This window comes from Streptomyces sp. NPDC001153 (assembly GCF_053598315.1).
This window is the reverse complement of record NZ_JBSFJZ010000001.1, coordinates 357,692-413,814: the sequence shown is the minus strand read 5'-3', so window position 1 is coordinate 413,814 and position 56,123 is coordinate 357,692. Positions and strand designations below refer to the sequence as shown.

General features: G+C 71.3%; 53 protein-coding genes, 4 pseudogenes and 2 riboswitches (1 of these 59 cut by a window edge). Of the genes and pseudogenes, 46 read left to right on the top strand and 11 right to left on the bottom strand.

The genetic code is table 11. The features are described from left to right. Positions 1-799, top strand: the 3' portion of a protein-coding gene (locus ACWDEN_RS01895; protein ID WP_351621721.1) for a TerD family protein. Its footprint begins 521 nt before the window's first position; 799 of the gene's 1,320 nt are visible here — the last part of the coding sequence; the start codon falls outside the window, past its left edge; it ends in the stop codon at positions 797-799. Between the two features lie 6 nt (positions 800-805). Here ACWDEN_RS01895 and ACWDEN_RS01890 read toward each other — a convergent pair whose 3' ends face one another. Further along, entirely contained in the window at positions 806-1,981 is a 1,176-nt protein-coding gene (locus ACWDEN_RS01890; protein WP_450856690.1) for a glycosyltransferase, read from the bottom strand. A gap of 57 nt (positions 1,982-2,038) precedes the next feature. On the opposite strand from ACWDEN_RS01890, the gene ACWDEN_RS01885 reads away from it, so the two are divergent. Beyond that, a complete protein-coding gene (locus ACWDEN_RS01885) occupies positions 2,039-2,824 on the top strand; it encodes a glutamate racemase (protein WP_351621702.1) in 786 nt (261 codons plus the stop codon). 106 nt (positions 2,825-2,930) lie between these two features. Then, positions 2,931-3,458 carry a hypothetical protein gene (locus ACWDEN_RS01880; RefSeq protein ID WP_351621705.1) on the top strand — a complete coding sequence of 176 codons (528 nt, stop codon included), beginning with the start codon at positions 2,931-2,933 and terminating at the stop codon, positions 3,456-3,458. Between the two features lie 39 nt (positions 3,459-3,497). Here the strand turns inward: ACWDEN_RS01880 and ACWDEN_RS01875 are convergent, their stop codons facing one another. Beyond that, a complete protein-coding gene (locus tag ACWDEN_RS01875; RefSeq protein ID WP_450856687.1) occupies positions 3,498-4,463 on the bottom strand; it encodes an O-antigen ligase family protein in 966 nt (321 codons plus the stop codon). A 412-nt stretch (positions 4,464-4,875) separates the two neighbouring features. On the opposite strand from ACWDEN_RS01875, the gene lnt reads away from it, so the two are divergent. The 4 genes from lnt to ACWDEN_RS01855 all read left to right on the top strand — a co-directional run bounded on the left by lnt (position 4,876) and on the right by ACWDEN_RS01855 (position 9,921). Then, on the top strand, positions 4,876-6,486 hold the full coding sequence (gene lnt, locus ACWDEN_RS01870; protein WP_450856685.1) for an apolipoprotein N-acyltransferase: 1,611 nt from the start codon (positions 4,876-4,878) through the stop codon (positions 6,484-6,486). 89 nt (positions 6,487-6,575) lie between these two features. Then, positions 6,576-7,055 carry an NUDIX hydrolase gene (locus tag ACWDEN_RS01865; protein WP_351621713.1) on the top strand — a complete coding sequence of 160 codons (480 nt, stop codon included), beginning with the start codon at positions 6,576-6,578 and terminating at the stop codon, positions 7,053-7,055. A 54-nt stretch (positions 7,056-7,109) separates the two neighbouring features. Then, positions 7,110-7,925 (top strand): 3-hydroxybutyrate dehydrogenase, encoded by an 816-nt coding sequence (locus tag ACWDEN_RS01860; protein WP_450856683.1) that lies wholly within the window; start codon positions 7,110-7,112, stop codon positions 7,923-7,925. A gap of 76 nt (positions 7,926-8,001) precedes the next feature. Continuing rightward, positions 8,002-9,921 carry a helix-turn-helix domain-containing protein gene (locus tag ACWDEN_RS01855; RefSeq protein ID WP_450856681.1) on the top strand — a complete coding sequence of 640 codons (1,920 nt, stop codon included), beginning with the start codon at positions 8,002-8,004 and terminating at the stop codon, positions 9,919-9,921. Between the two features lie 191 nt (positions 9,922-10,112). Here ACWDEN_RS01855 and ACWDEN_RS01850 read toward each other — a convergent pair whose 3' ends face one another. Next, positions 10,113-11,492 carry an MFS transporter gene (locus tag ACWDEN_RS01850; protein ID WP_450856679.1) on the bottom strand — a complete coding sequence of 460 codons (1,380 nt, stop codon included), beginning with the start codon at positions 11,490-11,492 and terminating at the stop codon, positions 10,113-10,115. A 173-nt stretch (positions 11,493-11,665) separates the two neighbouring features. Here ACWDEN_RS01850 and ACWDEN_RS01845 point away from each other — a divergent pair. After that, positions 11,666-11,938, top strand: a pseudogene (locus ACWDEN_RS01845) (GTP-binding protein); the annotation flags it as partial. Between the two features lie 55 nt (positions 11,939-11,993). Here the strand turns inward: ACWDEN_RS01845 and ACWDEN_RS01840 are convergent. After that, a pseudogene (locus tag ACWDEN_RS01840) lies at positions 11,994-12,212 on the bottom strand (GNAT family N-acetyltransferase); the annotation flags it as partial. Positions 12,213-12,359: 147 nt separating this feature from the next. Then, positions 12,360-13,469 (bottom strand): Nickel transporter NicT, encoded by a 1,110-nt coding sequence (locus ACWDEN_RS01835; RefSeq protein WP_351606942.1) that lies wholly within the window; start codon positions 13,467-13,469, stop codon positions 12,360-12,362. Positions 13,470-13,496: 27 nt separating this feature from the next. Beyond that, a riboswitch (cobalamin riboswitch) is annotated at positions 13,497-13,717 on the bottom strand. A gap of 49 nt (positions 13,718-13,766) precedes the next feature. On the opposite strand from ACWDEN_RS01835, the gene ACWDEN_RS01830 reads away from it, so the two are divergent. Next, positions 13,767-14,126: a metalloregulator ArsR/SmtB family transcription factor gene (locus ACWDEN_RS01830; protein WP_351606940.1), complete on the top strand. Its 360-nt coding sequence runs from the start codon at positions 13,767-13,769 to the stop codon at positions 14,124-14,126. A gap of 70 nt (positions 14,127-14,196) precedes the next feature. On the opposite strand, the gene ACWDEN_RS01825 is transcribed toward ACWDEN_RS01830, so the two are convergent. Together ACWDEN_RS01825 and ACWDEN_RS01820 are read right to left on the bottom strand one after the other, a co-directional pair. After that, a complete protein-coding gene (locus ACWDEN_RS01825; protein WP_450856676.1) occupies positions 14,197-15,639 on the bottom strand; it encodes a PepSY-associated TM helix domain-containing protein in 1,443 nt (480 codons plus the stop codon). Positions 15,640-15,824: 185 nt separating this feature from the next. After that, positions 15,825-16,034, bottom strand: coding sequence for a hypothetical protein (locus ACWDEN_RS01820; protein WP_351606935.1), 210 nt, complete (start codon positions 16,032-16,034; stop codon positions 15,825-15,827). 329 nt (positions 16,035-16,363) lie between these two features. Between ACWDEN_RS01820 and ACWDEN_RS01815 the strand changes: the two genes are divergently transcribed. The 10 genes from ACWDEN_RS01815 to ACWDEN_RS01770 all read left to right on the top strand — a co-directional run bounded on the left by ACWDEN_RS01815 (position 16,364) and on the right by ACWDEN_RS01770 (position 25,803). Further along, the gene (locus tag ACWDEN_RS01815) at positions 16,364-16,963 is read left to right on the top strand and encodes a hypothetical protein (protein WP_450856674.1); all 600 of its coding nucleotides are present in this window, start codon (positions 16,364-16,366) and stop codon (positions 16,961-16,963) included. 39 nt (positions 16,964-17,002) lie between these two features. Beyond that, a complete protein-coding gene (locus ACWDEN_RS01810) occupies positions 17,003-17,743 on the top strand; it encodes a YcnI family copper-binding membrane protein (RefSeq protein WP_351606930.1) in 741 nt (246 codons plus the stop codon). A gap of 190 nt (positions 17,744-17,933) precedes the next feature. After that, positions 17,934-18,179 (top strand): hypothetical protein, encoded by a 246-nt coding sequence (locus ACWDEN_RS01805; RefSeq protein ID WP_351606928.1) that lies wholly within the window; start codon positions 17,934-17,936, stop codon positions 18,177-18,179. Beyond that, entirely contained in the window at positions 18,179-20,467 is a 2,289-nt protein-coding gene (locus tag ACWDEN_RS01800) for a heavy metal translocating P-type ATPase (protein WP_351606926.1), read from the top strand. Before ACWDEN_RS01805 ends, ACWDEN_RS01800 begins: the two co-directional genes overlap by 1 nt. A gap of 35 nt (positions 20,468-20,502) precedes the next feature. Continuing rightward, entirely contained in the window at positions 20,503-20,985 is a 483-nt protein-coding gene (locus ACWDEN_RS01795) for a copper chaperone PCu(A)C (protein ID WP_351606924.1), read from the top strand. Between the two features lie 170 nt (positions 20,986-21,155). Continuing rightward, entirely contained in the window at positions 21,156-21,854 is a 699-nt protein-coding gene (locus tag ACWDEN_RS01790) for a hypothetical protein (protein ID WP_450856671.1), read from the top strand. A 179-nt stretch (positions 21,855-22,033) separates the two neighbouring features. Then, on the top strand, positions 22,034-22,648 hold the full coding sequence (locus tag ACWDEN_RS01785) for a sigma-70 family RNA polymerase sigma factor (RefSeq protein WP_450856669.1): 615 nt from the start codon (positions 22,034-22,036) through the stop codon (positions 22,646-22,648). Positions 22,649-22,832: 184 nt separating this feature from the next. Then, positions 22,833-23,912 carry an ABC transporter substrate-binding protein gene (locus ACWDEN_RS01780; protein ID WP_450856667.1) on the top strand — a complete coding sequence of 360 codons (1,080 nt, stop codon included), beginning with the start codon at positions 22,833-22,835 and terminating at the stop codon, positions 23,910-23,912. A 2-nt stretch (positions 23,913-23,914) separates the two neighbouring features. Further along, positions 23,915-24,988 (top strand): FecCD family ABC transporter permease, encoded by a 1,074-nt coding sequence (locus ACWDEN_RS01775; RefSeq protein WP_450856665.1) that lies wholly within the window; start codon positions 23,915-23,917, stop codon positions 24,986-24,988. Then, positions 24,985-25,803 (top strand): ABC transporter ATP-binding protein, encoded by an 819-nt coding sequence (locus tag ACWDEN_RS01770; protein ID WP_450856663.1) that lies wholly within the window; start codon positions 24,985-24,987, stop codon positions 25,801-25,803. Before ACWDEN_RS01775 ends, ACWDEN_RS01770 begins: the two co-directional genes overlap by 4 nt. 66 nt (positions 25,804-25,869) lie before the next feature. On the opposite strand, the gene ACWDEN_RS01765 is transcribed toward ACWDEN_RS01770, so the two are convergent. Beyond that, positions 25,870-26,103 carry a heavy-metal-associated domain-containing protein gene (locus ACWDEN_RS01765; protein WP_450856661.1) on the bottom strand — a complete coding sequence of 78 codons (234 nt, stop codon included), beginning with the start codon at positions 26,101-26,103 and terminating at the stop codon, positions 25,870-25,872. A 204-nt stretch (positions 26,104-26,307) separates the two neighbouring features. Between ACWDEN_RS01765 and ACWDEN_RS01760 the strand changes: the two genes are divergently transcribed. The 21 genes from ACWDEN_RS01760 (at position 26,308) to ACWDEN_RS01660 (ending at position 48,252) form a co-directional block, all read left to right on the top strand. Further along, entirely contained in the window at positions 26,308-26,487 is a 180-nt protein-coding gene (locus tag ACWDEN_RS01760) for a hypothetical protein (protein WP_351606907.1), read from the top strand. Positions 26,488-26,618: 131 nt separating this feature from the next. Continuing rightward, positions 26,619-28,070 (top strand): MFS transporter, encoded by a 1,452-nt coding sequence (locus tag ACWDEN_RS01755; RefSeq protein WP_450856659.1) that lies wholly within the window; start codon positions 26,619-26,621, stop codon positions 28,068-28,070. 17 nt (positions 28,071-28,087) lie between these two features. Continuing rightward, positions 28,088-29,914 carry an asparagine synthase (glutamine-hydrolyzing) gene (asnB, locus tag ACWDEN_RS01750; protein ID WP_450856657.1) on the top strand — a complete coding sequence of 609 codons (1,827 nt, stop codon included), beginning with the start codon at positions 28,088-28,090 and terminating at the stop codon, positions 29,912-29,914. An 11-nt stretch (positions 29,915-29,925) separates the two neighbouring features. Further along, positions 29,926-31,188, top strand: coding sequence for a cytochrome P450 family protein (locus ACWDEN_RS01745; protein WP_450856655.1), 1,263 nt, complete (start codon positions 29,926-29,928; stop codon positions 31,186-31,188). Between the two features lie 150 nt (positions 31,189-31,338). Further along, positions 31,339-32,298: an L-tyrosine/L-tryptophan isonitrile synthase family protein gene (locus ACWDEN_RS01740; protein ID WP_450856653.1), complete on the top strand. Its 960-nt coding sequence runs from the start codon at positions 31,339-31,341 to the stop codon at positions 32,296-32,298. Between the two features lie 745 nt (positions 32,299-33,043). Continuing rightward, entirely contained in the window at positions 33,044-33,940 is an 897-nt protein-coding gene (locus tag ACWDEN_RS01735) for a TauD/TfdA dioxygenase family protein (RefSeq protein ID WP_351622322.1), read from the top strand. After that, positions 33,937-34,830 (top strand): ABC transporter permease, encoded by an 894-nt coding sequence (locus ACWDEN_RS01730; protein ID WP_450856651.1) that lies wholly within the window; start codon positions 33,937-33,939, stop codon positions 34,828-34,830. Before ACWDEN_RS01735 ends, ACWDEN_RS01730 begins: the two co-directional genes overlap by 4 nt. Further along, positions 34,827-35,558, top strand: coding sequence for an ABC transporter ATP-binding protein (locus ACWDEN_RS01725; RefSeq protein ID WP_450856649.1), 732 nt, complete (start codon positions 34,827-34,829; stop codon positions 35,556-35,558). The genes ACWDEN_RS01730 and ACWDEN_RS01725 overlap by 4 nt, the downstream gene beginning before the upstream one ends. Before the next feature lie 43 nt (positions 35,559-35,601). Continuing rightward, positions 35,602-36,660, top strand: a complete 1,059-nt coding sequence (locus ACWDEN_RS01720; protein WP_450856647.1) for an aliphatic sulfonate ABC transporter substrate-binding protein — start codon at positions 35,602-35,604, stop codon at positions 36,658-36,660. After that, entirely contained in the window at positions 36,657-37,985 is a 1,329-nt protein-coding gene (locus tag ACWDEN_RS01715) for an LLM class flavin-dependent oxidoreductase (RefSeq protein WP_450856645.1), read from the top strand. Before ACWDEN_RS01720 ends, ACWDEN_RS01715 begins: the two co-directional genes overlap by 4 nt. Positions 37,986-38,184: 199 nt before the next feature. Continuing rightward, positions 38,185-38,811: a hypothetical protein gene (locus ACWDEN_RS01710; RefSeq protein WP_450856643.1), complete on the top strand. Its 627-nt coding sequence runs from the start codon at positions 38,185-38,187 to the stop codon at positions 38,809-38,811. Beyond that, positions 38,808-38,918, top strand: a complete 111-nt coding sequence (locus ACWDEN_RS01705) for a 4Fe-4S binding protein (RefSeq protein ID WP_450856641.1) — start codon at positions 38,808-38,810, stop codon at positions 38,916-38,918. Before ACWDEN_RS01710 ends, ACWDEN_RS01705 begins: the two co-directional genes overlap by 4 nt. A 168-nt stretch (positions 38,919-39,086) precedes the next feature. Then, positions 39,087-39,195, top strand: a riboswitch (SAM riboswitch). A gap of 326 nt (positions 39,196-39,521) precedes the next feature. Next, positions 39,522-40,502, top strand: a complete 981-nt coding sequence (locus ACWDEN_RS01700) for an amino acid ABC transporter permease (RefSeq protein WP_351622301.1) — start codon at positions 39,522-39,524, stop codon at positions 40,500-40,502. Continuing rightward, a complete protein-coding gene (locus ACWDEN_RS01695) occupies positions 40,499-41,296 on the top strand; it encodes an amino acid ABC transporter ATP-binding protein (RefSeq protein WP_450856639.1) in 798 nt (265 codons plus the stop codon). The genes ACWDEN_RS01700 and ACWDEN_RS01695 overlap by 4 nt, the downstream gene beginning before the upstream one ends. 62 nt (positions 41,297-41,358) lie before the next feature. Beyond that, positions 41,359-42,384, top strand: coding sequence for a transporter substrate-binding domain-containing protein (locus ACWDEN_RS01690; RefSeq protein ID WP_351622296.1), 1,026 nt, complete (start codon positions 41,359-41,361; stop codon positions 42,382-42,384). Positions 42,385-42,473: 89 nt separating this feature from the next. Beyond that, positions 42,474-43,199, top strand: a complete 726-nt coding sequence (locus tag ACWDEN_RS01685) for a GNAT family N-acetyltransferase (RefSeq protein WP_450856637.1) — start codon at positions 42,474-42,476, stop codon at positions 43,197-43,199. Between the two features lie 26 nt (positions 43,200-43,225). Then, entirely contained in the window at positions 43,226-43,333 is a 108-nt protein-coding gene (locus tag ACWDEN_RS01680) for a putative leader peptide (RefSeq protein WP_351622325.1), read from the top strand. Between the two features lie 76 nt (positions 43,334-43,409). After that, positions 43,410-44,627, top strand: coding sequence for an LLM class flavin-dependent oxidoreductase (locus ACWDEN_RS01675; RefSeq protein WP_450856635.1), 1,218 nt, complete (start codon positions 43,410-43,412; stop codon positions 44,625-44,627). Between the two features lie 19 nt (positions 44,628-44,646). Further along, the gene (locus tag ACWDEN_RS01670; protein ID WP_450856633.1) at positions 44,647-46,023 is read left to right on the top strand and encodes an NtaA/DmoA family FMN-dependent monooxygenase; all 1,377 of its coding nucleotides are present in this window, start codon (positions 44,647-44,649) and stop codon (positions 46,021-46,023) included. After that, positions 46,020-47,111 (top strand): LLM class flavin-dependent oxidoreductase, encoded by a 1,092-nt coding sequence (locus ACWDEN_RS01665; protein ID WP_351610905.1) that lies wholly within the window; start codon positions 46,020-46,022, stop codon positions 47,109-47,111. Before ACWDEN_RS01670 ends, ACWDEN_RS01665 begins: the two co-directional genes overlap by 4 nt. After that, positions 47,104-48,252 carry an LLM class flavin-dependent oxidoreductase gene (locus tag ACWDEN_RS01660; protein ID WP_351610908.1) on the top strand — a complete coding sequence of 383 codons (1,149 nt, stop codon included), beginning with the start codon at positions 47,104-47,106 and terminating at the stop codon, positions 48,250-48,252. Before ACWDEN_RS01665 ends, ACWDEN_RS01660 begins: the two co-directional genes overlap by 8 nt. 100 nt (positions 48,253-48,352) lie before the next feature. Here ACWDEN_RS01660 and ACWDEN_RS01655 read toward each other — a convergent pair. Both ACWDEN_RS01655 and ACWDEN_RS01650 read right to left on the bottom strand, forming a co-directional pair. Then, positions 48,353-48,855: pseudogene (locus ACWDEN_RS01655) on the bottom strand (AAA family ATPase). Positions 48,856-48,859: 4 nt separating this feature from the next. Then, positions 48,860-49,786 carry a LysR family transcriptional regulator gene (locus tag ACWDEN_RS01650; RefSeq protein WP_351610911.1) on the bottom strand — a complete coding sequence of 309 codons (927 nt, stop codon included), beginning with the start codon at positions 49,784-49,786 and terminating at the stop codon, positions 48,860-48,862. 137 nt (positions 49,787-49,923) lie between these two features. Here ACWDEN_RS01650 and ACWDEN_RS01645 point away from each other — a divergent pair, with 137 nt between their 5' ends. From ACWDEN_RS01645 to ACWDEN_RS01620, 6 genes are all read left to right on the top strand, one after another. Then, positions 49,924-50,004, top strand: a complete 81-nt coding sequence (locus tag ACWDEN_RS01645) for a putative leader peptide (RefSeq protein ID WP_351611030.1) — start codon at positions 49,924-49,926, stop codon at positions 50,002-50,004. A 175-nt stretch (positions 50,005-50,179) separates the two neighbouring features. After that, positions 50,180-51,316, top strand: a complete 1,137-nt coding sequence (gene sfnG, locus ACWDEN_RS01640) for a dimethylsulfone monooxygenase SfnG (protein WP_351610914.1) — start codon at positions 50,180-50,182, stop codon at positions 51,314-51,316. A gap of 41 nt (positions 51,317-51,357) precedes the next feature. After that, positions 51,358-51,915: an NADPH-dependent FMN reductase gene (ssuE, locus tag ACWDEN_RS01635; RefSeq protein ID WP_351610917.1), complete on the top strand. Its 558-nt coding sequence runs from the start codon at positions 51,358-51,360 to the stop codon at positions 51,913-51,915. Then, positions 51,912-53,108 (top strand): SfnB family sulfur acquisition oxidoreductase, encoded by a 1,197-nt coding sequence (locus ACWDEN_RS01630; RefSeq protein WP_351610920.1) that lies wholly within the window; start codon positions 51,912-51,914, stop codon positions 53,106-53,108. Before ssuE ends, ACWDEN_RS01630 begins: the two co-directional genes overlap by 4 nt. A 33-nt stretch (positions 53,109-53,141) precedes the next feature. Beyond that, a complete protein-coding gene (locus ACWDEN_RS01625) occupies positions 53,142-54,302 on the top strand; it encodes an LLM class flavin-dependent oxidoreductase (protein ID WP_351610922.1) in 1,161 nt (386 codons plus the stop codon). Then, on the top strand, positions 54,299-54,664 hold the full coding sequence (locus ACWDEN_RS01620) for a hypothetical protein (RefSeq protein ID WP_351610924.1): 366 nt from the start codon (positions 54,299-54,301) through the stop codon (positions 54,662-54,664). Before ACWDEN_RS01625 ends, ACWDEN_RS01620 begins: the two co-directional genes overlap by 4 nt. A 765-nt stretch (positions 54,665-55,429) precedes the next feature. Here ACWDEN_RS01620 and ACWDEN_RS01615 read toward each other — a convergent pair. After that, positions 55,430-56,123 (bottom strand): annotated as a pseudogene (locus tag ACWDEN_RS01615) (hypothetical protein); the annotation flags it as partial.

Below are 56,123 nucleotides of genomic sequence, written 5' to 3'. Positions count from 1 at the left end.
GCATGGCGCGCGGCCCGCCGCACCGCGCCCGGCGACACCGCCCCCTGCCCCCGCACCGCGCCCGGTGACACCGCCCCCGCCTCCCGCACCGGCCCCCGCACCGCCGCCCCCGGCGATGCCGCCGACGACGATGCCGTCCGCGCCCGCGACCCCACCGGCACCTCAGCCGGTCCGCCTGTCCAAGGTCACCCTCACCAAGGCCGCGCCCTCCGTCTCACTCGCCAAGCAGGGCGGTACCTCCGGTGCCATGCGGGTGAACCTGAACTGGCAGATGCGGAGTCAACTTTCGGGCTGGGGCAGCCGGTGGGGAGGCGGACGAGGGGAGCTCGACCTCGACCTGTGCGCCCTGTACGAGCTGGCCGACGGCCGCAAAGGGGTCGTACAGGCCCTCGGCAACGCCTTCGGTTCGCTCAACCGCCCGCCGTACATCCACCTCGACGGCGACGACCGCACCGGGGCCGTGGCGAGCGGCGAGAACCTCACCATCAACCTCGACCACAGGCAGGACTTCCGGCGCATCCTCGTCTTCGTCACCATCTACGAAGGCGCCAGCTCCTTCGCCGACCTGCACGCCACCGTCACCCTCCAGCCGCAGCACGGCGCCCCGATCGACTTCTCGCTCGACGAGTGCACCGTCCCCTCCACGGTGTGCGCGCTCGCCCTGATCACCAACACCGGCGGCGATCTCCTGGTACAGCGCGAGGCGCGGTATCTGGTGCCGGAGCGCGGAGTGAGCCCGCAGCGGACGATAGACCGCGCCTACGGATGGGGCATGAACTGGACGCCGGGCCGCAAGTGACCGGGCTCAGCCCTCGTCGGGCACGGCATCGGGACGCGCGTACGTGCGGCCCTTCCAGGCGGCCCCCCGCCCCCGGTAGTGCTGCACGGCCGAGTCGACCGTCATCAGCAGATACAGCGACGCCGTGAACGGCAGCAGCGCAGCGAGCCACAGCGGCTGGCGGTAGTAGCGCAGCATCGGCACGTACGTCCCTGCCATCACCGCCCACGCCACCCCACCGACGACCGCCGTCGCCGTACCGCCGCCCGCCGCTGAGGCGACCACCGCGGCGGGCGGCACCAGGTATACCAGCGCCAGGCCCGCGACCGTACCGAGGAGCAGCAGCGGGTTGTGCCGCAACTGGGCGTAGGCGCTGCGCGAGACCATCCGCCACAGGTCGTGCAGCCGCGGATACGGCCGCACGCTGTCCACCCGGTCGGCCAGCCCCAGCCAGACGTGCCCGCCGGCGCCCTTCACCGCGCGCGCGAGCGCCACGTCGTCGATGACGGCGTGCCGGATGGCGTCCGGGATGCGCGCTCTCTCCGCCATGTCCGCACGCAGCAGGACACAACCGCCCGCCGCCGCGGCCGTACGCGAACCCCTCCGGCCGATCCACCGGAAGGGGTACAGCTGCGCGAAGAAGTAGACGAACGCCGGGACCACCAGCCGCTCCCACGCGCTCTCCACCCGCAGCCGCGCCATCTGCGACACGACGTCGAAGCCCCCGGCACGGGCCGCCGACACCAGCGTGCGCAGGCTGTCCGGCGCGTGCGCGATGTCCGCGTCCGTCAGCAGCAGAAACTCGGGGTCACGCGCGCGTGCCAGGCCGATGCCGTGCCGCACCGCCCACAGCTTGCCCGTCCAGCCCGCCGGCGGCTCACCCGGCGAGCCCACGGTCAGCGGCAGCCCGCCGTGCCGCCGGGACAGCTCACGGGCCAGGTCCCCGGTGCCGTCGGTGCTCCCGTCGTCCACGAGGAAGACCTCGGCCCGCCCCGGATAGTCCTGCGCCAGCAGCGACGGCAGGCTCGACGGCAGCACCGCGGCCTCGTCACGGGCCGGTACGACCACACAGACCGGCGGCCATGCGTCCGGTTCCCGGCGCGGCGGCAGCCGGACGTCCGTGCGCCAGAAGAAGCCCTGGCAGAGCAGCAGCCAGCACCAGGCGGCCAGCGACGCGACGGTGATCCACAGCAGGGCGCTCACGCCCGCAGTCTGCCCCACCGGAGGGGGCCGCAAGGCCCCATCGTCTATCGTGGCCGGGTGAAGATCGCGCTCATGGACTCCGGAATCGGCCTGCTCCCAGCCGCCGCCGCGGTACGGCGGCTGCGGCCCGACGCGGATCTCGTGCTCTCCTGGGACCCGGACGGGATGCCCTGGGGGCCGCGCACCCCGGAGGACATCACCCAGCGGGCCCTGGCCGTGTGCGAGGCCGCGGCCGCCCACGGGCCCGATGTCCTGATCGTCGCCTGCAACACCGCGTCCGTGCACTCCCTGCCGGTACTGCGGGGCCGCTTCGAACCGGATCTGCCGATCATCGGTACCGTCCCGGCGATCAAGCCGGCCGCGGCGGGCGGCGGGCATGTCGCGATCTGGGCGACCCCGGCCACCACCGGGAGTGCCTACCAGCGGAATCTGATCGAGCGGTTCGCCGCCGGTGTGGCCGTCACCGAGGTGGCCTGCCCGGGACTCGCGGACGCGGTGCACCACGCGGACGAGAGCGCGATCGACGCCGCGATCGCCTCGGCCGCCGCCCGCACCCCCGAGGACGTGACCACCGTCGTCCTGGGCTGCACCAACTACGAACTGGTCGGCGAGCGCATCCGGGCAGCCGTCCAGCGGCCCGGCCGTCCGCCGCTCGCGCTGCACGGCTCCGCCGGGGCCGTGGCCGCGCAGGCCCTGCGCCGGATCGGCGCGGAGCCGGCCCCCGCCGCCGTCGCCGACACCACCCTCACGGTGCTCCTCAGCGGCCGCGAGGCCACGCTCCCCGAGACGGCACTGTCGTACGAGGAAGGCCGTTTCCTGCAGGCGGTCGCCCCCGTCCGCTGACCGGCCGGGCGGCGATGACCCCGCGCCGGCCGGCCGTGGTCCACCCGGGGCAGTCACTGTCTGCCACGCCCTACCCGCGCAGCGAAACCTGAGTAATCTCATAACCATGACGGACGCCCGCCATGCCGACGACGGCCCGAATCCCGAGGTGTGGACCGGGCGTGCCACGAACCGGGTCCAGTGGCTGCTGGCGCTGGTGGGCGCGGCCTGCATGGCGCTGGGTATCGAGCTGGCCGTGGACTCGGCATGGACCTCCGGCGTCGCCCCCCTGGTGATGTCCGTCGTGGGCTGCATCGCCGCGGGTCTGCTGGTCCTCTTCGGCACGCTCGCCTTCGTGCACGTCGACCTCAGACTCGACAAGGAGTGCGTCGAGGTGCGCTGCGGCCACATGGGGCTGCCGCGCCGGCGCATCCCGCTCTCCCATGTGGCCGGCGCCGACTTCACCGCCCTCGTCACACCCCGGCACTGGGGCGGCTGGGGCTACCGGTGGCGCCCCGAGAAGGGCACCGCTGTGGTCGTACGCCGTGGCGAGGGCATCGTGCTGCGCCTGTGGGACGGTCACACCTTCACGATCACCGTGGACAACGCCGAGTCGGCGGTACGGGTCATCAGGGACCGGCTGCGGACCCGCTGAGGCCGCCCGCCGCGTAGCGGCACGGGGAAACGACACCGCTCAGGGCCGGGGCTCCGCTCCGTCGCGCGCCCATGGACGCGCCGTCGCCCATCCCGCCAGCAGCCCGGCACCCACGGTCACCGTGGTGAAGCTGAGCGCGTCGCTCACCGAGGCGAACACGGCCAGTGCCGTCAGGGCCGCGCCGGCGGTCAGGGCGATCGGGGTGGAGCGAGGAGAGCGCCACAGGGCGTGCAGCACCCACCAGAACGCGGCGACGCACAGGAGCACCCCGACCATGCCCTGCTCCGCCGCCAGCTGGAGCAGGGCCGAGTGCGGCCTGCCGTCGGCGGACAGCGGCTGAGCACCTCCCAGCTCGCCGAACCGTCCCGGGCCGACGCCGAGCCCCCGGTTCCGGCCCGCCAGCCGCAGGGCGTCCTGCCACAGCGCGACCCGGTAGGCGCCGAGCCGGCCCTCGAGCACCCGGGCGAGGCCGCCCGGCACCACATCGGCGGCGAGCGCCCAGGCCGCGCCGGCCGCCGGCGCCGCGGTCAGCGCCAGGCCCAGCAGACCCACGGCCCGGCGGGACACCGAGCCCGCGGCGAGCGAAAACAGCAGAACGGCCGCACTCGCCACGCACCCGGCCACCGACCCCAGCACCGCCCCGGCCGGCACGATTCCGACGGCCGGCAGCCAGAGCACCAGCCTCAGCTCCGGTACGGGTGTCGCCCAAGCGGCGCAGCACGCGGCACCCGTGGCCAGAGTCAGCAGGGCGGCCGTGCCACCGGCGTGGCCGAGCGGACCGGCGTCCCGGGGACCGGCGGAGAGGCCGGGCAGGGCCAAGGCCAGCGCGAGTCCGGCCGCCGCTCCGACGGATGGCGCGGCCACCGGCAGCAGTGCCCCGGACACCCGGCCGACGGCATGACCGGCGGCCACGGCGAGCACCGCGAGCAGCACACCCTCGGGCCGTCCGTCATGTGCCGCCGCGGTGATGAGCGACCAGCCGGCGCAGGCGCCCAGCAGGATCATGCCCGCCCCGTCAGAAACGTTTCGTCTGACGTCCGCCGCGCCCGCATCCACACCGGCCGCGGATCTCGTCGTCCCCGTCGCCCCCACGGCTGCCCCTTGTCCCCGGTCCCCAACCCCTGCCTCGGGCCACGGCCGGGCATGGCCCGGGATCCGGCCGCACTGCCGAGGCTGGGCTCACCGTAGCGGCTGATGGCCGGATTGGGCACGAGATGCGACGGAAAGTGGCGGTGGGGCAGCGGAAACGGCATGTGCCCGGGGCCGGTGTCGGGGTGGGTGCTCGTCGTGGGGGAGCGGGTCCGTGCGGCGGCGCCCCGCGGAGGGCGGCGACCAGCGACGACCACGGTCCGCCGAGCCGTTCCGGCCCTCGAACCGTGCTGTCGGCGGCCCAGGCAGCCGCCGTACACTCACCCGGGTGACCGTCACCGCAACTTCTGTGGACCAGCCGGATCAGCTCCAGCCGTCCCCCGCGCCCAGCGCGTTCCGCGGCCGCCTGCTCCGCCTGGTCCCGGCCCTCGCCTCCGCGCTCTGCGGAGTGCTGCTCTACGTCAGCTTCCCGCCGCGCCCCCTGTGGTGGCTGGCGCTGCCCGCCTTCGCAGGCTTCGGCTGGTTGCTGCGCGGGCGTGGCTGGAAGGCGGCCCTCGGCCTCGGCTACCTCTTCGGGCTCGGCTTCCTGCTGCCCTTGCTGGTGTGGACCGGCGTGGAGGTGGGTCCCGGACCGTGGCTGGCCCTCGTCGCCATCGAGGCGGTCTTCGTCGCCCTGGTCGGCGTCGGTGTCGCCGCCGTCTCCAGGCTGCCGGCCTGGCCGGTGTGGGCGGCCGCCGTCTGGATCACGGGCGAGGCGGTACGCGCGCGTGTCCCCTTCCGTGGCTTCCCCTGGGGCAAGATCGCGTTCGGTCAGGCGGACGGAGTCTTCCTGCCGCTGGCCGCGGTGGGCGGCACACCCGTGCTCGGCTTCGCGGTCGTCCTGTGCGGATTCGGCCTGTACGAGGCCGGCCGGCTGATCGCCGAGCGGCGCCGGACCCGGGTCGTCCGGCGAGCCGCGGCGGCCGCCGCACTGCTGAGCGTGGCCGTCCCGGTGGCGGGCGCGGTCGCCGCCCGGCCGCTGGTGAGCGACAGGGCCGAGAACGGCACCCGGACCGTCGCGGTCATCCAGGGCAACGTGCCGCGTTCCGGGCTGGAGTTCAGCGCCCAGCGGCGGGCGGTGCTCGACCACCACGTGCGCGAGACGCTCAGGCTCGCCGCCGACATCAAGGCGGGCAGGGCCCCGAAGCCCGACTACGTGCTGTGGCCGGAGAACTCCTCCGACATCGACCCCTTCACCAATCCCGACGCGGCCGCCGTCATCGAGGGCGCCGCCAGGGCCGTCGGCGTGCCCGTCTCGGTCGGCGGGGTCGTCGAGAAGGACGGCAAACTGCTCAACGAGCAGATCCTGTGGGACCCGGCCAAGGGACCGACGCAGACCTACGACAAGCGGCAGATCCAGCCGTTCGGCGAGTACCTCCCGCTGCGCGGGCTCGTCGGCGCGGTCAACAAGAACTGGACCGGCATGGTCCGCCAGGACTTCAGCCGCGGCGGCACCCCGGGCGTGTTCGACATCGACGGCGCCAAGGTGGGCCTGGCCACCTGCTACGAGGCGGCCTTCGACTGGGACGTGCGGGACACCGTGACCCATGGCGCGGAGATGATCTCCGTGCCGAGCAACAACGCGACCTTCGACCGCAGCGAGATGACCTACCAGCAACTCGCCATGTCCCGGATCCGCGCCGTCGAGCACAGCCGCACCGTCACCGTGCCGGTGACCAGCGGTGTCAGCGCGATCATCATGCCGGACGGGAAGATCACCCAGAAGACCGGCATGTTCGTGCCCGCCTACCTCGTCCAGAAGGTGCCGCTGCGCACGTCCAAGACCCCCGCGACCGAGCTGGGCATCCTCCCGGAGCTCGCTCTGGTGCTGGTCGCCGCGGGCGGCGTCGGCTGGGCGACCGGGTCCGGGCTGCGCCGTCGGCGCGCCGGTGACGCGTGACCGTACGACCGGCGCACGACTCCTCAACCGGCCCGTACGCTCCCTGAACCGCCAGGAGAGTACGGGCCGGGCCGGTTAGGGTCGGGCCCATGGCTACTCCTGACTTCATCCGCACCCTCCGGGCCTCCGCGGGCCGGCAACTGCTCTGGCTCCCCGGGGTCACCGCGATCGTCTTCGACGACGAGGGCAGAGTGCTCCTCGGCCGGCGGGCCGACACCGGCAAGTGGTCGGTGATCGGGGGGATCCCGGAGCCCGGCGAGCAGCCCGCGGCCTGTGCCGTGCGGGAGGTCTTCGAGGAGACGGCGGTGCACTGCGAGGCCGAGCGGGTCGTCCTCGTCCAGGCCCTGGAGCCGTTCACCTACCCCAACGGGGACGAGTGCCAGTACATGGACATCACCATCCGCTGCCGGGCCGTGGGCGGGGAGGCCCGGGTCAACGACGACGAGTCCCTGGAAGTGGGCTGGTTCACGGTGGACGCGCTGCCGGAGCTCCACGAGTTCGGCCGCTTCCGGATCAAGCAGGCCATGTCCGAGGCACCCACATGGTTTGACCCTACGACTGTGGGCTGAAGTATGGGCGATCACCACATGTGGTGACGGGTGGGGCCCGCTTAGGGTCGGCACATGACCTCGTCCAGCCCCCCGCCCGGTCTTCGCCCCCAGCCCCTCGCCCTCGACCTCGGCGGCCGCACCGCCCTCGTCACCGGTGCCGCAAGCGGCATCGGCCGCGCCTGTGCGCTGCGGCTGGCGGCCGCCGGTGCGCGCGTGCGGGCCGTCGACCGGGACGCGGCCGGCCTGGCCGAGCTGGCCCAGCAGGCGGAACGCGCCGGTGACCTGCCGGGGACCGTCGAACCGCACGTCGTGGACCTGACCGACCTCGACGCCGCCGAACGCACCGCCGCCGGCGCCGATGTGCTGGTCAACAACGCGGGCCTGCAACTCGTGCGCCCCATCGAGGAGTTCCCTCCCGAGGTCTTCCACACCGTGCTGACCGTGATGCTGGAGGCGCCGTTCCGCCTCATCCGCGGCGCCCTTCCGCACATGTACGCGCAGGGCTGGGGCCGGATCGTCAATGTGTCCTCCGTCCATGGTCTGCGCGCCTCCGCCTACAAGTCCGCGTATGTGGCCGCCAAACACGGTATGGAGGGTCTGTCGAAGACGGCCGCTCTGGAAGGCGCCCCCCATGGGGTGACCTCGAACTGTGTGAACCCGGCCTATGTGCGCACACCTCTGGTGGAGAAACAGATCGCCGACCAGGCGCAGGCGCACGGCATCCCCGAGGAACGCGTGCTGTCCGAGGTCCTGCTCAAGGACAGCGCGGTCCAGCGGCTCATCGAACCGGAGGAGGTCGCCGAGGCGGTGGCCTACCTGTGCAGCCCGCAGGCGTCCTTCGTCACCGGCACCTCGCTGGTGCTCGACGGCGGGTGGACGGCCCACTGAAGCGTCCGGCGGCGCCCGGCCCGGGAGTTTTCCACAGGCCTGACGGGCCGGGCCGGCGATGCGGAATCCTGTGACCATGTCTCGCGATCACGTTCAGTCGGCACCCAGCGGCAGCACCGAGGCCGCCTACCTCGAGCTGCTCGCCCGCGACGCCTCCGCGGAGGCCTACGAGCAGCCGGTGCTGCTCGCCCGCGCCGAGGGCGGACCGGCCGACCGGATCGCCGCGCTGGAGAGGGCCAAGCTGCTCGCCCTGCGGGTCCGGTCCGAGCTGGAGGGGCGCCGGCGCCGCGAGGCGGAGCTGTCCGCGCTGTTCGAGACCGCCCACGACCTGGCCGGCCTGCGCGATCTGGACGCCGTCCTCCAGGCCATCGTGCAGCGCGCCCGCTCCCTGCTCGGCACGGACGTCGCCTACCTCACCCTGAACGACCCGGCACGCGGCGACACCTACATGCGGGTCACCGAGGGCTCCGTCTCCGCCCGCTTCCAGCAGCTGCGCCTCGGCATGGGCGAGGGGCTCGGCGGACTGGTCGCCCAGACGACCCGGCCGTACGTCACGGACGACTACTTCAAGGACGCCCGCTTCCAGCACACCCACACCATCGACGCCGGCGTCCGCGACGAGGGCCTGGTCGCCATCCTCGGTGTCCCGCTCATGCTCGGCCCGCACGTCATCGGCGTGCTCTTCGCCGCCGACCGCAGGGCACGCGTCTTCGAGCGCGAGCAGATCGCCCTGCTCGGCTCCTTCGCCGCGCTCGCCGCGGCCGCGATCGACACCGCCAACCTGCTCACCGAGACCCGCGCCGCCCTGGCCGGGCTGGAGCGCGCCAACGAGATCATCCGGGACCGCAGCGCGGTCATCGAGCGCGCCTCCGACGTCCACGACCGGCTCGCCGAACTCGTCCTGCGTGGCGGCGGGGTGCACGACGTCGCCGCCGCCGTCTCCGAAGTCCTCGACGGCACCGTCGAGTTCAGCGAGGCCGACACGGCACCGGCCGAGGCCCTGGAGGCGTCCCGCGCCGAGGGCCACGCCGTACCGCACGGCAACGACTGGATCGCCGCGGTCGCCGCCGGCGGCGAACTCCTCGGCGCGCTGGTCCTGCGTGGGCATCCCGGCCTCGACCCCGTGGACCAGCGCACCCTGGAGCGCGCGGCGATGGTCACCTCGCTCCTGCTGCTCGCCCGCCGCTCGGCGGCCGAGGCCGAACAGCGGGTGCGGGGCGAGCTGCTGGACGACCTGCTGGACGCGCGTGACCGCGATCCGCGCCTGCTGCGCGAACGCGCCGCCCGGTTGCACGCCGACCTCGACGCCACCCATGTCGTCCTCGCCGCGCGCCTCGACGGCCCGGCCGCCGACGCCGACGAGGAGGCCGCGGCCCGCCGCCGCCTGGGGTCGGCCGCCTCCCACCTGGCCGCGACCCGGCACGGGCTGGCCGCGGCACGCGACGGCGGCACCGTCCTGCTGCTGCCGCTCGCGCCCGGCGACACCGCGACGGCCCTGGCGCGGCGCGCCGCCCGACAGCTGGGTACGGCCGTGCACCAACCCGTCACGGTCGGCGCCTCCGCCCCGGTCACCGACCTCGCCACCTGTCCCGAGACCGTCGCCACCGCCTATGCGGAGGGCCGCCGCTGTCTGGAGGCGCTGCAGGTGCTGGGCCGGGCCGGGGACGGCGCGGCGGCCGAGGACTTCGGCTTCCTCGGCCTGCTTCTCGCGGGCGAACGGGACGTCTCCGGCTTCGTCGACCGCACCATCGGCCCGGTCGTGTCCTACGACGAGCGACGCGGTACGGAACTGCTGCGCACCCTCGACGCGTACTTCGCCTGCGGGATGAGCCCGGCCCGCACCAAGGACGCGCTGCACGTCCACGTGAACACGGTCGCGCAACGGCTGGAGCGGGTGGGCCGACTGCTGGGCGAGGACTGGCAGACCCCGGCCCGCGCCCTGGAGATCCAACTGGCCCTGCGTCTGCACCGGTTGGCAGCCCCGGACAGACGCTGACCCCCGTACGGGCGCACCGTACGGGGGTTTGGGCAGCGGATGTGTGCGCCGAGCGCGACGGCGGCCGGGCGGAGCCGCGCCGGCCAGGTGGAGCGCGACGGCGGTCGGGCCAGCCGCGCCGGCCGGTGCGAGGACGCGCCGGTCAGACCGCCCGCGCCCCCGCGCCCCCCGCGCCTCCGCGGCCGCGCCGGTCAGACCGTCCTCGCCTCCGCGGCCGTGCCGGCAGCGGAGGACTCGCCGCCCTCGGCCTCGACGTGGGCGAGATCCCGGTGCCGCGTCTCCCGGGCCACGCCCACGGCGACCAGGGTCAGCACCGCGGCGGCGATCACATACAGGGCGATCGGGGTGGAGCTGCCGTAGTCGTCGAGCAGTGCGGTGGCGATGAGCGGGGCCGGCGCGCCGGCCGCCACGGAGGCGAACTGGGCGCCGATGGACGCGCCCGAGTACCGCATCCTCGTGGCGAACATCTCGGCGAAGAAGGCGGCCTGGGGCGCGTACATCGCGCCGTGCAGCACGAGCCCGACGGTCACGGCGAGGACCAGGTAGCCGAACGACCCGGTGTCCACCAGGGAGAAGAACGGGAACATCCACAGGCCGACACCGGCCGCGCCCAGCAGGTACACGGGCCGCCGCCCGACCCGGTCGGACAGCGCGCCCCAGGCCGGGATGACGGCGAAGTGCACGGCGGAGCCGATGAGTACGGCGTTGAGCGCGGTCTGCTTGGAGACGCCGGCCGAGGTGGTGGCGTAGACGAGGATGAAGGCGGTGATGACGTAGTAGCTGATGTTCTCCGCCATGCGGGCGCCCATCGCCACCAGCACGTCCCGCCAGTGGTGCCGCAGCACGGAGACGAGCGGCAGCTTCTCGGCCTCCTGCGTCCGCCGGGACTCGGCCCGCGCCAACGCCTCCTTGAACACGGGCGATTCGTCGACGGACAGCCGAATCCACAGACCGATCAGCACCAGCACCCCGGAGAGCAGGAAGGGCACCCGCCAGCCCCAGGCCCCGAAGGCGTGGTCGGAGAGTACGGAGGTCAGCAGCGAGAGCACACCGGTGGCGAGCAACTGCCCCGCCGGCGCGCCGGTCTGCGGCCACGAGGCCCAGAAACCGCGCCGCCGCGGATCCCCGTGCTCCGACACCAGCAGCACGGCACCGCCCCACTCGCCACCGAGCGCGAATCCCTGGACGAGCCGCAGTGTGGTCAGCAGCACGGGCGCGGCGGCCCCGACCGTGGCGTGCGTGGGCAACAGCCCGATGGCGAAGGTCGCCCCGCCCATCATCACCAGGCTGAGCACCAGCAGCTTCTTCCGCCCCAGCCGGTCACCGTAGTGCCCGAACACGAGCGCCCCCAGCGGGCGGGCCGCGAACCCGACCGCATACGTCAGGAAGGACAGGAGCGTTCCGACGAGCGGATCGGAATCCGGGAAGAACAGCTTGTTGAACACCAACGCGGCGGCGGAGCCGTAGAGGAAGAAGTCGTACCACTCGATCGTGGTGCCGATGAGGCTGGCGGCGACGATACGGGGGAGGCTGGCGGTGGTTGGGGGAGCGGATGCTGCTTCGGATGCCATGTGCGCCACTTCCTCGTGTGCGGTGGGGACGGGTATGTGTCGGCACACCGTAGGAAGATGCAGGTCAGGGGCACATGTGGTGGGGCACCATAGTTCGGGGGTTGGCTATGCGTGCGGCCACCATGCCGGCTCATGGAAGGGCGGTTCAGGGGCTCGAAGGTGGTGCGTGGCCGGAGTCATCGCACGCGCTGCTCGCCCAGCTCACACCAGGCGCACGAAGCGTACGGGTGGAGAGCGACGGTGCCCTGGGGGCAGCGCTGTTGGCGGGCTTCGACGTGGCAGCGGCCGCCGCCCGTGCGCATCCTGCGTGCGCGCTGCTGCCGCAGTCGTGCGACGAGCACGGCGTGAGCACCTTCGTCTGGCGGCGCGAACGGCCCTTCCATCCGCAGCGCCTGTACGCGGCGCTTGAGGACCTGACCTGCGCCGCCGCGCGCAGCCGGGGGCGGTGTAGGAAGCGGTCGCTCGGTGCGATGCGTCGGAGCGTCAGCGGCGGACGAGCTCCCGGACGGCGATCAACCCGATCCGAGGCTGCCGGGTCAGCGGTCCCACCCGGACCAGTCCCACGTACTCGTCCACGTGCCTTGCCACCGCGTACTTCGACGGGTCGAGCACGGTGGTCCCCGCCGGGCGGGGCAGCACCTCGGCCGGCATCGTCGGCCATCCGACGGCGGCCTCGACCTCGTCGCGGATGAGGATGAGGCGGTCCAGGGCGCGCAGCGGCGGTCCCGGGCCACCGTCACCTGTTCATGCTCACTGCTCTCATCGCCGCAGCGGTTCGGTCGTCCGTGTGCGCTACCCGCTGGACGAGTGGATTCCCTTCCTCGACCTTGTCCAGGCAGAGCCCGCCCGCTTTCCACTGTGGTGTCGTCAGCCGGCGTCGGCGGTGTGGGTGCCCCAGCGTTCCTCGACCTTGGCCAGGCGCCAGTAGCCGATGGCCACGGCCCAGACGACCACGAACAGGCCGACGATGACGTAGCCGACGTTGTCGAGGTTCAGTCCCGCGATCCAGCCGCTGACGCCATCGCTCAGCCTGAGCTTGTCGTGCAGGACGCCGACCAGTTCGATGGTGCCGACGAAGAAGGCGACGGCGATGGAGAGGCCGGTGATGGTGAGGTTGTAGAACACTTTGCGGACGGGGTTGGAGAACGCCCACTGGTAGGCGAAGTTCATGAAGGTGCCGTCGAGGGTGTCGAACAGGCTCATGCCGGCGGCGAAGAGGAGGGGCAGGCACAGGACCGCGTACCAGGGGAGGCCGGCGGCGGCGCCGTTACCGGCCAGGGCCAGGAGCAACACCTCGGTCGAGGTGTCGAAACCGATGCCGAAGACGAAGCCGAGGGGGAACATCTGGCCGGGGCGGCGGACGGACCTGGTGAGCCGGCCCAGGATGCGGTTCATGAAGCCGCGTGAGTCGAGGTGGGCTTCCAACTCGGCCTCGTCGTACTGCCCGTTCCGCATGGCCCTGAAGACACGGGCGATGCCGACCAGCGCGACGAGGTTGAGGGCGGCGATCAGGTACAGGAAGCCGCCGGAGACGGTGGTGCCCAGGGTGCCGAGGACCTGGTGGGTGCGGGAGTTGTCGTTCATCAGGGTGCCGGCGAGTTTGGCGCCGCCGGCGACCAGCGCCGCCATGACGACGACCACGCTGGAGTGGCCGAGCGCGAACCAGAAGCCCACCGAGAGCGGTCGCTTGCCGTCGGCCATCAGCTTGCGGGTGGTGTTGTCGATCGCGGCGATGTGGTCGGCGTCGAACGCGTGCCGCATGCCGAGGGTGTAGGCCGTGATGCCGAGGCCCACCCCGAACGCCTTGCTTCCGACCTCGTAGTGGCGCGGGACCACGAGCAGGAAGAGGATCCCGAAGGCGACCACGTGCAGGGCGACGATCACGGCCAGGAGGCCGGCGGTTCGGACGGTGTCCTCGCGCCGCCAGCGGAAGGAAGGGGAGACGGCGGTTTCGGGCACGCCTTCGGGCATGGTCATACGGTCACGCTCCAGCACCTCGTGGATCAGCTTCGTGCTGCCGTGGCCGGTCTCCTGGCTGACGGGTCATCGCGCCCGCCCCTGCCTTCCCGGCCGCGAGGCCAGTGGCAATGCATGGGGCGGGAACTCCCCGATCACAGTGGCGAGGGCCGCTCCGGACTGAGCCCCTGAGGGGCTGTCACCGGTCTTCCCGAACACCACGGCCCGCTCACCCTAGAAGGCCGGAGGCCGAGGCTGCAAGGCTGCATAATTGTGCAGGTATTGAAGCGGGATTTCACGGACTGCGATGATGGGTCCATGCATCTCGTCCCCGCGGAACGCGCCGGGCAGCGGATCATCGACGGCCATCGGGTCTGCGATGCCATCGCGGCCGTCGGTGAGCCCGAGCGTGTACGCGTCTGGGCCGACCGCTTTTCTCTGCTGTCGGATCCCGGGCGCCTGGCCCTGCTGCTCGCCCTTCACGAGGCCGGTCCGATCGCCGTCTCCGACCTCGCCGTCGCCACCGGCATGAGGGACACCGCCGTGTCCCAGGCTCTGCGCCTGCTGCGAACCGCGGGCATCGTCGACGGCGAGAAGGACGGCCGAATCGTGCGCTACCGGCTCGTCGAGGGCCCGACGGCCGCGCTGCTCGAACACTGCGTGTCCCGAGAAGCATGACGAGATCAGCGGCCGCACGCGATCGCGGCAAGTGTCGCGCGACGCTCCCGCGCAGATGCGGCCGCTCGGTTCAGGCGTGCGCGTGCCCGGTACGACGGCGTGTGACCCAGCCGAGGATGATGTCCACCGCGAGGAAGCCGGCGAGCGGGATCCCGAGCAGCGGGACGTAGTAGCCGACGACGGCGACCACCGCGACGCAGGGCACCAGCACGTACACCGGCACCTGCCGCCAGGCACCGCGGGGAATCGGGCGGCCGAAGGCGGAGCCGCGGCCGCGCTGCCACCACATGCGGTAGCCCCAGAGGATGAGGAGGACCAGGGCCAGGGCGAGGCCGGCCAGCGCGATCTGGTTCACGAGGCCGAACAGGGTGCCGGTGTGGGCGTCGATGCCCCACCGGGTCAGTTTGGCCAGCACCGGGTAGTCGGAGAAGCGCAGCACGTCGGTGACCTTGCCGGTGGCCGGGTCGACGGCGATCGAGTCCTGCTTCTCCGGCCAGCTGCGCTGGATCTGCCGTACGACATAGGCGGAGGAAGAGTCCGCGGGCGGCACGATCTCGACCGGGTCGGACAGACCCTCGGTGCGGGCCGTCTTCAGGACGGCGTCGAGACCCACGTCGGACCGTGCGCCGGAGTGCGAGCCCATGTCGATGCCGTTCATGTCCATGCCCGCCATGGAGTCGTGTCCCTCGTGCCCTCTGCTCACCGTCGCGGTGACGGACGGCGTGGACTGGCCGAGGGCTTCGCGGAGGTCGCCGATGTTCGCTCCGGCGTAGGCGGACCAGGTCAGGCCGGTCGCCGACAGGAAGAACAGGCCGCCGACCGCCCACACACCCACCGTGCTGTGCAGGGTCAGGGAGCGCCGCCGCCCTGCGGTGCCGCGCACCTTGCGGCGGGCGCGGCGCCGGCCGAACCACAGCACCAGGCCGCCACCCGTGATCACCCACAGCCAGCTGGCGGCGAACTCGCTGTACAGGCGGCCGGTTTCGCCGAGATGCAGGTCGCGGTGGAGCTCGTCGATCCAGGTGCGCAGCGGCAGGGCGCCGGTGGAGCCGTACTGCTTCAGCGCGCCGCGCACCTTGCCGGTGTACGGGTCCACGAACACGGCGAGGGTGTGGTCGGCGGCTGTGCCCTTCACTCCGGACAGCAGTACGCGAGTGGTCGCATCAGGCTGCGGTGACGGCCGCACGGCGGAGATGGTGCCCTCGGGGTGGGCCTTGCGGGCGGCGGCCACCTGCCGGGAGATCGGCAGCTTGTGGTCGCCGACCGGGACGGTCAGTTCGTGGGCGTACACGATCTTCTCGGCCTGGAACGAGCCCGCGTACAGCAGTCCGGTGACCGCCGCGACGAGCAGGAACGGCGCGACGAACACGCCCGCGTAGAAGTGCAGGCGCAGCACCAGCGTGCGCAGCGTGCGCAGGGCCGAGGGAGCCGCCCCGGAAGAAGGGTCCAGGGCCGGCTCACCGGCATCGCCGGCCGAGCGGGGTGGGGCGGTGGTGGGCGGTTCGACGGACATGGGGGCTGCTCCTGCGGCGTACGGGTGTCACGTCAGCTGTCGGCCGAGTGGAACGGTGAGTTCCGTGCCGTTGGTGTGATGTGGAACACCCGGTCGGTCGCGAGGGTCGGGCGGCCCGGCGTCTCAGCGACTGGAGCAGGGAGTCGCCGATGCGGGCCGCCTTCGCGTTGCCCTGCGGCGGTCGGTCAGGCGATGCCGTCCAGCTTGCCTGCCTTGGCGTCCGCGACGATCGATGAGAACTGGTCGGCGCTCATCTGGACGTGCTGGCCGAAGTCGTCGGTCAGGACGATGCGGCGGTCGGTGGGGGCGGCCGGGTCGACGAACAGCTGGGGACAGCCGCAGTCGCAGTTGCCGCAGAACGTGGCGACGGGCTCCAGCCCGCTGGTGTCGGTCATGCTGATCCGCCTCCGTGGCATGGGGTTTGCGGCACTCCGGTGTCCGGACGGACCGGTGGCCGCGGGGGACTGTCCCGGGGATACCCGGCGTGGACGAGGCGGACGCGCGACCCCGTGGTGTGCAGGGGGCGCGGAGGCGGTGGGTGTGCACCCGTGCTCCTTGGAGTGCTACCGGTGCTTCGATTTCGCAGAGGTGGCTGGGAACTGAACGGCACTCGCGTCCGACTTGTAAGGAGGAGGCAGGTCGACCAGGTATGAGTCCGTGGGCGGTGATGCGTGTGCCTGGGCCGGGGGAGAGATCCTTTGGGTGCGTGGCAGCATCAGGTGCTGTGAGTGTGTCCCTGGCGGTGCGGAGCGTGCGCGCGGCGGTGTTCGCCGTGCTGTGCGTGCTGCTCGCTGCCGTAGGGCATGTCATGGCCACGGGCATGGCGCCGCCGGTGTGGATACAGGTCGCCTCGTTCGTGCCCGTCTTCGCGGTCGGCTGTCTGCTGGGTGGCCGTGAGCGGTCGCTGGCCGCCATTGGCATGGGGACTCTGGCCGGACAGGGCGGGTTGCACCTTGTCTTCCACGCCGCCGAGCCCCATCACGCGGCAATGGTCATGCACGGCATGCGGATGGTCCAGGCGCCCCATGCACTGACACCGCACGCCACCGCCGCGCATGCCGGGGCGGCCCTGCTGCTGACCTGGTGGCTGCGGCGCGGTGAGGTGGCACTGTGGTCGCTGCTGCGGTGGGCGGTCGCGTTCGTGCCGGGGCTTGCCGCCTGGTGGCAGGTGGCCGGCGGGGCGTGGCGTGCGCCGGCCGGACCAGGGCTGGTGCGTCGGGCTGTCGGTGAGCCGTGGGGGTTGCGGCAGGTACGGCTGAGGTACGCCGTTCACCGGCGGGGGCCGCCGATGGGGATGTCGTACGCGCTGTCGTACGCGATCTGAATCCGACATCCCTTCTTCCGTACGGAGATCCCTCACCTCATGTCCAGGACCCGCACCACCCTGCGCCGCGCCGGCGCCGTCACGGCCCTGACCGCCGCCGGACTTCTCGCTGCCGCGGGCGTCGCCTCCGCGCACGTCACCGTCCACCCCGACAGCTACGCCAAGGGCGCCACCGACGGCGTGCTGACCTTCCGTGTCCCGAACGAGGAGGACAACGCCTCCACCACCAAGGTCCAGGTCTTCCTGCCCACCGACCACCCGGTCCTCGGCGTGCTGGTCCACCCGCAGGACGGCTGGACCGCCCAGGTCACCAACACCAAGCTCAAGACGCCCGTCAAGACCGACGACGGCACCATCACCGACGCCGCTTCCGAGATCACCTTCACCGGAGGCAAGATCGCGCCGGGCCAGTACGAGGACTTCAACGTCGCCTTCGGTCAGCTGCCCGACGACACCGACCAGCTGTCCTTCAAGACGCTGCAGACGTACTCCGACGGCAAGATCGTCCGCTGGATCGAGGAGGCCCAGGGCGGCCAGGAGCCGGAGAACCCGGCACCCGTGCTCAAGCTCACCGCCAAGGGCGCGGAGGACGGCGGTGTCGCTTCGACCGCCTCGCCGGCCGGTGCGAAGGGCTCCGACAGCGCCAAGCCGACCACCTCGGCCGGCGACTCGACCGCCCGCGGTCTCGGCATCGCCGGGCTGGTCGTCGGCGTGCTGGGCCTCGCGGCGGCGGGCTTCGCCGTCGTGCGCGGCCGTTCCGCCGGGCCCCGGGCGGAGTAGCGCACCTGCCCTGCCGACGGTAGCCGCCGGCAGGGCCTCGTTCCGTCGCCGCGGCCTCTGGGCACAGTTGTCCCTCACGTGACGCGGACCACAACGTTGCTCCGGAACTCGATGCCCGGAGGCCCCGACTCCTGATGCAGTACGGCGCGATCCGACCGACACCGTACGACGTGATCTGGAGACGCGGTTGATGGACGAGCCCCGGCAAATCTCCTCCGGCGCGGGTGCGGTGTTGCGGAAGCTGGTGCCTCCGCCCGCCCTGTGCGGATTCCTTCTCCTGCTGGCGCTGGTGTTCACGGTGTCGTACGCCGTCGGTGCCGCTGCGGGACCCGTCGCGCCCGGCATGCACGGCACCGGCACGAGCCGGGGGGACGGCGATTCCGGCGGGGGAGGCGGCACGGACGACATGGGGGACATGCACGGGGGTGGCCACTGATGGGCGGGGAACCGGTCGCCGTCGACCTGGTGACGACCGACCTGACCGTCGGCGGCATGACGTGCGCGGCCTGTGTGAGGCGCGTCGAGAAGAAGCTCGGCAAGCTGGACGGGGTCACGGCGACCGTCAATCTGGCCACCGGACGGGCCCGTGTGAGCCACCCGCCGCGGATCAGCCCCGAGGAACTCGCCGCCGCCGTCGAGAAGGCCGGCTACACGGCCGCCCTGCCCGAACCGCCCAAGCCGCCCAAGGAGCCCGAGACGCGCGAGGGCGAGGACGCTGGCGAGCCCGAGCCCGAGGAAGCTCGCCAGGAGCGGGACCGGCTGCTGATCACCGCGCTGCTCGCAGTGCCCGTGCTCGTGCTGTCGATGGTGCCGGCGCTGCAGTTCCGCAACTGGCAGTGGCTGTGCTTCGCGCTGGCTGCACCGGTCGCCGTCTGGGGCGCGTTGCCCTTCCATGTGCGTGCGGTGCGTGGGCTTCGGCATGCGGCGGCGGCCATGGACACCCTGGTGTCGCTCGGTGTGGTGGCGTCCTTCTCCTGGTCCGCCTACGCGCTCTTCCTCGGCGGTGCCGGGGAGCCCGGCATGCGGATGCCGTTCACTCTGGTGCCCTCGGCTTCGGACGGCGCGGCGCACGTCTATCTCGAAGCGGCCGTCGGTGTACCGCTGTTCGTCCTGGCGGGGCGGTTCCTGGAGGCTCGGGCCCGGCGCGGGACCGGGGCGGCGCTCAGGTCCCTGGCTCAACTCGCCGCCAAAGAGGTGACGGTCCGCGAAGGCGGCGTGGAACTGCTCATCGCCATCGAACGGTTGAGAGCGGGGCAGGTCTTCGTCGTGCGGCCGGGGGAGCGGGTGGCCACCGACGGGCAGGTGGTGGAGGGCAGTTCGGCCGTGGATCTGTCCCTGGTCACCGGGGAGAGCGAGCCCGTCGAGGTCGGGCCGGGTTCGGCGGTGGTCGGCGGCGCCGTCAACGCCGGCGGGCTGCTCCTGGTGAAGGCCACGGCCGTCGGTGCCGACACCCAGCTCGCCCGGATCACCCGGCTGGTGACCGAGGCCCAGGCCGGCAAGGCGCGGGCGCAGCGGCTGGCCGACACGGTGGCAGGCGTCTTCGTCCCCGTCGTGCTGACGCTGGCCGTCACCTGTCTCGGCTTCTGGCTCGGTGCCGGGGCCGACCCGCAGGCCGCCGTCACCGCGTGCGTGGCCGTGCTCGTCGTGGCCTGCCCGTGCGCGCTCGGCCTGGCCACGCCGACCGCGCTGATGGCCGCGACCGGCCGCGGTGCCCAACTGGGCGTCCTGGTCGGCGGACCCCGGGCGCTGGAGGGGCTCCAGCACATCGACACGGTCGTCCTGGACAAGACCGGCACGCTCACCTCCGGCCACATGACCGTCGCCCGCGTCACGGTCGTACCCGACGGACTGGGCAGGGAGGGGGTGCTGCGGCTGGCGGGGGCCGTCGAGCACGGCTCGGAGCATCCTCTGGGCCGGGCGATCGCTTCCTACGCCCGGCGGGAACTCCCCGAGGGGCCGCTGCCGGACGTGAGTGAGTTCGCCGCCGTGCCGGGGCGGGGCGTGCGCGGTCTGGTCGAGGGCCGACTCGTCGAAGTCCTCGCCTCCGACGGCGAGTTGCCCACCGCGCTGGCAGACGCGCTGTCGGTGGCCGAGGCCGCCGCCCACACGCCCGTCCTGGTCCGGGTGGACGGTGTGGCCGAGGCCCTGATCGAGGTCGGGGACGTCGTACGGCCCGGCAGTTACCGTGCCGTGGACCGGCTGCGGCGCCTCGGTGTGCGGCCGGTGCTCGCCACCGGTGACCGCGAGGCACCCGCGCAGGCCGTGGCCGCGGCCCTGGGCATCGACGAGGTGCACGCCCGCTGCACCCCGGAGGCCAAGGCCGACCTGGTACGGGACCTCCAGGAGCAGGGCTACCGCGTCGCGGTCATCGGCGACGGAGTGAACGACGCCGCGGCCCTGGCCGGCGCCGACCTGGGCATCGCCATGGGCAGCGGCACGGACGTGGCCATCGGGGCCGCCGACGTGACGTTGGTACGCGGGGACATCGAGGCGTTGGCGGACGCGGTCCGGCTCGCCCGGCGCACGCTGGGCACGATCCGGGCCAACCTCGTCTGGGCCTTCGGCTACAACGTCGTCACCGTGCCGCTCGCCATGGTCGGCCTGCTCAATCCGATGCTCGCAGCGGCGGCGATGTCGGTGAGTTCGCTGCTCGTCGTGGGCAACAGCCTGCGGCTGCGCGCCTGGCAGCCCTCGCCCGCTCCCAGCCGGAGGCATACCCGATGACCGAGCAGAGTCCCTGGCGACCCACTCGCCGTCGGTTGACCGACACCCTCCTCGCCGCGCTCGCGCCCGTGGCCGCGTGCAGCCTCGCCCTGGGCGGGCTGACGACCTGGGTCGGGGCCGGGAAGGCGGGCAGCCCGGCTCGGATCACCGTCTCGAACGGGCGGATCCTCCTGCCGTACGGGGACAGCACGGACACCGCGGCCCTCTTCGGCATCGCCAACGTCGGTGGCGCGGACGACCGGCTGGTGAACGTGACGTCCACCGCCACGCACGGCCGGATCGCCCTCAGTGGGCACCGCATGCTGGGCGGCCGGGCCGCCTACAAGTCGGACGTGGACTCGGCCGGCGTCCCTGCGGGAGGCGTGTTGTCCATGTCGCCGCGCGGTGTGGACGTGACGCTGCGGGCCGGGGCCGGCTGGCGGCCGGGTGACCTCGTGCCGTTCACGCTGCACTTCGAGCGCAGCGCGCCGGTCGAGACGATCGCGGTCGTGATCCGCCCGAGCGACAGCGGTCCGTGATCGCCCGCTCTGAGGGCGGAGGAATCCTCTCTTAGACGTCGGGGCAGAGTGTCGTCGAGTTCCAGCCGGTTGTCGTGGGCTGGATCACACCCTGCGGATTGAGTACGGTCCCCCGTGGATGTCCGTACCCACGCATGACGACCGAAGTCCGGATGCGAGGATGAGGCACCATGACAGCAGGATGGTGTGCTCGCGCGATACGGGCCGCGGTGTTCGCGGCCATGTGCGTGCTGCTCGCCGCCCTGGGCCACGTCCTGATGTCCGGCAGCGACGTGCCGGCGTGGGCGCTGGCCGCCGGCGGGGCCGTGACCGGTGCCGTGGGATGGTCTCTGGCGGGGCGTGAGCGCGGGCTGCCGTTGATCGTGACGGTCGTGGTCGCCGCCCAGACGGTGCTCCACGAGGCGTTCTCCTACGCCCAGTCGACGTCGGGCACGTCCGACGGCTCGGCCTCCATGGACATGAGCGGCATGGACTCCATGGACAGCTCCATGGGCATGGGCTCCATGGGCATGGGCTCCATGGGCATGGGCGCCATGCACATGAACCACACGGGCATGAGCCCCATGCACCACATGGGGCACTCCATGGACGGCGGCTCGTCGTCGTTCGGCATGCTCGCCGCCCACCTGCTCGCCGCGGTGCTGAGCGGCCTGTGGCTGGCGTACGGCGAGAAGGCCGCCTTCCGGATCCTGCGGGCGACGGCCGGATGGCTGGCGGCGCCACTGCGGCTGCTGCTCGCCCTGCCCGGTACCCCCGATCGCCCGCGCGTTCACATGCGGCGCCGCCGCTCGGACCGGACGCCGCGCCTCCTCCTTCTCGTCCACGCGATCACCTCTCGGGGTCCGCCGGTGGGGACGGCTGTCGTCTGAAGACAGCTGGTTTCCCGAGGCTGCCCGGCTGCCCGTGTGCGCCTCGGGCCACGGCCGTACGACCGCACAGGCGCTGTAGCGCCACAGCGACGCCGTAGGGCCGTCTCCCCCACTTTCACCGGACCGCGCGCTTCGGCGCGCCCTGGTCCGGATCACGGTTGACCCGAGAAGGACACCAGGTGATGACCTCTGCCCTGCCCACGTCGCGCGCCAAGAGCCATGAACCGGCAGCGCCCGACGACTCGATCACCGCATGGGCGCTGGCCGCCCGAGGCGGTGACGCGGACGCGGTCGAGCAGTTCGTGGGCGCCCTGCACCGGGACGTCCAGCGCTATGTCGCCCATCTGTGCGGCGATCCTCAGGCGGTGGACGATCTGGCACAGGACACCTTCCTGCGGGCCCTCAGCAGCCTGCACCGATTCGAGGGGCGTTCCTCGGCCCGCGTCTGGCTGCTGTCCATCGCCCGCCGGGCGGTGATCGACAGCTACCGGTACGCCGCCGCCCGGCCGCGTCTGATCGACGTACCGGACTGGCAGCTGACCGCTGAACTGGCGCAGCCCTGCGACCTGCCCGGTTTTGACGACGGCATCGCCCTGCTGGATCTGCTGGCTTCGTTGCCCGATGACCGTCGCGAGGCGTTCATCCTCACGCAGCTGCTCGGCCTGCCGTACGCGGAGGCCGCCGCGGTGAGCGACTGCCCGATCGGCACGGTCCGCTCCCGCGTGGCCCGCGCCCGCGTGACGTTGATCGACCTGCTGGACGAGGCGGGCCAGACCGCCGCGCTGGCCGTCTGACGCTCCGGGAGGGTGCCGGTGCCGGCTGGAAGGACGGCACCGGCACCCTCGCCGCCGGAGTACCGGGAGCGGTTCACCTGAGCCGGATCGCCAACCGGCCGGGAACTCAAGGCGCCTTCGCGCCGACTACTGGAGCGGGTGGCGAAGGCTCGCCCGTGTACCGAGTGGATCCGGGAGTTGTTCGATGCGTTCTCGTGTGTGGGGCGGTACCGCGGCCGTCGTACTGGGCGGCCTGCTGGTGGCGGGCTGCGGCGGCGGGGGGAAGGACACGGCGGACGGGAACGCGGGGGAGGCCGGGAAGGCGGTTTCCGGTGGCTACCCGGTGTCCGTCACCGACTGCATGGGCGACAGCACCACCTTCTCCAGCGCCCCGAAGAGAATCGTCACCAGCAACGCCTCCAGCCTGGAGCTGCTGCTGCGCCTCGGCGTCGGCGACCAGGTGATCGGCACCGGCTTCCCGCCCGGCAAGGGCACGCTGCCCGGCGCCCTCGACGCTCAGGCGCAGAAGGTCAAGGTGCTCAGCCAGACCGTGATTCCCAAGGAGAAGCTGCTCGGCTCCGGCGCCGACCTCTACATCGACACCTTCGCCTCCATGGGAAGCATGGGCGGCGGTGGGATGGGGGACGCGCCGACGGCGGAGGAGTTCAAGGCGGCCGGGATCAGGCACATCTACCTGAAGTCCACCGCCTGTGCTGCCCAGAGCAAGACCCCGGTGACCGACCTGTCCGCTGTCGAGGCCGACATCACCTCCCTCGGCGCGGTCACCGGCACCAGTGCGCAGGCGCAGAAACTCGTCGCCGGGATGAAGGAGAAGGTGGGCGCGGTCCAGAAGGCGGTCGGTAGTACGGCGGAGAGCAACCGGCCGACGTACTTCTTCTTCGACTACGACGCCGGTACGAAGCAGCCCTCCGTCACCTGCAACCGCCAGCTCGCCAACGCCGTGATCACCCTGGCCGGAGCCCGCAACGTCTTCGCCGACTGCGACGGCGACTACAAGCAGGTCGGCTGGGAGGACGTCATCGCCAGGAACCCCGACTGGATCCAGCTCGGCGTCCGCAACCGCGGCAGCGAGGCGGCGAACAAGAAGGCGTTCGACGAGGCTGAGCAGTGGCTGAAGTCGAACCCCGCCACCAAGGGCCTGGAGGCGGTCAAGGAGGGCCACTTCCTGCGCATCGGTTCCGAGCAGACCACCATCGCTGGAGTCGAGAACGCCGACACGGTCGAGGCCATCGCCAAGACCCTCTACCCGGGCAAGGTCGCCTGATCGTGGCCTTCACACGGGTGCGCCGGAAAGCCGCGGCTGCGGAGGAGCGCGGCAGCCTGCCCGCCGGTCCGCCGGCGGCGGTTCTGGCCGTGGCACTGCTGGCCGCGCTGACGGCCGCCGTGGCCTGGGGCTCGACGTCGATCCCGCCCGGCGAGGTGTGGAGCGTGGTGTGGCGGCGGCTGTCCGGCGAGGCTCCGCGCCCTGGCACGGACGACCTCATCGTCTGGCAGCTCCGATTTCCTCGTGCCCTGCTCGCCGCCCTCGTCGGCGCCGGCCTCGGTCTCGTCGGTACGGCCGTCCAGGCGCTGGTGCGCAACCCGCTGGCCGACCCCTACCTGCTGGGCATCTCCAACGGGGCCTCCCTCGGCGCGGTCGCCGCGATCGTCCTCGGCCTCGGCGCCGGCGGGGCACTGGGACTGGGCTTGTCCGGGGCGGCTTTTGCCGGCGCGCTGGCGACGTTCGCGCTGGTGTGGGCGGTGGCCCGGCGCGGTGGCGGGTTCGCGCCGCTGCGGCTCGTGCTGGCCGGGGTCGCGATCGGCCAGTTCCTCTCCGGGTTCACCAGCTACCTGGTGCTGCAGGCCGGGGACGAGCAGCAGACCCACAGCGTGCTGTTCTGGCTCATGGGCAGCCTCAGCGGAGCGAGCTGGCAACTGCTCGCGGTCCCCGCCGTCGCCGTACCCACCGCGCTGCTGTGGCTGCAGGCACGCGCCCGGGGCCTGAACGCCCTGCTGATGGGCGACGAGACGGCCGCCGGACTCGGTATCGACGTCACCCGGCTGCGCCGCGAGCTGTTCACCGTCACCAGTGTGCTGACCGGTGTCCTGGTGGCGGTCTCCGGCGCGATCGCGTTCGTCGCGTTGATGGTGCCGCATGTCTGCCGCCTGGTCGTGGGGGGTGACCACCGACGCCTGCTGCCGCTCTCCGCGTTGTTCGGCGCACTGCTGCTGGTCGTGGTCGACATCGTGTGCCGTACGGCCATGGACGCCCAGGAGCTGCCGGTCGGCGTGGTCACCTCGCTGCTCGGGGCTCCGGCCCTGTTGTATCTGCTGGACCGGCGCCTGGGGAGCGGCAGTTGAGGATCGACATCGAGGACCTGCACGTCGCCTACGCCGGCCGGACGGTGGTCGCGGGCGCCCACCTCGTCGCCGCCGAGGGCGAGATCACCGGGTTGGTCGGTCCGAACGGCAGCGGCAAGTCCACGCTCCTGCGCACCGTCTACCGGCACCTGAAGCCCACCGCCGGCCGGGTCCTGCTGGCCGGCACCGACCTGCGGGAGATGACCCCGCTCCAGTCGGCGCGGCACGTGGCCGCCCTTCCGCAGGAGCGGGGGAGCGACTTCGAGCTGACCGTGCGCGAGGTCGTCGCCATGGGCCGTACGCCCTACAAGCGGGCCTTCGCCGGGGAGGACGCCGCCGACCGGGACATCGTCGCGCAGGCGCTCACCGACGTCGGCATGGCGGAACAGGCCGGACGCCGCTTCACGGCGCTGTCCGGCGGGGAGCGCCAACGTGTCCTGCTGGCAAGGGCGTTCGCACAGAACCCGGACATCCTGGTGCTGGACGAACCGACCAACCACCTCGACATCCGCCACCAGGTCGACCTGCTCGCCCTCCTGCGCGCCCAGCGCCGTACGACCCTGGTGTCGCTGCATGACCTGAATGCCGCGGCCTCCGTCTGTGACCGCCTCCACGTCCTGCACGAAGGGGCGCTCGTCGCCTCCGGCCCGCCGCGGGAAGTCCTCACACCCGTACTGATGGCGGAGGTGTTCGGAGTGCGCGCGGCGGTCGTCGACCATCCTCTGACCGGTGACCCGCTCATCGCCTTCGACCACCGGAACCCAGCGGACGAGGCACCGACAGCCGTGCCGCTGGGGACGCCCACCCGGGGATGAACGGGCTGATGAACGGGCTCGGGCAGGACGACGGTCGCGTCCTGCCCGCTCGGCCGGCTGCCGGGATCAGGCGGCGATCGAGTCGGCGATGCCGTACCCGGCCTCGACGATCGCGGCACGCAGCCGCTCGTCGTCGAGATCCGTGCCGTGCACGGTGACGGCGTTGGCGGCGAGGTCGACCACGACCTCGCTCACCCCGGGTACCTCGGAGAACCTCCGTATGCCCGAACGCGAACGTTCAGGCCGACGCCGTCGCCTCAGTAGTCGGCTGAGCGGAGCGCGGAGTTCGGCCGTAGGCATGCCGATTCGATGTCCGGCGGTAGGGAAGGAACCCTCCGCGGCACGCACCGGGCAGGGGGCGTGTTGAGCACTGCGGGGGAGGGCGGTCGGATGGCGCGGCTCCGGCACGACGTGCACGGCGGCTCCCGCGCGGAATGGCCTTGGGATCCTGAGCCCAGGACGATCCGGCGTGGCTGGGCGCGGATCAACGGCGGAGCCTGGCCGTTGCTTGCAGCCACCGTCGCCGTTGTCGTAGCCGGGTACGGCTGGCTGGGATCCGTCCTCGATGGAGCGTTCGGCGCGGCTGTCGGCTGTGCCGCCGGGCTGATCCTCTCCGCGCTCCTGTACCTGTTGGTGGAGTCGGCCGTGTCGGGCAAGCCGGCACGCGGCGGCCGCCGCGACTGATCGGCGCGGGCAGTTTCAGCCGGCCCACCATGATTTTTGGACGCGCCCGGGAACTCGTGTGCGATCCCTCCCGACTTGTGGGACGAGGCTGCCGTCCGGCAGCCCACCCACGACCGTGAGGGGCGGCAACGGTGACAGGCCACAGTCCCGGTTCTCGACAGCCCGGCCACATACCCGTCGGCGGCGAGGACCGCTGGCTGCTCGTTGCGGTGGCCGGCCTGCTGTCGTTCGTGGCGATGCTCGACATGAACATCGTCAACGTGACCCTGGCGGACATCGCCGACGGTCTGCACGTCTCCGCCGCGACCGCCCAATGGGCGGTCCTGGGTTATCAACTGCCCGTGGTCGCCCTGCTGTTGCCTGTCGGCAGGTGGCTGGACGGGGTCGGAATGCGCTCCGCCCTGCTGGTCGCGACCGCGGGCTTCGGTCTGTGCAGCGCGCTGGCGGCCGCCGCGCCCTGGGCATCCTGGCTGATCGCCGCACGCCTCGCACAGGGCGCGTTCGGGGCCGTGCTCTTCGTCCTGATGCCGGTTCTCGCCCTGCGTTCGGTACGGCCGGAACTGCGCGGGCGGGCCATGAGCGTGCCCGCGACGCTGGGCCCGCTCGGCGCGGTGACCGGTCCGGCGGTGGGCGGACTGCTGCTGGACCACCTGGGCTGGCGCGCCGTCTTCCTGGTCAAGATCCCTATCTGCCTGCTCGCCCTGGTCGTGGCGTGGAGGGCGATGCCGAGGGACGGGAGCCTGCGCCTGCCCGACCGACGGTCGGCGGCGGATGCGCTGCTGGTGGGTTCCGGGGTGGCCGCCCTGCTGCTGGCGCTGACCCTGGCGTCGGGAAGCCCGGGGTGGCTGGTGCTCGCGCTTGCCGCCGTACCGCCGCTGTGGTGGTGGCTGCGGGGACCGGGCGGCCGCCCGGTCGTCGGCGCGCTACGGGCGACGGGGCTGTTCCGGGCGCATACGGCGGTGCTGGCGCTGGCGGCCGGTTTCGCGGCGATGCACTACGTCGTGGCCCTGCACCTCCAGCGCGACGACGGCGTCAGCGCCACCACGACCGGTCTGACCGTGCTCGCCTTCCCGCTCGGCATGGGGCTGGCCGGGCCGGTCGGCGGGCGCCTCGCCGACATCCCCCACGCTCGGCTCCGCTCGCGCGGGGGGACCTCCACCGGGGCCCGGCCGGTGGCGGTCATCGGCGCCGCCCTCACCGCCGCCGGTCTGCTCCTCCTCGTTCCGCTGGGAGGTGACTGGTCGCCGGTGGACGTGGCCTGGCGGCTGGCGCTGGCCGGCCTCGGCATGGGCCTGAACGGCGGCCCCACCCAAGCCCTCGTCATGGGCGCCGCCCCGCCGGACCGCACGGCGACCGTGGGCTCATCCGTACAGCTGGCCCGCAGCCTCGGCTTCACCCTCGGCCCGGCCCTGGCCACCGCCGCCTGGGGTCTGGCCGGAGGCGATGACGGCGTGACCGCCGGGCTGACCCTGGCGGCAGCCGCCGCCTGTATCGCCGTACCCCTGCTCGCACTGCAAGGACGCAGGACGGCGCTCGCGCACGAGATGTCCACCGACGCGGCTTCCGCCGCCCACCACCACTGACCGAGGAGTCGTTTCCCATGTGCGGAATCACCGGCTGGGCGTCCTTCCACAGCGACGCCCGTCCCCAGGCCCCGATCATCGAGGCCATGACCGCCACCCTCGCCCCGCGCGGCCCCGACGCCGGAGGCGTCTGGCTCGGCGAGCGGGCAGCGATCGGCCACCGACGCCTGGCCGTCATCGACCTCGAAGGCGGCGTACAGCCGATGACCGACCGGCCCGAGCAGCCGGACATCGTGCTCACCTACAGCGGCGAGGTCTACAACCACCACCAACTGCGCACCGAACTGCGCGCCCGGGGCCATGCGTTCCGCACGCACAGCGACACCGAGGTGGTGCTGCGCGCGTACGCCGAGTGGGGCGAGGCGGTGGCCGAGCACCTGGAGGGCATGTTCGCCTTCGCCGTCTGGGACGAGGGCGCCCAGCGACTGCTCCTGGTCCGCGACCGGCTCGGGGTGAAGCCCCTGTTCTGGGCCACTGTCGACGGCGGCCTCGCCTTCGCCTCCGAGCCCAAGGCCCTGTTCGCCCACCCCGGGATACGGCCCCGCGTGGACGCCGACGGGCTGCGAGAGGCGTACAGCCTGCTGTTCAACACCGGCCCGACCGTGTGGTCCGGAGTCAGGGAGGTCGAGCCGGGCGGCGTGCTCGCGCTGGACCGGGGCGGCATCCGTGAACGCCGCTACTGGCAGCTGGAGGCTACAGACCACACCGACGACCACGACACGGCCATCGAGCGGATCCGCAGCCTGGTCGGTGCCGCAGCCCGCAGCCAGCTCGAAGCGGACGTCCCGCTGTGCAGCCTGCTGTCCGGGGGCATCGACTCCACGGTCCTGACCGCGTTGCTCGCCGACGAACTGTGCCGGCGCGAAGGCCCGGACGCCCGCATCCGCTCCTACGCCGTCGACTACAGCGACCAGGCGGAACAGTTCACCGGCGACGTCCTGCGCACCGGCCACGACACGCCCTATGCCATCGAGGCCGGCGCATTCATCGGCACCGACCACAGCACGGTCGTCCTCGACCCGCGCGCCTTGCTCGACCCCGAGCACCGCAAGGCCGTCGTCGTGGCCCGCGACTCACCCATCGGTGTCGGCGACATGGACACGTCGCTGTACCTGCTGTTCGGCGAGATCCGCAAGCACTCCACCGTCGCCCTCTCCGGCGAGGCGGCCGACGAGGTCTTCTGCGGCTACCCCTGGTTCCACAACCCGAAGGCCCTGGCAGCGGAAACCTTCCCGTGGCTGCTGGTGACGGGCGACGAGGCGGCCATGCCCCTGAACCCGGAACTCGACCTGCGTATGGGTGAGTTCCGCGACGACACGTACCGCACCGCGCTCGCCGCCGTACCGCACCTGGACGGCGAGAGCCCCTCCGAACACCGCCAACGCGAGATGCAGCACCTGTCGTTGACCCGCTGGCTGCGCCAGCTCCTGCACCGCAAGGACCGCCTCAGCATGGCGCAGGGCCTGGAGGTCCGCGTCCCGTACTGCGACCACCGGCTCGTCGAGTACGCCTTCACCACCCCCTGGGCGCTGAAGAGCTTCGACGGACGGGAGAAGAGCCTGCTGCGCGCCATGGGCGCCGGCCTCGCTCCGGACTCGGTGCTGCACCGCCCCAAGAACCACTACCCGGCCACCCACCACCCCGACTACAACCGCGGCCTGCAGCAGCTGGCCCGCGACGCCCTCGCCACCGAACAGGTCCGCGCCCTCGCCGACGAGACCCGCATCAAGCCCTGCCTCGACACCCCGCCCGACCGACTGGAGTGGGGCCACCGCCTACGCCTCGAACGCATCGTCGACCTCGCCCTCTGGCTGGACCACTACCGGCCCGAACTCGCCCTCTGAGGAGCCTCCCCATGACCCTCCAGGAACAGCAGCCAGTCCAAGACCCGGCCGCCTTGCCCGACCCCGTGCCGCTGATGGGCTGCCCCTACAAGAGCAACCCCTACCCCCTGTACGAGCAGATGCGCGAGGCCGGCCCCGTCCACCGGGTCCTTTTCCCCAGCGGCGTCCAAGCCTGGCTCGTCACCGGCTACGACGCCGCCCACGCCGCGCTGAACGACGACCGCCTCGGCAAGAACCACGACCGCGGCAACGACCGCTGGCGAGCCCGCGCCTCGATCATGCCCGAGCCGCAGCACTCCCAGCTCCAGGTGCACCTCCTTCACCAGGACCCGCCCAAGCACACCCGGATGCGCCGCTTCGTGACGGACGCCTTCACCCCACGCCGCATCGAGCAGCTCCGCCCCCGCTTCCAGGAACTGGCCGACGCCCTCGTCGACGCCCTGCCGGAGCACGGCCCCGCGGACCTCGTCACCGGATTCGCCGCACACTTCCCCTTCCAGGTCCTCGCCGAAGTCATCGGCCTCCCGCAGGAACTCGCGGCCCGCTTCGACCGCGACTGGGGCAAGGTCGTCCAGCCGGTCGGCCCCACCGAACCCGGCCGCCCCCTCTACGAGGCCCGCCTGCACGGCCTGCAGAGCTACATCGCCGATGTCGTGGCCCACAAGCGTGAACACTGGGACGACGACCTGCTCAGCCGCCTCGTGGTGGCCCGCGACCGCCGCGAACTGTCGCAGGAGGAGCTGGACTCGATGATCTTCCAGCTCCTCGTCGCGGGCCAGGAGCCGGTCACCAACCAGATCACCACGGCCCTGATCGCCCTCTTCCGCAACCCGGACCAGCTCGCCCGCCTGCGCGACAACCCGAACCTGCTGCCGTGCGCCGTCGAGGAACTCCTGCGCTACGACAGCGCCTTCGAGCTCACCACCTGGCGCTTCTTCGACAAGGACAGCGACCTGCACGGCACGCGCGTCCCCGGCGGCGACTCGGTGATCGTCTCCCTGTGCGCCGCCAACCGCGACCCGCGCCGCTTCCCCGACCCGGACACTCTCGACTTCGACCGCTCGCCCAACCCCCACCTCGCCTTCGGCCACGGCATCCACTTCTGCCCCGGCGCCGCCCTCGCCCGCGCCGAACTCCAGATCGCCCTCGGCACCCTCCTCGCTCGCCTGCCCGGCCTCCATCTGGCCATCAGAGACGAGGACATCGAGTGGATCCCGGCCGTCCTCGGCCGCGGCACCAACCACCTCCCCGTCGGCTACGACCACCGCCTCTGACACCGACGTACCGCTGACCGGGTCAGGCCGCACCGGCCGACCCGGCCCCGGCTGACCCACACCCACCGACCTCAGGCGCCTGGCCTCCACTCCCGCCACGGCGCCATGTCGACGTGCCCTCGCACGCCCTCGTACCCCAGGAGGAACGACATGCCCCTGACGACCGCGCCGGACACCCTCCCCACCCGCATCGGCACCCAGATCCTGAACCTGCTCCTGCCCCACCACCGCACCAGCGACCGGACCTCCGCGACAGCCGAGGCGTTCCCGCACCAACTGCGGCGCATCTCCACCTTCGTACGCGACGGCTCGCCTGTCGTCTTCACCCTGCCCGGCTTCCCCTGCAAGTCCCCCAACCCGGCCAAGGTCCTCGGTCACCTCCCCGACCAGGGCGAACGCCTCTCTCTGACCTTCCTGAACACCCTGTGCACGCGGATCGAGCGGATCTACCCGCCCGGCGCCTATCTGATCATCTGCTCGGACGGCCACGTCTTCGGCGACCTCATCGGTGTCCCCGACAACCACATCGACGCCTACGCCGACGACCTACGAATACAGATAGGCCGGATGGGCCTCCACAGACTGTCCGTCTTCGATCTCCGCGACGTCCTCGGCGACCTCCCGCACGACACGAAACGCGCCCACATCCACGAGCGCTACGCCCCCACCCTGGAGGCTCTCCGCGCCGAGACCCGCGCCGACGACCAGGCCCTGGCCCTCTACCGGGGCATCACCCGCTTCCTCATCGAGGACACCGCCGACTGGACCGGCACCCGCTCCGCCCTCCAACGCGCGTGCCGACAACGGGCTTACGGCGTCATCCAGCGCAGCCGCGCCTGGGGCACCCTGATCGCCGAACACCACCCCCGCGCGGTACGCCTCTCCATCCATCCCCAGCCCATCGGCGCCCCGAAATTCGGCATCCGCCTCCTCGACGCCCCGGACGCGTGGACCACTCCTTGGCACTCCGCCGCCCTGCGCCGCACGGACGGCACGTGGACCCTCGTTCCCAGGGCAAGGGCTGCCCGACAGGGACGACTGGTACAGCAGGACGGCAGGGCCAGTCACTTCGACCAGAACGGGATGGCGTGTCTGTCTCGGGTTCAGTGACGGTGCCCCGACGCAACCCCGACAAGGCGCGGCTGTATGTCGCTCGCGATCGTGACGGTAGAAGCGGCGGCGGGGGCGCTGGTGGACCGACCGCTGGCTGCTGTTGGGCCGTGGCCGGGTCCCCCGGGGCCGCCTGCCACTAGGAACCCGGTGAGGCCGTCGATGTCCTCGGCCCCCCTGAGGCGCCGCGAGCCGGCACCCTCGCGTGGGCGTGTCCAAAGAAGCGGAGAAGCTCTCCGTGTCCGCAATGCAAGACCTGTCCGGGAAGTTCTTGACCGACCTGGTGGACATCTGCTGAACTCCCGACCCATGAACCCGCGCGTGGACCTGACCCGGCGGCGCCACATCGATCTGGCGCACGTCTCCAGCGCGTTTTGTTGTCGCTGATCCGGCAAGTGGTCCCCGGCAGCGGCCGGCGCGCGCCCATGGCGGGCGCCGGGCAGCGGCGGTGCGAGGCCGCCCGCACCGCGATGCCTTCCCGCGGGATCGTCGTATCCACCTGCTGAGGGCTCCCGCCTCCTCTTCTTCTTCTCGCATTCGTATGAGCCGGAAGCCTGTGCGCGCACGCCGACGCGGTCGCTGAGAACGCGGCTGCAGCGGTCCTGCGACCACGCGCTTTCCCTCCGGCCCGACCACCGGCGCTTCGCATGTGGTCGATCGGTCTTGCGCAGTACCAGCCCCTTCACCCGACTCCCCGATCCTCAACACCCCTTGGTGTGCCCGTCTGTCCGGGAGGGACCCCCTCATGCCTGTGTCCATCCGTAAGCTCACCGGCCGCATCGGCGCGGTCGTCGAGGGCGTCGACCTCACGGCGACTCCCGATCTCTCGACGATCACGGCGCTCCGTGACGCCCTCAACGAGCACAAGGCGATCGTCTTCGACGACGTGAACCTCGACAACGCCGGCCAGGAGCGCGTGGCCCGGTGGTTCGGCGAACTCACCACCGCCCACCCGAACGTGCCGGCCACCGACGGGACGACGAACGTGCTCGCCGTCGACAGCGAGACGTCCAAGGCCAGCGAATGGCACACGGACGTCACCTTCGTGGTCAACCCGCCGCAGCTCACCACGCTCCGGTCGATCGTGACCACGCCGTACGGCGGCGAGACGCTCATCGCCAACGCCGCCGCGGCCTACCGCGACTTGCCCGAACCGCTGCGCGCCCTCGCGGACTCGCTGCGCGTCGTGCACACCAACCAGTACGACTACGCCCGCCCCGCGGCCACGACGGCACAACGGCAGGAGTACGACCGAGCCTTCGTGTCGACGCCCTACGAGGCGGAGCACCCGGTCGTGCGAGTGCATCCGCTGACGGGCGAACGCGGGCTGTTCATCGGCGGGTTCGCCAAGCGGATCGTCGGCCTGTCGGGCAGCGAGTCGGCCGATGTGCTGCGCCTCCTCCAGTCGTATGTGACGCGTCCGGAGAACATCGTGCGCTGGACCTGGTCCCCGAACCAGCTGCTGATCTTCGACAACCGGATCACCCAGCACTACGGGGTGGACAACTACGACGACCACCCGCGCCGCCTCAACCGCGTGACGGTCGCCGGAGAGGTGCCGGTCGGTGTCGACGGCCGCCGCAGCGAGCAGCTCGTGGGCGATGCCTCGCACTACAGCAGCGTGCTGGCGGTGGCGGCATGACCGAGGTCCGCATCCCGGCCCCGGCCGTCACCAAGGGCCCGGAGGCCGAACCGACGAGCGCGCGGCAACGCGAGGTGTTCCTGCCGCGCGACGCCCGCCGCCGGACGCCGCTCAGCGCACTCCGCGAGCGCCTGCGCTGGCCCCTCGGGGTCTATACGACTCCGGTCGTGATCCTCATCGCCTGGGAGGTGCTCGCCCGTGCCGGAGTGCTGTCGAAGACCTACGCTCCGGCGCCGACCTCCATCGTGAAGTCCGCCGCCGACCTCTGGCAACAGGGCGTCCTCGGGCCGGACCTGGCCATCTCGCTGCAACGGGCAGGCATCGGTCTCGCGATCGGTCTGACCGTGGGCATCGTCACCGGAGTGCTCGGCGGGCTGCTGCGCAGCGGCGAGTATCTGTTCAACGGCGTCGTGCAGGTGCTCAACACGATTCCGCTGCTGGCGGTGCTGCCGCTGATGATCGTGTGGTTCGGCATCGACGAACTCACGAAGGTGCTGCTGATCTCCTTCGGCGCCGGCGTCCCGATGTATCTCAACCTGTTCGCCGCGATCAGGGGCGTCGACCAGCGCCTGATCGAGATGGCGCGCACGACGGGCGCGGGCACCTGGCGCCTGGTGGCGCGGGTGCTGGTGCCCGGAGCCCTGCCGGGGTTCCTGGTCGGACTCCGGTTCTCCCTCGCGTACAGCGTCCTGGGCCTCGTCGCCGCCGAAACGGTCAACGCCGACCAGGGACTTGGCTTCCTCATCACTCAAGGGCAGACCTATCTGCAGACCAACCAGGTCTTCGTGGGGCTGGTGATCTACTCGCTGCTCGGCCTGCTCGCCGACCAGTTCGTCCGGGTTCTCGAGCGGGTGCTGCTGCGGTGGCGCCCCAGTTATGAGGCGTCATGAGCAGCGCAGTAGCGACCGAGCTTCGCCGGCAGACCGGGGTCGTCGTCGAGCAGGTGGTCCGCCGGTTCGGTGACCGGGTGGTGCTCGACCACCTGGACCTCGCCATCGCCGACGAGGAGTTGGTGATCCTGCTCGGCCCCTCGGGCTGCGGCAAGAGCACCCTGCTGCGGCTGCTCGCCGGACTGGACCGGCCCGACGGAGGGCGGGTGGAGGTCCCGGCGCGGCGTGCGATCGTCTTCCAGGCCGACCGTTTGCTGCCGTGGCAACGGGTGTTGCGCAATGTCACCCTCGGCCTGCACGGACCCGACGCGGAACAGCGGGCCCTCGATGTGCTCGCCGAGGTCGGACTCGCGGGCCGGGAGAGGGCATGGCCCAAGGAGCTTTCCGGCGGCGAGGCCCAGCGGGTGTCGCTCGCGCGGGCTCTGGTGTCCGAGCCCGAACTCGTGTTGCTCGACGAGCCGTTCGCCGCCCTCGACGCCATCACCCGGCTGCGCATGCACGAGCTCGTACGGGCGCTGCGGACCAAGCACCACGCCGCGATGCTGCTCGTCACCCACGACGTCGACGAGGCGATCGCCCTGGCGGACCGCATCGTCGTCATGAGCAACGGTCGCATCGGCACCTCGCACGAGGTGCACCTCTCCGCCGCGCACCGGGAAGCGAGCGTCGCACGCGAGGAACTCCGCGCACGGCTGCTGGAAGACCTCGGCCTCGCCGGCCAGCACTGACCTCCCCGAACACCCTCACCCCGGCACAGAAAGCACGACAACCATGCGAAAGAGAACCACCAGACTCATCGGCGCCATCGGCTCGCTCGCCCTCGCGGGCACCCTCGTCGCCTGCGGATCGTCGTCTTCGAACAGCGCCGCGCCGCTGAGCAACGCCGCCGAGGCGAGCGACGCCAAGCACCCCGAGTGGAGCAAGTACACCTTCACCATCGGCGACAACGGCGGTGACGGCAGCCAGGAGCTGGCGAAGATCACCGGCGTGTTCGACAACGCGCCGTACAAGGTGAAGTTCGCCCGGTTCACCTACGGCCCGCCGCTCGTGCAGGCCGAGGCCTCGGGCGACATCGACCTCGGCAGCGTCGGCGACGTGCCACCGATCACCGGCGCCGCGAAGGAGTACGGCTTCAAGGTCGTCGCCGTCAACCGCTCGCTCACGCCCGGCCAGGCGGTGGAGAACATCATCGTGCCGAAGGGCTCGAAGCTGAAGACGGCCGCCGATCTCAGAGGCAAGAGGATCGCTGTTCCGCAGGGCAGTTCGGCTCACGGCCTGGCCCTGAACGCGCTGAAGAGCGTCGGCCTCACCCCCAAGGACGTGAAGCTGACCTTCCTCGACCCGGCGGCTGGCGCGACGGCGTTCAACACCGGCAAGGTGGACGCCTGGTCGATCTGGAACCCCCAGTCCGCGATCGCGGTCAAGAACGGCGCGCGGATCCTGGTGAAGGGTCTCCCGCCGATCGACCAGACGAGCAGCTACTACGTCGCCAGTGACACGTCGCTGAAGGACAGGACCAAGCGTGCTGCTCTCACGGACGTCCTGAAGAGGCTCTCGCGAGAGTTCGCCTGGGCGGTCAAGAACCCCGACCAGTACGCGCAGGCGCTCTCGAAGGAGCAGGGCATCCCGCCGGCCGACGCCAAGGCGTCCCTGGCCGCCTACTCGAACCGGGTGACCCCGGTGGAGCAGTCGGACATCGAGCTGGAGCAGAAGCTCGCCGACGCCTTCCTGGAGGCGGGGCAGATCACCAAGAAGGTCGACGTCGAGTCGATCACCGACAACCTCCTGCCGGCCGGTTACGACAGTTCCAAGCTGAAGGTCACCTCATGAGCGCGAGACGGCGTCGGCTCCATCTCAACGCCTTCCTCATGGAGGCGGGTCACCACGAGGCGGCGTGGCGGCTCCCGCACAGCAATTCCCGGGCGGACTTCGACCTGCGGCACTGGATCGAGCTGGCGCAGCTGGCCGAGAGCGCCAAGTTCGACTCCCTGTTCCTCGCGGACGGCCCGGCACTCATCGGCACCGGCGAGTTCCGCCCGCCGGGCCAGCTCGAACCGCTGACCCTGCTGACCGCGCTGTCCCAGGCGACCAGCAGGATCGGCCTCATCGCGACCGTGTCGTCGACCTACAACGAGCCCTACAACCTCGCCCGCCGGCTCGCCTCCGTCGACCACGTCAGCGGCGGCCGCGCCGGCTGGAACATCGTCACCTCCGCCGGAGCCGACGAGGCCGCCAACTTCGGTCTCGACGACCGCCCCGGCCACGCCGAACGCTACGCCCGCGCCGACGAGTTCCTGAAGGTCGCCAAGGCGCTGTGGGACAGCTGGGAGTCCGAGGCCGTCCTCGCGGACAGGACCACAGGACGCTACGCCGACCCCGCGCGTCTGCACCGCCTCGACCACCGGGGCCGGTACTTCAAGGTGGCAGGCCCGCTCAACGTCGAGCGTCCACCGCAGGGTTACCCGCTGCTCGTCCAGGCCGGCTCCTCCGAGGACGGCAAGGACTTCGCGGCCCGCCACGCAGAGGCGATCTTCACCGCGCACGCGACGTACGAGCGTGCGGCCGCCTTCTACGCCGACATCAAGGCGCGGACCAGGGCCGCTCGCCGCGACCCGGACGGTGTGATCGTCCTGCCCGGCATCGTCCCGTACATCGGGTCGACCGAGGAGGAGGCCCGGGCGCTCGCGCGGCAGTTCGACGAGCTGCGCGTTCCGGAGTACGGGCTGCGTCAGCTGGCCGCCGTGTTCGAGACCGAGCCGTCGGTCTTCGAACTCGACGAGCGCCTGCCGGACTTCATCCTCGCCAGGCCGAAGCTGGAAGGCTCGCAGAGCCGCTCCGACCTGATCATCGATCTTGCGGTCCGCGAGCAGCTGACGGTCCGGCAGATCATCTCCCGGCTGGGCGGCGGGCGCGGTCACTTCGAGTTCATCGGGACGCCCGAGCAGGTCGCTGACACGATCATCGCCTGGTTCGAGGGCGGTGCCGCGGATGGGTTCAACATCATGGCGCCCGCCCTGCCGTCGGGCCTCGCGGCCTTCGTCGAGCATGTGCTGCCGATCCTGCGCGGCAAGGGGCTGTTCCGCGAGGAGTACGAGGGCACGACCCTGCGTGAGCACTACGGGCTCCCGGTCCCGGCGAACCAGTTCCATGGCTGACGAGCTCGCGACTGCCGCCGCTTCCCGGAGCGGCGGGAGTCCGCCCGCGCTGCGGGTCGAGGGCCTTCGCAATTCCCACGAAGACGGCTTAGGGGCAGCCGAACACCTTCCTCGGCTTCGACCGGCTGGGCATCGACCCCTTCACCGACCTGTTCGAGATCACTCTGCTGGCCGAAGGCACGGTACGCGGCACGGCGGTGTGCGCATCGCCGACCACGACTGCTCGACCGACGTCCCCGGCCTGTACGCGGCCGGCGACACCGCAACCCGCGAGCTGATCTGCGGCGGCTTCACCGGAGGCGGTAGCCACGACGCCGCGTGGGCGGCGTCCTCGGGCAGCTGGGCCGGCCGGGGCGCCGCCGAGTTCGCCACCCGGCGGGTCCGTCCGGACCGTGGGCTGCGGCCCGTGGGGACGGCCGGCCTCCGCCCGACCGGTGCCGTGAACGCAGGTCACGGCGAGGTCGTCGCCGCCGTCCAGCGCGAGGTCCTGCCGTACGACCGTAACTACCTGCGGCACGCCGACCGTCTCGAGCCGGCTCTGCGGTCGCTGCACGGGACGCGGTCCGCGGTCCGCGAAGGGCTGGGGGCGAGCGGTGAGGAACTCTTCCGGGCCAGGGAAGCGGCCGCGATGGCGGCCCACGGCCGCTGGATGTACCACGCGGCACTGCAGCGCACCGAATCGCGCGGCATGCACAAGCGGGCCGACCGGCCGACGCAGGATCCGGCCCAGCACCATCGGCTGCTCACCGGTGGGCTCGACGAGGTCTGGAGCCGTCCGGAGCCGGCGTCGCGGGCTCTGGTCACGAGCGGAGGCCGAGCCGCGTGATCGAGATCGCCGAGCCGGACCGCTGCATCGCCTGCAACTGGTGCATCGAGGTGTGCCGGACGCGCGTCTTCGATCGCGGTGCCGACGGCGTTCCGTTGATCGCGTGACAGGACAGCTGCCAGACCTGCTTCCAGTGCGAGGCGTACTGCCCGACCGACGCGCCGTTCGTCGCCCCGCTGGTGACCGCGGTCGCTCCGGGCTCGCGCTTCGGCCGTTCACCTGGTGGACCGGCGTTGACAAATGTTCGGGCCGTTGCCTTAACTACTGCCCAGAACGGTCATGAGCGTCAGCGACAAGCCCTGGCTTGCTGACCGGCAACCCTCCCGCCGCGGTGGGGTGCCCCAGGTGACGACCCGGCCGATGAAGTTTCGGTAAGCGCGAGGCCCCAGGGCCGGAACAGTGACGGTGACACCATGTACGCAGCTCCCAGGACGGCCGCCCGCCGCTCCCCGGGCTGCGTACCGTCGTACGCGAACCTGCTCGTCGCCGATCGTGCCGTCGATCTGCTCCGCGTGAACAGCGCACTGTGTACCGCACCGGGCCGCGCCCGCTGTCGGGGCTGACACCTCCCCGCAGCCCCCGCACTTCCTGACGAACACCGCGCCCGCGGTGTGCCCCCTTGCCCTCCCCGCCCCGGTACCTCGCCGTCGTGTGCGCCGCCGCATGCCGCCGTGCTTCCGGGGTGTGTGCCCACCCAGCCGGAGCCCACCATGAGTGAACCCCCTGGTGCCACCGTCACCCTCGCCGAGGCGCCGACCGTCGACGAACCGTCAAAAGCTCTCACAGCCCAGCGGGTTCTTCCGCTGCGGCGGCCAGGCCGCTGGATCCTCACCGCGGTCGTGCTGGTCCTGGTCGCCCAGTTCGTGCACGGACTGGTCACCAACCCCTTCTACCAGTGGGACCGCTGGAGCTACTGGTTCCTGCGCCCCACCATCCTCGACGGCCTGCTGATCACCCTCGAAGTCACCGCCTACAGCGCGGTGCTGGGCCTTGTCGGCGGCATTGTGCTCGCACTGGGCCGGCTCTCGAAGAGCCCGGTGCTGCGCGCGGTCAGCTGGACCTACGTCTGGGCGCTGCGCTCCATCCCGCTCATCGTGGTGCTGATCTTCCTCTACAACTTCAGCGCTCTGTACAAGACGTTGAGCGTCGGCATCCCCTTCGGCCCGGCCTTCTTCTCCTTCGACGAGTCGAGACTCGCCACCGACATGGTCGTCGCCGTCGTCGGCCTCAGCCTCAACGAGGCCGCCTACGCGGCCGAGGTCGTACGCGGCGGCATCCTCTCCGTCGACCAGGGCCAGCACGAGGCTGCCGCGGCGCTCGGCCTGCCGAAGGGCTACCAGTTCCGGAAGATCGTCTTCCCGCAGGCGCTGCGCTCGATCATCCCGAACTACGTCAACCAGCTCATCGGCCTGATCAAGGGAACCTCGCTGGTCTTCTACGTCTCCCTGCTCGACCTGTTCGGCTCCGCGCAGACCATGGGCGCCACCTACCCCGGAGACATCGTGCCGCTGCTGCTGGTCGTCACCGTCTGGTACCTGATCCTGACCAGCATCGTGTCCGTCATCCAGTTCTACGTCGAGCGGCACTACGCCCGCGGTGCCACCCGCAGCCTGCCGCCGACGCCGCTGCAGAAGCTCCGCACCGGTCTCTCCGGCCTGCGGGCCCGTATCCGCCGGGAGGCCGCCGTATGACCGCCGAGACGCTCGAAGCCCTGGCGGACGTCGAGGCCGCCACCGTCGAGGTCCACGACGTGCACAAGTGGTACGGCACCCACCGGGTACTGGACGGCGTCGACCTGACCGTCCGCCCCGGCGAGGTCACCGTCATCCTGGGCCCCTCCGGCTCCGGCAAGTCCACCCTGCTGCGGGTCATCAACCACCTGGAGAAGCCCGAGATCGGCTACGTCAGCATCAACGGCGAGCTGATCGGCGTGAAGCGGCAGGGCGACCGGCTCAAGGAGCTCAGCGAGCGGGCCATCCTCACCCAGCGCGGCCGGATCGGCTTCGTCTTCCAGAACTTCAACCTGTTCCCGCATCTGACCGTGCTGGACAACGTGGCCGCCGCCCCGGTCGCGACCGGGAAGCTCACCAAGCCCGAAGCCCGGGAACTGGCCCGCGAGTTGCTCGTCCGGGTCGGCCTCGCCGACAAGACCGGCGCCTACCCGCGCCAGCTCTCCGGCGGCCAGCAGCAGCGCGTCGCCATCGCCCGCGCCCTCGCGCTGCGCCCCGGCGTCATCCTCTTCGACGAGCCCACCTCCGCCCTCGATCCCGAACTGGTCGGTGAAGTCCTCGCCGTCATCAAGGACCTGGCGACCAGCGGCACCACCCTCGTCATCGTCACCCACGAGATCGGCTTCGCCCGCGAGATCGCCGACCGGGTCGTCTTCATCGACGGCGGCAAGATCATCGAGCAGGGCCCGCCCTCCGAGGTCCTCGACAAGCCGCGACACGAGAGGACCAGGGACTTCCTCAGCAAGGTCCTCTGACCCTCGCATCCCAAGACCTCCCCCCACGCCACCCTCATCACCTTCAGCGACAAGGAACGGCCATGCCCACCCACTTCACCCGACGCAGCCTGATACGCGGCATCACCGCGGCGACCGCCGTCGCCTCCCTGGCCACCGGGCTCGCCGCCTGCGGTGGCAACAGCGACGCGGCCACCACCACCGAAGCCGCCAAGTCCGGCGAGGTCGTCATCGGACGTGTCTCCAACGGCGCCGCCACCCAGACCACCATCAAGGTCTCCGAGGTCAAGTCCATCAGCGCCGAACTGCCCGCCGCCGTCAAGAAGAGCGGCAAGCTGGAGATCGGCATCGGTGCCCTGCCCGCCGGGTTCCCGCCGCTGGCGTACGTCGGCAACGACCAGAAGACCCTCACCGGCTCCGAGCCCGACCTCGGCCGCCTGGTCGCCGCGGTGTTCGGGCTCAAGGCCGAGGTCAAGAACTCCACCTGGGAGAACCTCTTCGTCGGCATCGACAGCGGCAAGGTCGACGTGGCCTTCTCCAACGTCACCGACACCGAGGAGCGCAAGAAGAAGTACGAGTTCGCCTCCTACCGGCAGGACAACCTCGCCTTCCTCGTGCCGAAGAAGAGCACCTGGAACTTCGACGGCAACTACGAGAACCTCGCCGGCAAGACGATCGCCGTCGGCTCCGGCACCAACCAGGAGAAGATCCTCCTGGAGTGGAAGGACAAGCTGGCCAAGGAGGGCAAGAAGCTCACCGTCAAGTACTTCCAGGACAGCCCCAGCACCTACCTCGCCCTGAACAGCGGCAAGATCGACGCCTCCTTCGGTCCCAACCCCGGCTTCGCGTATCACAACCGTCAGGTGGCCAACACGCCCAACGCCACCCGTACAGCGGGCATCTACTCCGGCGCGGGCGCGAGCCTGCAGGGCCTGATCGCGGCAACGGCGAAGAGGGACAGCGGACTCGCCAAGCCACTGGCCGACGCGATCAACTACCTGATCAAGAACGGTCAGTACGCCGAGTGGCTCAAGGCGTACAACCTCTCCAACGAGGCCGTCGCCAAGTCCGAGGTGAACCCGCCGGGCCTGCCGCTCGACAACTCCTGACCAGTGCGTGCCGGGGACTCCACCGCCGCCCCGCGATGGAGTCCCCTCGCGCCGGACACCCCGAGCCGCACCCCGGAGACCGCCACACCATGTCCGTCACCACCCTCGACGCCAGTTCCTCGCACATCCTGGACAACCCCGCCTGGGCCGCGCTCACCGGCCCCCACGCCCACTTCGCCGAACGAATCGGCAACGCTGCCCGCTATCACCGGGACGTGGCTCCCTTCTACGCCGTCTCCGACGAGGACGACCCGCGCGCCTGGGCCGACCTTGCCGCGCTCGTCGGCCCCGGCGGCACCGCCTCGGTGCGGGGCGTCACCGAGGCACCGGAGGGCTGGGAGGTGGTCGGCACCGGTCACGGCGTCCAGCTCGTGGACACCGGCCTGCGGGCGGAGCCCGACCCCGAGGCCGTACGGCTCGGCCCCGACGACGTGCCCGAGATCCTCGGCCTGGTCGCCCGCACCGAACCCGGGCCCTATCTGCCCCGCACCGTCGAGATGGGCACCTACCTGGGCATCCGCCACCGCGGCCGCCTGATCGCCTTGGCCGGCGAACGCCTCCATCCACCCGGCTGGACCGAGATCAGCGCCGTGTGCACCGACCCGGCGTATCGCGGCCGGGGTCTGGCCACCCGCCTGGTCCGCGCGGTCGCGGCCGGCATCAAGGAGCGCGGCGAGCGGCCCTTCATGCACGCCAAGGCCGACAACGCGAACGCGATCCGGCTGTACGAGTCGATCGGCTTCACCCTGCGCCGCCGTACGGTCTTCTCGCTCGTACGGCGGACCGAAGCCGCCGTCCTGGAAGAAACGGCATAGCTGTGCCGTTGTCCTTGTCGAAGGCGATGATGTGGAGGTGGGCCGCGATGACACGTGTACCGCGTGCCGTGTGCCTCCACAGCCGGCCCCACATCGACCTCCAGCGCGTGGCCGGCTCCCTCTGTAGCTCCTGACCCCGTTTCCCCAGCGCCGTGCGCCCCGCTTCCCGCGGGCCGGTGATCTCGTACGGACCTCCAGGAAGGCACCCTCGTGGCCTCAACTCCCTCATCCCACCTGCACCTTGCCGTCGCCCTTGAGGGCACCGGCTGGCACCCCGCCTCCTGGCGCGAGCAAGTCGCCCGGCCCCGGGAGCTGTTCACCGCCGGATACTGGGCCGACCTGGTCGCCGAGGCCGAGCGCGGCCTGCTCGACTTCGTCACCCTCGAGGACGGCCTCGGCCTGCAGTCCTCGCACTACGGCGAGTTGGACGGCCGCACCGACCAGGTCCGCGGCCGACTCGACGCCGTACTGATCGCCTCCCGCATCGCTCCCCTCACCCGGCACATCGGCCTGGTGCCGACGGTGATCGCCACCCACACGGAGCCCTTCCACATCTCCAAGGCCATCGCCACCCTCGACTACGTCAGCACCGGCCGTGCGGGCCTCCGGGTGCAGATCTCCGCCCGCCCGCACGAGGCCGACCATTTCGGCCGCCGCACTTTCCCGCCGATCAACCTCGAGGAGTTGCAGACGCCGGCCGGACAGGAGCGCCTCACCGATCTGTTCGACGAGGCCGCCGACTACATCGAGGTGGTGCGTCGGCTCTGGGACAGCTGGGAGGACGACGCCGAGATCCGCGACGTCGCCACCGGCCGCTTCGTCGACCGCGACAAGCTGCACTACATCGACTTCGAGGGCAAGCACTTCAGCGTCAAGGGCCCGTCCATCACCCCGCGCCCGCCGCAGGGCCAGCCGCTGGTCACCTCCCTCGCCCACCAGACCGTCCCGTACCGGCTGGTCGCCCAGCAAGCCGACGTCGGCTACGTCACCCCGCACCATACCGACCAGGCCCGCGCGATCGTCGCCGAGATCCGTGCCGAGCAGGCGGCGGCCGGGCGTTCCGACGAACTCCTGCACATTTTCGGTGACTTGCTGGTCTTCCTCGACGACGACCAGGGCGCCGCCGAGGACCGACGCGCACGGCTCGACGTCCTCGCGGGCGAGCCGTACACGAGCGACGCGCGCATCTTCACCGGTACGTCCGCCCAACTCGCCGACCTGCTCCAAGAGTTGGCGGAGGCGGGCCTGAGCGGCTTCCGACTGCGCCCCGCGGTCGCGGGCCGCGACCTGCCCGCCATCGTCAACGGCCTGGTCCCCGAACTCCAGCGCCGGGGCGCCTTCCGCACCGCCTACGAAGCCGACACCCTGCGCGGCCTGCTGGGCCTGCCCCGCCCCGCCAACCGCTACGCCGCAGCCGCCACGGCCTGAGCCGAAGGACCACACCACCATGAGCAAGCCGCTGAAGCAGATCCATCTGGCCGCGCACTTCCCCGGCGTCAACAACACCACCGTGTGGAGCGACCCGGCCGCCGGCAGCCACATCGAGTTCAGCTCCTTCGTGCACTTCGCGCGGACGGCCGAACGCGCCAAGTTCGACTTCCTGTTCCTCGCCGAGGGGCTCAGGCTGCGCGAACAGGGCGGAAAGATCTACGACCTGGACGTCGTCGGCCGCCCCGACACCTTCACCGTGCTGGCCGCACTGGCCGCCGTCACCGACCGGCTCGGCCTGACCGGCACCATCAACTCCACCTTCAACGAGCCCTACGAGGTGGCCCGCCAGTTCGCCAGCCTCGACCACCTCTCCGGCGGCCGCTCCGCGTGGAACGTGGTCACCTCCTGGGACGCCTTCACCGGCGAGAACTTCCGCCGCGGCGGCTTCCTGCCGCAGGAGGAGCGCTACTCGCGCGCCAAGGAGTTCCTGGCTACGGCGAACGAGCTCTTCGACTCCTGGCACGGCGAGGAGATCGTCGCCGACCAGGCGACCGGCGTCTTCCTGCGCGACGCGAAGGCCGGCTCCTTCGTCCACAGCGGCCAGCACTTCGACATCCACGGGCAGTTCAACGTCCCGCGCTCCCCGCAGGGACGCCCGGTGATCTTCCAGGCCGGTGACTCCGACGAGGGCCGCGAGTTCGCCGCCTCCAGCGCCGACGCCATCTTCAGCCGGTACGCCACCCTGGAGGGCGGCCGGGCCTTCTACACGGACGTCAAGAACCGCCTCGCCAAGTACGGCCGCCGCCACGACGAACTGCTCATCCTGCCCGCCGCGAGCTTCGTCCTCGCCGACACGGACGAAGAGGCCGGAGAACTGGCCAAGGAGGTGCGCCGACAGCAGGTCAGCGGCGCCACCGCCCTCAAGCACCTGGAGTTCGTCTGGAACCGGGACCTGTCCTCCTACGACCCTGAGGGCCCGCTGCCCGACATCGACCCCGACGTCAGCGACGACCACATCTCCAAGGGCCGCGCCCAGGTGCGCATGTACCGCGACCCGCTGGCCACCGCCCGCGAGTGGCGCGAGCTGGCCGCCGCCAACAACTGGTCCATCCGCGACCTCGTCATCGAGACCGGCAACCGGCAGAACTTCATCGGCTCCCCGGCGACCGTCGCCCGGACCATCAACGAGTACGTCCAGGCGGACGCGAGTGACGGCTTCATCCTCGTCCCGCACATCACCCCCACCGGCCTGGACGACTTCGCCGACAAGGTCGTGCCGCTCCTACAGGAACAGGGCGTCTTCCGCACCGACTACGAGGGCCCTACCCTCCGCCACCACCTCGGCCTCGCCCACCCTGACGACACGCGGGGCGAGGAGCGGGTGGCATCGTGAAATTCCTCGCCATCACACTCATCGTGCACCGCCCGGATCCCATCACCGGGGTACAGAAGCCGACCCACGACCGCTTCCGCGAGGTCCTCGACAACGCGCTGCTCGCCGAGGAGCTGGGCTTCGACGGCTTCGGCGTGGGGGAGCGCCACGAGCGGCCGTTCATCTCCTCCTCACCGACCGTCGTACTCAGCCATGTGGCCGCCCTGACGAAGCGGATCCGCCTGTTCACGGCCGTCACGACGCTCAGCCTGCTGGACCCGGTCCGGGCGTACGAGGACTACGCCACCCTCGACCACCTGTCCAACGGGCGCCTCGACCTGATCATCGGCAAGGGCAACGGCGCCGCTCAGCGCGACCTGTTCCACGTCACGCCCGAGGACCAGTGGGACCGCAACGCCGAGAGTTACGAGGTCTTCCGGAAGATCTGGCGCCAGGACAAGGTCACCGCCGACACCCGCTTCCGTCCCTCGCTGACGGACGCCGAGGTGTGGCCGCGGCCGTATCAGCAGCCGGTCCGGGTCTGGCACGGCAGCGCGACCAGCAAGGAGTCGGTCGACCTGGCCGCCCGCTACGGCGACCCGCTCTTCTCGGCGAACGTCACCAACCACATAGAGCCGTATGCCGAGTTGATCCGCCACTACCGCGAGCGGTGGGAGCACTACGGCCACGACCCGGCGCAGATCACCGTCGGCGCGGGCACGGCGGGCATCTACGTCGCCCCCACCTCGCAGGAGGCGATGGCCGCGTACCGGCCGGTCTTCGAGTCCAATCTGGCGTTCTTCAAGAAGGGCGGCCTGCCGGTCGTCTTCGAGACCCTGGAGGACTTCGTCGAACGCAGCTCCGCTCTGATCGGCAGCCCGCAACAGGTCATCGACAAGGTGCACCGCTACCACGAACAGTTCGGGCACACCGTGCTCCACCTGCACGCCGACGCGAGCGGGCTGACGGAGTCCCAGCACCGTGCCTCCCTCGAGCTGTTCCAGTCCAAGGTCGCCCCCGTGCTGCGCCGCGAGATCCCGGACCCGCCGTTCGTGTGGGGACCCGTGCTTCCGGCGCCACCGCTCACCCAGGAGTCCGTCCATGTCTGATATTGCCCTCGGCGTTCTCGACCTGGTCCCGATCCCCTCCGGCTCGACGGCAGCCGATGCCCTGCGCAACTCCATCGACCTCGCACAGCAGGCCGAGCGCTTCGGATATGCCCGCTACTGGTTCGCCGAGCACCACCTCAATCCGGGCGTGGCCGGCACGTCCCCCGCAGTCGTCCTGGCCCTGACCGCATCCGCCACCTCCACCATCCGGCTCGGTTCCGGGGCCGTGCAGCTCGGGCACCGCACGGCGCTGTCCACCGTGGAGGAGTTCGGCCTGCTCGACGCGCTGCACCCGGGCCGGTTCGACCTGGGCCTGGGCCGCTCGGGCGGCCGCCCGCCGGGACAGCCGGCCGCACCGTTGCCGACGGCGACCCCGGTCGTCGACGGCCGCACCCCGAACGGCCTGTTGATCCCGCCCCGCTTCTCCTTCGAGCATCTGCTCGGGTCACCCCGCATCGCGCTGCAGCGCAGGCTGCTTCTCCTGCCGGGCGCCGAGTCACAGGACTACGCCGAGCAGATCGACGACATCCTCGCCCTGCTCGCCGGCACCTACCGCTCCCCGGAGGGCGTCGAGGCGCACGTCGTGCCGGGGGAGGGCGCCGACGTGGAGGTGTGGATCCTGGGCAGCAGCGGTGGTCAGAGCGCCGCTGTCGCGGGCCGCAACGGTCTGCGGTTCGCGGCGAACTACCACGTCAGCCCGGCCACGGTCCTGGAGGCGGTGGAGGGTTACCGGTCCTTCTTCCAGCCTTCCGAGTTCCTCGACAAGCCGTACGTCAGCGTCTCGGCGGACGTCGTCGTCGCCGAGGACGACGCCACCGCCCGCGCACTCGCCACCGGCTACGGCCCGTGGGTCCGCAGCATCCGCACCGCCGAGGGCGCCATCGAGTACCCGACGCCGGAGGAAGCGCGCGCCCACCCATGGACCGACGAGGACCGGGCCCTCGTCCAGGACCGCCTGGACACCCAGTTCGTCGGCTCACCAGGCCGGGTGGCCGACCAGTTGGAACAGCTCCAGGAGGCCACGGGCGCCGACGAGTTGCTCATCACGACCATCACCCACGACCACACGGACCGGGTCCGTTCGTACGAACTGTTCGCGGAGGAATGGCGCCGACGGGGTCACTCCTTCCAGTCGGGCTGATGTTCGGGAGGACTTCAGTCCCCACATCGAGGTGCTTGAACCGATGGACAAACATGACGACTTGGCCGAGCCTGGCGCTTGCACAGTCGCCCGGTACCGATCAGCCCGATGCCAGTGCGCGGAGGAGAAGAGCCAGTGACTGTTGCGGGCTCTGTCCCGTGGTGTCGACGACGACGCGCTCGCGGTACCACGGCTCGTACTCCCGGTCGACGACCTGCTGCCGGTCCGGCAGCGGCAGATCTGGAATGTCGGCCGACCGCGAGGTCACGCGGCGCCGGTGCTCCGCCGTATCCGAGCACACCACCTCCACCTCGACGACACGCACCCCGCCCTGACGGCCGTGTCCCGCCAGGCGTCACGCGTCACACTCAGCGGATTGACCGATTCCGCGATCACGGTCAGCCCCTGCCGCAGATGTTCCTCGGCCAGGGCATATCCGACGGTGTAGCCCACGGGACCAACCGGGTGCCGGGCCGCCCCGGAGCGGACGATCGCCTGCTCGATGGTGTCGACCCTCAGATGGACCGCACCGATCCGGGCCGCCAGGAGACGGGCGAGCGTGGTCTTGCCGGTGCACGGGCGGCCACCCATGACGATGAGCACAGGATCATCCCTCCGTCAGCCGCCGCGAAGAAGCGCCGCACGCCTGGGCGTTGCGCACGAAGAGCTCGTGCAGGTCGCGGACCGCCCGCGGAACGGAGCCGGAATGGCGGCGCTGCAGTACCAGCAGTACGTCGGTCGCATCTCCCGCGAGCGGCCGCACAGTGATCGCGCCCCGTCGCTCCAGCGGGTCGCCGACGACGCTGAAGTCCGGCAGCACCGTGGCCCCCAGCCCCTCGGCCACCATCAGTTTGCCCATCTCCGCGCCGTCGGTGGAGTACGAGAAGGACGGAGTCCGGCCGCGGAGCAGCCGGTGCACGAAACGGTGCATCACATAGCCGGATCGCATCACGACCAGCGGCTCGGCCAGGAGACTGTCCGCGTCCACCGCATCAAGGGCCGCCAGCGGACTGTCCGGACGCACGCACACCACCGGCCGGCCGCAGAGCAACTCCGTCGTCTCGAAGCCGGGCGGAATGTCGTCGCCCCGGAGGTAGTTCACCAGTCCCAGGTCGAAGGCGCCCTCCAACAGGCCGCGGTGGATGTCGGCCTGCTGCGCGCCGACCAACTCCACCTGGGTGACCGGGTGCGAGGCCCGGAACTCGCGCACGGTCGGGATGACCAGCGGCACGGTAGCCGTGTTCACCGTGCCGAGCCGGACCATGCGGCTGATGCGGTACTGGTCGCCGGCCGCGCCGCGCAGCCGGTCGACCGCGTCCAGCACGCTCATGATGTGCGGCAGCAGCTCGCGTCCCTCGTCGCTGATCTTCGCCCCGGACCGCTTGCGCTCCAGCAGGTCCACGCCGAGCTCGCGCTCCAGATTGCGTACGGTCTCGCTGAGCGCCGGCTGGGACAGGTGCAGTTCCTCGGCGGCGCGCCGCAGCGAACCGAGCCGTGTGACGGCAGCGATGTATTCGAGCTGTTCGATACGCACGAACAGGAGGCTGCGCCCTCCCGGGACCGGGTTCAAGGGAATCCCTGTCACAACCTCGTGAATACCGACTCTCACCATGTGGAATCACATCCGGGCATTCTTGACCGGCCGGACTCCCTCCTGGTTCGATCGGTGGCATGAAGCGACAGGACCTCACGCGGCGACTCCACGTCGACCTTGCGCGTGTTTCCAGCGCCTTCTGTCGCTGTCGGGTCTGAGCGCACCCGAGGGAAACCCTCCCACCCGCTCCCTCTGTGACTTCCTTCCGTGAATTCCGGTCCCGGCTCATTTCCGTCGTGACGACGGCTTTCCCGGAAACCCCGCTCCAGCGTGCCTGAATTCCGCGGAGCTCATTCGTCCTGCCCGCGCAGCATTCTCCTGCCAGGAGTTCCCATGCCCGCATCCTCCGCATACCCCGGATCCGATCCCGTCCGCTTCGCCTACTGGGTGCCGAACGTCAGTGGCGGTCTGGTCACCAGCACCGTCGAGCAGCGCACCGACTGGGGCTACGACTACAACCGCGAACTCGCCGTCCTCGCCGAGAACAACGGCTTCGACTACGCGCTCAGCCAGGTCCGTTACATGGCCAGCTATGGCGCCGAGTACCAGCACGAGTCCACCAGCTTCAGCCTCGCCCTGCTGCTCGCCACCCAGCGGCTGAAGGTCATCGCCGCCGTCCACCCCGGCCTGTGGCACCCGGGCGTCCTCGCCAAGCTCGGCGCCACCGCCGACCACCTGTCGAACGGCCGCTTCGCCGTCAATGTCGTCAGCGGCTGGTTCAAGGGCGAGTTCACCGCGCTGGGCGAGCCCTGGCTGGAGCACGACGAACGCTACCGGCGCTCCGAGGAGTTCATCCGTGCCCTGCGGAAGATCTGGACCGAGGACCACGCCGAGCTCGCCGGTGACTTCTACCGGTTGCGCGACTTCTCCCTCAAGCCCAAGCCGCTGAACACCCCCGAGCGTCCGCACCCGGAGATCTTCCAGGGCGGCAACTCCACCGCCGCGCGCGCCATGGCCGGCCGCGTCTCCGACTGGTACTTCTCCAACGGCAAGGACTTCGACGGCGTCACCGAGCAGATCAATGACGTTCGTGCCTCAGCCGTCCAAGCGGGCCGTACGGCACCGAAGTTCGGCCTCAACGGGTTCCTCATCGCCCGCGACACCGAGGCCGAGGCCCGCGAGACGCTCCGTGAGATCGTCGCCAAGGCCGACACGCAGGCCGTGCACGGCTTCCGCGACGCCGTCCAGCAAGCCGGTCCGTCCACCGGCGACGGCAAGGGCATGTGGCAGGACTCGACGTTCGAGGACCTCGTCCAGTACAACGACGGCTTCCGCACCGGCCTGATCGGCACCCCCGAGCAGATCGCCGAACGGATCGTCGCCTACAAGCGGCTCGGCGTCGACCTCTTCCTCCTCGGCTTCCTGCACTACCTGGAGGAGGTCGAGTACTTCGGCAAGCGGGTGCTGCCCCTGGTGCGCGAACTGGAGGCACAGGAAGCCGCGTCCGAGCCCGCCGCCGCCCACGCCTGACCGCGGCCCGCACACGAAACGACGAACCGAAAGGTCCTCCCATGGCCACTGTCCTGTCCGTCTCCGGAAGCCCCTCCGCCACCTCCCGCACCGCTCGGCTGCTGCGCCACCTGGACGAGCGGCTCATCGCGCAGGGGCACGAGGTGATTGCGCTGGACGTTCGTACCCTGCCTGCCGAGGCGCTGCTCGGGGCCGACTTCGCTCACCCGGCGATCGTCCGGGCCACCGCCCTGTTCGAGCAGGCGGACGGGGTGGTGATCGGTACCCCCGTCTACAAGGCCGCCTACTCCGGACTGCTGAAGTCCCTGCTCGACCTGCTCCCGCAGTACGCCCTGGCGGGCAAGACGGTCCTCCCGCTGGCCACCGGCGGCACCACCGCCCACGTCCTGGCCATCGACTACGCCCTGCGCCCGGTGCTGGCCTCCATGGGGCCTGCGCACATCACGCCGGGCTGGTTCACGCTCGACAAGGACATCACGGTGGGCGAGGACGGCACGCTGACCGTCGCGCCGGGATCGGCCGAGGCTCTGGCGCAGCTCACGGACCAGTTCTCGTCCGCGCTGGGCGGGCGGACGACACTGCTGGCGGCCGCCGGATGAGCGCCGCGCACGTCATCGCGGACGACGCCGAGGCCCTTGCCGTGGCCGCGGAGCTGGCCGCGGACTTCCGCAAGGGCGCCGCCGAGCGGGACGCGCGGCGCAGGCTCCCGCACATGGAGCTGGAGCGGCTGTCCGCCTCCGGGCTGCTCGCCGTGACCGTGCCCGCCCGGTTCGGCGGCGCGGACATCCGTGCGGACACGCTCGCCGAGATCTTCCGAGTGCTGGCCGCCGCCGATGCCAGCCTGGCCCAGATCCCGCAGAGCCACTTCGTGTACGTCAACGTGCTGCGCCGGCAGGGGACCGACGAGCAGCAGGAGTTCTTCTTCGGCGAGGTACTGGCCGGCAAGCGGTTCGGCAACGCCCAGTCCGAGGCGGGCACCCAGCACGTCCAGGACATCCGCACCCGCCTCGCCCGGCTCCCGGACGGGTCGTACGTCCTCGACGGCGTCAAGCACTACTCCACCGGCGCGCTGTTCGCCCACTGGATCCCCGTCCTCGCCCGCACCGAGGACGACACCCTGCACGTGGCGTACGTCCCGCGCGACGCGCCCGGCCTCACGGTCGTGGACGACTGGGACGGCATGGGACAGCGCACCACCGCCAGCGGAACCGTCCGCCTGGAGTCGGTGCCCGTGCCCGCCGACCGGGTCGTGCCGCACCACCTCACCTTCCAGGGGCCCCAACTCCACGGTGCGGTGGCTCAGTTGCTGCATGCGGCCATCGACGCCGGGATCGCCTCCGGGGCGCTGGCCGAGGCGGTGGAGTTCGTCCGTACGAAGAGCCGCCCCTGGTTCGAGAGCGCCGCCGAGGGGCACGCGACCGCCGCGGAGGATCCGCTGCTGATCCAGCGGTTCGGCGAACTGGCGATCAGAGAACGGGCTGCCGAAGCGTTGCTTCGCGAGGCCGCCCGCGCGGTCGACGACGCCCGCGCCGACCTGACCGACGACTCGGCCGCCGAGGCCTCGATCGCGGTGGCCACCGCAAAAGTGACGGCGGCCGAGGCGGCCGTGGAGGTCGCAAGCGCCCTCTTCGAGGTCTCCGGCACCCGCTCGGCCCTCGACTCCCTGGGACTGCACCGCCATTGGCGCGACGCGCGCACCCACACCTTGCACGACCCGGCCCGCTGGAAGGTCCAGCACATCGGCCGTTACGTGCTCAACGGCACCAAGCCGCCCCGGCACGGCCTCCTCTGACGAACGCTGACGAACACCGATCGGAGCCCCCACGTGTCCCTCACCTTCCACTGGTTCCTGCCCACCAACGGCGACAGCCGCCACGTCGTCGGCGGCGGCCACGGCACCCCCGCCACGCAGTCCGGGCGCGACCGGCCGCCGACGGTCGCCTACCTGAGCCAGATCGCCCGAGCCGCCGAGGACCTCGGCTTCGTCGGAGCTCTCACGCCGACCGGCGCGTGGTGCGAGGACGCGTGGCTGACCACCGCCATGGTCAGCCAGAACACCGAGCGCCTGAAGTTCCTCGTCGCCTTCCGCCCCGGCTTCGTCTCGCCGACGCTCGCGGCGCAGATGGCCTCCACCTTCCAGCGGCAGACCGGCGGACGGCTCCTGCTCAACGTCGTCACCGGCGGCGAAAGCCACGAGCAGCGGGCCTACGGGGACTTCCTGGACAAGGACGCGCGGTACCGCCGTACCGGCGAATTCCTGGAAATCGTCCGGGGGTTGTGGGAGGGCAAGACCGTCGACCTCGCCGGCGAGCACCTCCAGGTCGAGGACGCCCGCCTGGCCCGGGTGCCCGACCCGGTGCCCGAGGTGTACTTCGGGGGCTCCTCGCCGATCGCCGGAGAAGTTGCCGCCAGGCATGTCGACGTCTACCTCACCTGGGGTGAGCCGCCCGCCGCCGTCGCGCAGAAGGTCGCCTGGATCAGGGCGCTGGCCGCGAAGGAGGGTCGCAGCGTCCGCTTCGGAATCCGGTTGCACGTCATCACCCGCGACACCTCCGAGCAGGCCTGGGCCGAGGCGGAGCGGCTGCTGGCGGGCTTCGATGCGGAGACTGTGCGGCAGGTTCAGGCCGGGCTCGCCCGCAGCGAGTCGGAGGGACAGCAGCGGATGCTGGCCCTGCATGGGGGTGGGAGCCGGGACGGGCTGGAGATCCATCCCAACCTGTGGGCGGGCATCGGTCTGGTGCGGGGTGGGGCGGGGACCGCCCTGGTCGGCAGCCACACCGAGGTTGCCGAGCGGATCAAGGAGTACGCCGCGTCGGGGATCGAGGAGTTCATCTTCTCCGGGTATCCGCATCTGGAGGAGGCGTACTGGTTGGGCGAGGGCGTGCTGCCGAAGCTTCAGGCGCAGGGTCTGTGGCGGCACCCGTACGGGCAGCAGGTGGCCCCCGCCGCCCAGGTCCCCTTCGCCGGTGCCGGGAGCGCGCGATGACCCATGTGATCGCCGACGACACCGGCCCCGCTCCCACGGAGGCGCCGAGGTTCGACGGCTTCGACCTCGCCTACGTCACCACCCCTGGCTCCTTCGCCGACTTCGTCGACCTCGTCGTCCCGGAACTGGGCAGCCGCGGCAGGATCGCGGCCCCGTCCGGCGGCGCCACGCTTCGCGAACGCCTCCACAGCGCGGCCGGCAGCTCCCGGATCAGGGACGATCACCCGGCCGCCCGCCATCGTGAACTCGCCATCCGGAAGCGTGAATCAGCCGGCACACAGCAGCCTTCCTGGTTTTCCTATCGAATTATTAGGCCCGCACTCCGGGCTCGTACCGACGCCAGGTGTGCCTCGTACTCATGACGCAGCCACTCGGACGATCTTCGGTTCGGACCGCAGATCGGCGGTGCGCTCGGGCATCGCCCTGATCGCCACTTCGTCCTGGCTCAGCGAAACCGCCACACGCTCGTCGCGCGGAGCAGCGACGCTCGTGCGGACGTCCATCGGTCCGGATGCACTCTGGTCGAGTACACCTTTGGCGGCGGGTCATCGAGGAGTAGGTCGATCGCTTTCGCCGGGGAGGAAGGGCTGACAGGGGGCAGGCTCCGGCTGTTCCGCATTTCGTCGACATGCCGGTGGGTCGATGGCCATATCTGATCGGTGAGTACGCAGCGCGGCTGGGCGCCCGGTACCCGTCAACCGCCCTGCTCGATGCTCTTGCGTTGCCCATGCCAAGCCTCTATAACGTGTCCTGCAGGTATCGGCGGGGATGGCCGGAAATGGCAGTTGCCGCCGACCAGGGGGGATCCTCGGCTCCGTCGCGATCGGCATCAATGCCCGCAGACCGACGGAGACCGAACCATGACCGACGACGCATATCGTGCTGCCCTGACCCGTCTGGCCGTCGACCCGGCCTTCCGTGCCGAGCTCGACGGCGACACCGACGAGGTGGCGCGAAGACTCGGCCTGTCGCCCGCGCAGGTCGCCGAACTCCGTTCCCTCCGCGTAGAGTCCGGCAGCGACGGGGGACCGGCCGCTCTCGATCCTCGGCTGTCCAAGTCGTCCCTGTTTTTCGGAAGCGCGGCGCATGCGCTGGCGCACCACGGCGTCCCGGTCGACCACGCCGTATCAACCGACCACGACGTCCCGGCGGACCAGGTCTCCCGCGACCACGACGCCGGGGGCCCGGCCTCCGCCGGCCACTCGTCGGAGCTGCCGGATCCCGCCGCGGGTCAGGAGGGCGTCGGCGATGTCGACGTGGCGTCGACCGGCTCCCACAGTCTGCTCGGCGGCCCGCTGCTGGACCGGTCGCCCGTCGAATCGGCCGGTGGGCAGGGACAGTTCGGAGAGTTCGGCGGCTTCGGCGGTTTTGACGAGCACGGGAACGCGGGTACGGGCGCGGACCTCGGCGGGCTCGGTGGGCAGGTCGGCGGGGGTGCCGAAGGGGGGTTCGGTGACTTCGGCGCCGGGGGCGACGGCGGGTTCGGCGGAGCCGAGGGAGGCTTCGGCGGGTTCGGCGGCGGTGCCGACGGTGGCTTGGGTGACGGGGGGCTGGGCGCTGGTGGGTTCGGCGATGGTGGGTTCGGTGGCGGCGGTCTCGGTGACGGTGGGTTCGGTGATCTCGGTGGCCATGGCGGCTTCGGCGGTGCCGGTGGGGACGGCGGCTTCGGCGGTGTAGGCGGTGAAGGCGGCAGTGACGTCGGCCACTTCGGTCACGGGGGCATCTACGACCGCGACGGCGGCGATGGCGGCGGTGACAGCGGTGGCGGTGGTGGTGAGGGTGGTGGTGACCCGGAGAACACCGATCGTCCCAGTGGTGGCG

What these genes read in the sequence shown, in the direction of transcription:
- ACWDEN_RS01695 (WP_450856639.1), top strand. Translation starts at nt 40,499, where the DNA reads ATGACCGCCGAGACGCTCGAAGCCCTGGCGGACGTCGAGGCCGCCACC.
- ACWDEN_RS01765 (WP_450856661.1), bottom strand. Translation starts at nt 26,103, where the DNA reads ATGCCTACGGCCGAACTCCGCGCTCCGCTCAGCCGACTACTGAGGCGA.
- ACWDEN_RS01790 (WP_450856671.1), top strand. Translation starts at nt 21,156, where the DNA reads ATGACAGCAGGATGGTGTGCTCGCGCGATACGGGCCGCGGTGTTCGCG.
- ACWDEN_RS01825 (WP_450856676.1), bottom strand. Translation starts at nt 15,639, where the DNA reads ATGTCCGTCGAACCGCCCACCACCGCCCCACCCCGCTCGGCCGGCGAT.
- ACWDEN_RS01725 (WP_450856649.1), top strand. Translation starts at nt 34,827, where the DNA reads ATGAGCAGCGCAGTAGCGACCGAGCTTCGCCGGCAGACCGGGGTCGTC.
- ACWDEN_RS01860 (WP_450856683.1), top strand. Translation starts at nt 7,110, where the DNA reads ATGACCTCGTCCAGCCCCCCGCCCGGTCTTCGCCCCCAGCCCCTCGCC.
- ACWDEN_RS01850 (WP_450856679.1), bottom strand. Translation starts at nt 11,492, where the DNA reads ATGGCATCCGAAGCAGCATCCGCTCCCCCAACCACCGCCAGCCTCCCC.
- ACWDEN_RS01805 (WP_351606928.1), top strand. Translation starts at nt 17,934, where the DNA reads ATGGACGAGCCCCGGCAAATCTCCTCCGGCGCGGGTGCGGTGTTGCGG.
- ACWDEN_RS01810 (WP_351606930.1), top strand. Translation starts at nt 17,003, where the DNA reads ATGTCCAGGACCCGCACCACCCTGCGCCGCGCCGGCGCCGTCACGGCC.
- ACWDEN_RS01820 (WP_351606935.1), bottom strand. Translation starts at nt 16,034, where the DNA reads ATGACCGACACCAGCGGGCTGGAGCCCGTCGCCACGTTCTGCGGCAAC.
- ACWDEN_RS01720 (WP_450856647.1), top strand. Translation starts at nt 35,602, where the DNA reads ATGCGAAAGAGAACCACCAGACTCATCGGCGCCATCGGCTCGCTCGCC.
- ACWDEN_RS01630 (WP_351610920.1), top strand. Translation starts at nt 51,912, where the DNA reads ATGAGCGCCGCGCACGTCATCGCGGACGACGCCGAGGCCCTTGCCGTG.
- ACWDEN_RS01690 (WP_351622296.1), top strand. Translation starts at nt 41,359, where the DNA reads ATGCCCACCCACTTCACCCGACGCAGCCTGATACGCGGCATCACCGCG.
- ACWDEN_RS01730 (WP_450856651.1), top strand. Translation starts at nt 33,937, where the DNA reads ATGACCGAGGTCCGCATCCCGGCCCCGGCCGTCACCAAGGGCCCGGAG.
- ACWDEN_RS01735 (WP_351622322.1), top strand. Translation starts at nt 33,044, where the DNA reads ATGCCTGTGTCCATCCGTAAGCTCACCGGCCGCATCGGCGCGGTCGTC.
- sfnG (WP_351610914.1), top strand. Translation starts at nt 50,180, where the DNA reads ATGCCCGCATCCTCCGCATACCCCGGATCCGATCCCGTCCGCTTCGCC.
- ACWDEN_RS01660 (WP_351610908.1), top strand. Translation starts at nt 47,104, where the DNA reads ATGTCTGATATTGCCCTCGGCGTTCTCGACCTGGTCCCGATCCCCTCC.
- ACWDEN_RS01645 (WP_351611030.1), top strand. Translation starts at nt 49,924, where the DNA reads ATGAAGCGACAGGACCTCACGCGGCGACTCCACGTCGACCTTGCGCGT.
- ACWDEN_RS01680 (WP_351622325.1), top strand. Translation starts at nt 43,226, where the DNA reads ATGATGTGGAGGTGGGCCGCGATGACACGTGTACCGCGTGCCGTGTGC.
- ssuE (WP_351610917.1), top strand. Translation starts at nt 51,358, where the DNA reads ATGGCCACTGTCCTGTCCGTCTCCGGAAGCCCCTCCGCCACCTCCCGC.
- ACWDEN_RS01670 (WP_450856633.1), top strand. Translation starts at nt 44,647, where the DNA reads ATGAGCAAGCCGCTGAAGCAGATCCATCTGGCCGCGCACTTCCCCGGC.
- asnB (WP_450856657.1), top strand. Translation starts at nt 28,088, where the DNA reads ATGTGCGGAATCACCGGCTGGGCGTCCTTCCACAGCGACGCCCGTCCC.
- ACWDEN_RS01880 (WP_351621705.1), top strand. Translation starts at nt 2,931, where the DNA reads ATGACGGACGCCCGCCATGCCGACGACGGCCCGAATCCCGAGGTGTGG.
- ACWDEN_RS01855 (WP_450856681.1), top strand. Translation starts at nt 8,002, where the DNA reads ATGTCTCGCGATCACGTTCAGTCGGCACCCAGCGGCAGCACCGAGGCC.
- ACWDEN_RS01740 (WP_450856653.1), top strand. Translation starts at nt 31,339, where the DNA reads ATGCCCCTGACGACCGCGCCGGACACCCTCCCCACCCGCATCGGCACC.
- ACWDEN_RS01865 (WP_351621713.1), top strand. Translation starts at nt 6,576, where the DNA reads ATGGCTACTCCTGACTTCATCCGCACCCTCCGGGCCTCCGCGGGCCGG.
- ACWDEN_RS01700 (WP_351622301.1), top strand. Translation starts at nt 39,522, where the DNA reads ATGAGTGAACCCCCTGGTGCCACCGTCACCCTCGCCGAGGCGCCGACC.
- ACWDEN_RS01745 (WP_450856655.1), top strand. Translation starts at nt 29,926, where the DNA reads ATGACCCTCCAGGAACAGCAGCCAGTCCAAGACCCGGCCGCCTTGCCC.
- ACWDEN_RS01830 (WP_351606940.1), top strand. Translation starts at nt 13,767, where the DNA reads ATGCATCTCGTCCCCGCGGAACGCGCCGGGCAGCGGATCATCGACGGC.
- ACWDEN_RS01685 (WP_450856637.1), top strand. Translation starts at nt 42,474, where the DNA reads ATGTCCGTCACCACCCTCGACGCCAGTTCCTCGCACATCCTGGACAAC.
- ACWDEN_RS01835 (WP_351606942.1), bottom strand. Translation starts at nt 13,469, where the DNA reads ATGACCATGCCCGAAGGCGTGCCCGAAACCGCCGTCTCCCCTTCCTTC.
- ACWDEN_RS01875 (WP_450856687.1), bottom strand. Translation starts at nt 4,463, where the DNA reads ATGATCCTGCTGGGCGCCTGCGCCGGCTGGTCGCTCATCACCGCGGCG.
- ACWDEN_RS01620 (WP_351610924.1), top strand. Translation starts at nt 54,299, where the DNA reads ATGACCCATGTGATCGCCGACGACACCGGCCCCGCTCCCACGGAGGCG.
- ACWDEN_RS01780 (WP_450856667.1), top strand. Translation starts at nt 22,833, where the DNA reads ATGCGTTCTCGTGTGTGGGGCGGTACCGCGGCCGTCGTACTGGGCGGC.
- ACWDEN_RS01800 (WP_351606926.1), top strand. Translation starts at nt 18,179, where the DNA reads ATGGGCGGGGAACCGGTCGCCGTCGACCTGGTGACGACCGACCTGACC.
- ACWDEN_RS01715 (WP_450856645.1), top strand. Translation starts at nt 36,657, where the DNA reads ATGAGCGCGAGACGGCGTCGGCTCCATCTCAACGCCTTCCTCATGGAG.